The organism is Bacillus sp. FSL L8-0528 (assembly GCF_038593085.1).
Taxonomy (GTDB): domain Bacteria; phylum Bacillota; class Bacilli; order Bacillales; family Bacillaceae; genus Bacillus; species Bacillus paralicheniformis.
Genome location: NZ_CP151961.1, coordinates 3,036,568 through 3,094,238, shown reverse-complemented (window position 1 = coordinate 3,094,238; position 57,671 = coordinate 3,036,568). Strand labels below are relative to the sequence as shown.

Genomic DNA, 57,671 nt, shown 5'->3' with positions numbered 1-57,671 from the left:
AATTGAAAAATTTAAATCTTTCCGTGATAAAACCGCTTTGATCTGGGAAGATGAATCAGGGCGTCAAGTGTCATGGACCTATGAAAAATTGATTGAAAGGGCTTACAAAATCGGCAGCATATTGACCCGTTCTGGACTGAAAAAAGGTGACAAGCTTATCGTGATGATGCCGCGGATCCCCGAGACATATGCCGTCTACATGGCCATTTTAAAAGCTGGAATGGTGGTCATCCCATGTTCCGAAATGCTCCGGGCGAAAGACTTGGATTACAGGATCAAGCATGCCGGCGTCAAAGGAGCCGTCGTATATTCAGCATTTCTTGATGCTTTTCTAGATGTTCAAGCAAAAGATGAGCTGTCGTTATTTGCCGTCGGAGAAAGCAGAGAAGGGTGGATCAACCTGCTTGAAGAAATGAATCAGGCCGTTGCAGCGGATTTTCAAGTGGCTGATACCTCTCGCGATGACATCGCATTTTTATCTTACACATCCGGCACGACCGGTCAGCCAAAAGGAGTTGTACATACACACGGCTGGGCTTATGCTCACTTAAGAACGACAGCTTCCGCATGGCTTGACATTTCAGAAGGGGATCTCGTCTGGGCGACAGCGGGGCCAGGCTGGCAAAAATGGGTATGGAGCCCGTTTTTAGCAGTGCTCGGCAGCGGTGCAACAGGCTTTATCTATCACGGGAAATTTACGCCGGAAACGTATTTGCGGCTGATTGAGCGCCATCAAATCAATGTGCTGTGCTGTACGCCGACAGAGTATAGGTTCATGGCGAAAGTCAATGATTTGTCCCGCTTTGACCTGTCTTCTCTGCACAGCGCTGTTTCGGCCGGGGAGCCGTTGAACAGGGAAGTCATTGATACATTTAAAAAGCATTTTCACATTGCTGTGCGGGACGGATACGGACAAACGGAGAGCACGCTGTTGGTGGGGATTTTAAAAGGAATGAAAATCAAGCCTGGAAGCATGGGAAAACCGACGCCTGGAAACCTGGTTGATATTATAGACGAGAATGGAAAGAGCTGTCCGCCGGGCGAAACGGGCGATATCGCCGTCCACTTAAGCACGCCGGCTCTCTTTAAAGAATACTACAAAGATCAAGAACGAACGCTCCGCCAAAGAAGAGGGGATTACTTTATAACAGGGGATAAGGCGCGAAAGGATGAAGACGGCTATTTCTGGTTTGAAAGCCGCAATGACGATGTGATCATCAGCTCAGGATATACAATCGGCCCGTTTGAAGTGGAAGATGCGCTGATCAAGCATCCTGAGGTCAAAGAATGTGCTGTTGTGGCAAGCCCTGACGAAATCAGGGGATCGATCGTGAAAGCATATGTTGTCTTAAAGGATCGATCCCGCGGAAATGAACAACTGACAAAGGAATTGCAAAACCATGTAAAAGCCATGACGGCCCCTTATAAATACCCCCGGGAGATAGAATTCATCGAAGAACTGCCGAAAACGCCTTCGGCGAAAATTAAGCGCTTTGAACTAAGACAACGGGAAATCGTTCTTAAAACAAAAGCTGAATAACAACACAAGAGGGGGGAATATCCTTTGGGGCATGACTCACTCCGAAACATCGAGAAGGAAATCGCGCTTTTAGTCCGTCTGACCACGGCCTACAGTCCGCGGTTCGGAAGTCTGGACCGCTCGGAATATCTGCTGTTAAGCGAGCTTGATAAGCAAAGTCCTCTTGCCATCAACTCGCTGGCTGAAACCTTAATGCTGAATCTTTCGACAGCGAGCAGACAGGTTGCAGCATTGGAACGGAAAAAGCTCATCAGGCGTTTTCCTGATCCCAACAACGGCCGGATCAGCCTTGTGGAAATGACTTCGGAGGGCATTGATACTCTGAAAAAAGTGCAAAAGGCCCGCTATCATGTATACACGGAGGTTCTTCAAGACTGGACAAAAGAAGAACTGACCACGTTGGAAACTCATTTGATCAGACTGAATCAGGATTTTAAAAAGTGGAGCAAATAAGCGGATAAAGGCTGGTGGTCAGACGATCATCAGCCTTTTTCTTTTGAATCGGTTGATTTATTGAAAGAAGGATGTATAATATAACTTGCATAATACAACTTGTAATATGAAATATATAAACCGAAAGGAGGAGCACTTTTGAGTCAATCCGATGTGACGATTCAAAGCTCTAAAAAAATGGGCATTCCGAAATATTTGATCATTTCGGTTTTAACGATACTGGCCATTGGGCCGCAATATTTTCTCAATCTTTCCTATACGCTGAGCCAAGCCGTCATCCAAAACGGACTTCATTTGTCACCGGACGATATGCGAATTCCGTCTATTTTGACAAATCTTGCTTTTGCTCTCGGTGTTCCGCTTGGACGTATATTTTCAAGGAGATTCGGGGTTCGGAACAGCTACATGATCTTCATCACTTTATTTTTATGCGGTTCACTGATTGACGCACTTTCAACAGGTTTGTTTTCGCTTCTTATCGGAAGAGTGATACAAGGATTAAGCGCCGGGATGTTATTTTTGACGATTCTTCCTGTCAAATTGATTTCGTTTCCCAACAAGGTCCGCAATTTGTTTTTGTTTTTCGTCATTAGCGGATTGTTCGGCGCCTCTGCCATCGGCGCGGTGTTTGGTTCCCTGTCATTGAGCGCGGATGCATGGCGCTGGGTGTTTATATTAAATATTTGTTCGCCTGTCCTTTGCCTCGTGATCGGCTTCTTTTCTTTGCCTAAACAAGCAGCGGAAGAGCGGGAGCATCATCCGATTGATAAGACAGGAGTATTTATGCTCTCATTGCTCATGATTGTTTTGGCGGTGCCGCTTATCAATTTGCAGAAGACGGGTGTTCACTCTTTTTATGTGTGGCCGTTCTTTTTGGCTGGGTTCATCATCTTGGCGTTATTTATCATCACAGACTTGCGAGCCCGTGATCCGCTTGTGCCGTTTCGTTCGCTGTGGTCTGCAAAAGCTGCTTCCGGGACAGTCATGGCCGTTGCCTCACACGTTGCACTTATTGTTTCGCTTGCCGGGATAAACGGGTTTTTGGAAAACATTGCAGATGCTTCTTTTGAAAGCCTGACGCATTTTTATATGTGCTTTTTCACAGGGATTTTAGCTACTGCCGTGCTCAGCACGCTTTTATATGATCATTTTGGCGCCGGATTGCTCGGCTGTATCGGCGCTTTGGAGATGATCATCGTCGGTATGGAATGGAGATCGGTTCAACCCGGTGTTTCGATGGAATCGTTATATCTTCATGCTGTTCTGCTGGGCAGCGGCGTCAGCATGGTGTTGGTGTCGGGAGCGCTGGGCACGGCGCTTGCCGGAGATATTCACCAAGCTTCAAAACGCTCGGTTTCGCTTCATTTTATCCGCAATTTCGCCGGGGCCTGGGCTGCACCAGTGATCGGCTGGTTTGCTTCTATGAAGAATGCAGTGCACTACGAGACGATAAGAGGACATATCAGTGAAGCTGATCCAGAAATTCAGCTGGAACTGTCAAAAATGATTCATGATTTTGTCAGCAGCGGGCTTTCTCTTGGTGATGCGAAAAACATGGCGGCCTATACGATTGTTGCGAATGTCAGAAAAGCTTCAGCGCTCGGCGCATATCACGATTTGTTTACGATACTGCTCTGGCTAAGCGTCATTATGCTTGCGGCTTCAATTGGAAAGGCAGTGACCGGAAAGGGAAGATCGCTCGTCCAGAAGCGCCTTCACCTGCCCGACCCTTCAGCAAGTCAAGAAAAGGAGATAGGATAAACATGAGTAAAGGACGTTTGGTGATCATCAATATGGTGGGGATTATCGCACTTTTAGCGCTTATCGCTGTATGCGGATATTACTATTATCAAAATGAACATTATGTCACGACAGATGAAGCGAAGGTTTCTGCAAATATGACAAAAATAACGGCGCCTGCTTCCGGAAAATTAAGCGGCTGGGATTTAAAAGAAGGTGACCATATTTCAGATGGCGACAGGCTCGGAAAAATATCCGACGGTCAGCAGTCGGTAGCTGTCAAAGCCATTTCTGAAGGAACACTCATCAAAAATACAGCCGTCAATCATAAAATCGTAAATGCAGGGGACGTCATCGGCCAAACTGCCGATATGGACAGCCTTTATATAACGGCTCATATTAAAGAAACGGAATTACGTGACATTGAAAAAGGCGACAAAGTGGACATCTCAGTCGACGGGGACCCTGATGCAACGTTTGAAGGGAAGGTCGAAGAGATCGGATATGTAACAAATTCGGTATTTTCAATGTTTCCGGAAATGAAGACAAGCGGAGACTATACGAAAGTCACAGAGAAAGTTCAAGTCAAGATTTCGATTCAAAATCCGTCCGCCAAAGTGCTGCCCGGCATGAATGCGGAAGTGAAAATTGCGTTATAAGCACCCGCAAAAAAGAGCAGGAAGAACATCCCGCTCTTTTTTAATGAAAAGGTTTTCAAAATTATAGAAATGTCCGCCTTACTTTTTCCCAAAACGAATTGTCTTTTAATTTAATGGTTTTGATCATCTTGCCCGAGAGGCTGACTTCGACTTCTTTTACATGCATCGTACTGAAGGCTTCGTTATCAAGGCCGATGATCGGATAGTCGTTCCCGTCTTGGACGATTTTTAATGTCAGCTGTCGGTCCGCACTTAAAATAAACGGCGATCCGAGCGTTCTGTATGTGTTGTTGTTCAATGAAGCGAGCTCTGTCACCTGTATGCATGGAAGCAGCGGATCGACGACGGCCCCTTCAACCGATTTGTTATACGCGGTGCTTCCGGTCGGAGTGGACACGATCATTCCGTCCCCGCGGAATGTTTCAAAGTGAAGATCGTCAATATAGACGTCCATCACAAATGTTTTAATGATGCTTGAACGGATGGATACCTCATTCAGACATTGAAAGCTTGTCCCGTCAACGGTTACATCGATCAGCGGATATTTTCTGACCTCGATTTGTGCAGAGTTTGTCGCTTCAATCATTTTATCGGTATCATGTATATTAAAATCCGCATACAAATGAGCTTTCCCCTTTTTTGCCACGCCTACGTACAGGCAGTCATCCCTGAAATTCGTCTTTCGAACCGCCTGCAAAAATGTCCCGTCGCCGCCGATGCTTGCGATAATATTGGCTTCATTGTGATGGTGAACGACGCGAAATCCGTGTTGTTCGGCAAGCTGTTTCAGTTTTTTGCACTGCTCGTCGGTTTCTTCGCTTTTTTTGTAAAAGAAATAAATGTTCCGGCGGTCTGTCACAATCATTCTCCCCTTTGTCTGTTAAGTTTAGATTTTTCTGCCATCTAACATGTGTGTTAAAATGACCTGTGACCCTTAGTTTACCATGTCCAAAAACTTCTTGTATATGAAGCGGCATCATACTGAACTTTTTCTCTTCATATACGTATTAAAACATGCAGCTTTTTTTATTCAAAGGAGGAGAACAGACAAAATGAATGCGAAAAGATGGATCGCACTTGTCATCGCGCTGGGCGTATTTGCGTTATCTGCGGTGGTGAGCCTTTTGCTAGCAGTATTTGACACGATGGGGAATGACGGAAAGATGCAGTTTGGCCTTAATGACACCCAGGAAGAAACGGTGCTTGAACAAGGAAACAGCTCAAGAAAAATCGCCGTGCTTGAAGTGAACGGAACGATTTCCGACAATGGCGGCGCTTCTGGCTTGTTCAGTTCTGAAGGCTATAACCACAGATCGTTTTTGCAAATGCTTGAAAAAGCAAAAGACGACTCTGCTGTAAAGGGCATTATTCTGCGCGTCAATTCTCCGGGCGGCGGAGTATACGAAAGCGCCGAAATACATAAGAAGCTTGAAGAGATCAAAAAAGATACGAAAAAACCGATTTACGTATCAATGGGCTCGATGGCTGCGTCTGGAGGCTATTACATTTCAACGCCTGCCGACAAAATCTTTGCAGCGCCGGACACGCTGACGGGTTCACTTGGGGTCATCATGGAAAGCCTTAACTACAGCAAGCTTGCAGAGAAGCTTGGATTGAAAACGGAAACGATTAAAAGCGGTGAGTTTAAAGACATCATGTCACCGACGCGCGATATGACGAAAAAAGAAAGAGAAATCATGCAGTCAATGGTCGATGACGCGTACGAAGGATTTGTCGATGTTATAGCTGAAGGACGCGGCATGTCCGAAAATGATGTGAAAAAAATTGCCGACGGACGCGTTTATGACGGCCGCCAGGCGAAACAGAACCATCTTATTGATGAGCTAGGCTACTATGAGGATGCGGTCAAAGCGATGAAAAAAGACCACAAAAACCTTGCCGGAGCATCTGTTGTCAGCTATGAAGAATCAGCCGGCCTTGCGTCGCTGTTTTCGATGACTGCAAATAAGATGTTTAAAAGCGAAGCCGATTTCTTAAACATTAAAGAAGCAATTTCTCAATCCGGCGCACCGAGACTCATGTATTTATACGCTAAATAGGAGGGGACCGAAAAAATGGATGTGACTTATGATGGAAAGGATCATAATGAATTATCACCGGACGCCGGTGTTTCCAGGGAAGAATCGGCCCCGCATGTAGAGCATGCCTATGCCGGTTTTTGGATCAGGCTGTTTGCCTTTCTGCTCGACGGGATTGTTGTCGGCAGCATCAACAAATTAGCGGTTTCACCTGTTTTCAGCCTGCTGAATCTCCCTAAAGAATCAGGGTTTTTCACTTTTTCGATTTATTCTTTTGTGACGGCGGCAGTATTTTTCGTTTATTTCGTCCTGATGACGAAGTATTTCGGACAGACGTTGGGCAAGATGGTATTCGGGCTGAAGGTCGTGTCGCTTGTCCCGGAAAAAGGGCTGACATGGGATGTGATCTTGTTTAGGGAGTTTATCGGCCGCTATATCAACAGTTTATATATTACGTATCTCGTTGCTGCGTTTTCGCCAAAGAAACAGGGGATTCACGATTTCTTTGCGGACACGGCGGTTATTCATGAAAAGCTGTATCGAAAAAAAGACTGAGCGTATCAAACCCGGCTGCTAAAACAGCCGGGTTTTTTGCTGCCTGGAATCGGCGGTATTCCGGCTATGTTTATTTTTTAAAATTTCTTCCTATAATGCATAGTATAAGAGGAAGTGAAATCATGATTTACATATGGATTGCGGTAGTATTCATTCTTTTGGCAGCGTTAATGATGATGAAAATCCGCATAGCGATCGAATATCTTCATACAGACGATGACGACCGGCTGACCGTCAAAGTTCGAACAGGTTTTGGCCTTCTGCGCATCAAAAAGGAAATTCCGGTGATTAGAATCAATCAGGAGGATATGACCGTTGATGTGAAAGAACAGACGAATTCGGCTCTAAAAAAAGATAAAAAGAGGAGAAAAATCGGCTATCGGGAAGTGTTCGATAATACGAAGCAAATCAAAAAATTGGTGGAACAGGTCATCAATATGCAGCCGATCATCCGCCGGTTTATGAAGCGGATTCACGTCACGAAGCTCGAATGGACCTCTGACCTCGGCTTTCCTGACGCGGCTTTAACCGGGATTGTTACAGGCGGCGCCTGGTCCCTGAAAGCCGGCACGGTGGCTCTCTTACATCAGCTTTTCTGCTTTGACAGCCAACCGGAATACGAGGTGATTCCAGCCTTTAACAGCCGTTCCTCCAAAACGCATCTGATATGTATATTCCATTTTCGGGTTGGACATGCTATAACCGCAGCTTTCAGAATCGTGATGAACTGGAAAGGGAAAATGCGCGGCTTATTTAAGCTGCCAAAAAATCTGTCAGGTTCAACAAAGAATGATTCATCAGTATAGGAGGAATGGAATATGGCTGAACATCCAATTCAAGGTTTGATGAAAACCGCAATGGAAAATTTAAAGGAAATGATCGATGTCAATACCATTATCGGAGATCCTGTAGAAACACCTGACGGCAGCGTCATCCTAACCGTCTCCAGAGTGGGATTCGGTTTTGCGGCTGGCGGAAGCGAGTTCGGCGGAAATAAACCGGCCGAATCCAAATCGAGCGATGGAGATCGCGAACGAAAAGAACCGAAGCTCCCGTTTGGCGGGGGAAGCGGGGGAGGCGTATCGATTACGCCGATTGCTTTTTTGATTGTCGGATCATCAGGCGTTAAAATACTGCATTTGGATGAAAACACGCACGTCATCGATAAGATTTTAGAATCAGCTCCGCAAACGATCGAACGGATTCAGCATATGTTTAAGAAAAACGATAAGCAGAAGCAAAATATGAACCGCCAAAACCAGACGCCTCCATTTTAAAAGCTTCGGCTTTCCGGCAACAGAGCCACTGAAGTTAACTGTTCCTGCAGCAGTTAACTTTTTTTGTCTCGCCCGAACTTAAGCTTTGCAGTTTGTCCTAAACTCTTTTATAGTAGAGTCATACATAAATGAAGGAGGAATGATGATGGCTTCAATTACATTTAAAGGAAACCCGGTGACACTGGTGGGTTCAGAAGTGAAAATCGGAGACCAGGCGCCTGATTTCACGGTTTTGTCCAATTCGCTTGAGGAAGTCACGCTTCAAGACATTAAAGGCAAACCAGCCGTTATTTCGGTGATTCCGTCTATCGATACAGGTGTTTGTGACGCACAGACCCGCCGCTTTAACGAAGAAGCCGCAGGCCTCGGTTCAGTGAAAGTGTATACGATCAGCGCGGATCTGCCGTTTGCACAGGCGCGCTGGTGCGGAGCAAACGGAATTGAAAATGTGGAAACATTGTCAGATCACAGGGAAATGTCTTTTGGGGAAGCATTCGGGGTTTACATTAAAGAATTGAGATTGCTTGCCCGCGCCGTATTTGTGTTAGATGAAAACGGAAAAGTCGTCTACACTGAATACGTCAGCGAAGCGACAAACCACCCGGACTACGACAAAGCCATCGAAGCTGCCAAATCACTCGTTAAGTAAATTCAACTCATAAAAGGGCTCCAGGTGATCATCTTGCCGGAGCTCTTTTCATGGCTTTGATTTTTTGATAAGGAGAGACATCATCATGCAAAACTATCCAGTCGAAACGATTTATGAATGGCTCGACAAAGGAGCAGAAGTCATCGCACGCGACCGGCAGATCCCTTACATAGAAGGATTGGCGGAAGCAGGAGAGGCATTCTTTACAAGTTCTGCGGACCGCGGGCTTTCCGAAAAAGCCGAACAAAACGTGAAGGATCTGCTCGCCCGTGCGCGCTTTTCAGAATGCAGCCATGAAGCGATCCGGAAAGCCTTCCAGCTTGCCATCCTGAAAGGCCAGAAAGATATTCCCCATCCGAACCGGCAGATGACGCCCGATACGATCGGTTTATTTATCGGATATCTTGTGAACAAATTTATGGGACCCAAAAAAGGATTGACGCTGTTTGATCCGGCGGTCGGCACTGGAAACCTGCTGCTTGCCGTCTTGAACCAGCTGGCCGGGGAAGCGGGAAAAGCGTTCGGATCAGAGATTGATGACGTCCTGATCAAGCTCGCCTATGTCCAGGCAAACCTGCAGGAAAAAGAAATCGAGCTTTTTAACCAGGACAGCCTGCAGCCGATTTTTATGGAGCCTGCCGATGCGGTCATTTGCGATCTTCCCGTCGGATATTATCCTGATGACGAAAGCGCGCGAGCTTTCGAATTAAAGGCAGATGAAGGCCATTCTTTTTCACACCATTTGTTTATTGAACAAAGCTTGACCTATACGAAACCGGGCGGCTATTTATTTTTTATGATTCCGAACCAATTGTTCGAAAGCAGCCAAAGCGAAAAGCTGCGCACCTTTTTAAAGGACAACGCGCATATTAATGCAGTGCTTCAGCTTCCGCTGTCCATTTTCAAAGATGAAGCACACGCGAAGAGCATTTTGGTTTTACAAAAGCATGGCGAACAGGCGAAAGCGCCTAAACAAGTCCTGCTCGCGCAAGTTCCGTCATTCGCCAATCAGGATGCGATGCTGAAAATGACAGCCAAACTCGACAACTGGTTTCAGGCTGAAAAAAGATAAGCAGATCAGAGAAGATATATTCTCTGATCTGTTTTTATATTCAGAAAATAATAATTTCTTTGTGAAAGCGTTAACATGCCGGATCGTGACTTGAAATGCACTCTTTTGAGTGTTTAAATGAGTAAGGCAGATATTTTTTGAATTTACTAAGAACGATTTTATACATAATTTTTATGATCCGGGTTGAACATAATGTCACCGGACTATAGGTAAAAAGGAGCGTCATTTTATGTCCAAAATTATTGCAATCAATGCTGGAAGCTCATCATTGAAATTTCAACTGTTTGAAATGCCCAGCGAAAAAGTACTAACAAAAGGCCTTGTTGAGCGAATCGGGCTGGATAACGGCATCTTCACGATTTCCGTCAACGACGAAAAAAAGACCGAAACTACAGATATCCCGGATCACTCCGTAGCCGTAAAAATGCTGCTGGATAAACTGACAAAATTCGGCATTATCAAAGATTTAAATGAAATTGACGGAATCGGACACCGCGTCGTACACGGCGGCGAAAAGTTCAGCGACTCCGTTTTATTGACGGATGAAATGATCCATGAGATCGAGGAGATTTCAGAACTCGCACCGCTTCATAACCCGGCCAATATTGTCGGAATTAAAGCGTTTAAAGAAGTGCTTCCAAATGTTCCTGCCGTGGCCGTTTTTGATACGGCATTCCACCAAACAATGCCGGAACAATCTTATCTGTACAGTCTGCCATACGAATACTATGAGAAATTCGGCATCCGTAAATACGGTTTCCATGGTACATCTCATAAATATGTGACTGAACGCGCGGCAGAGCTGCTCGGCCGTCCGATTGAAGAACTTCGCCTGATTTCCTGCCACCTTGGAAACGGAGCGAGCATCGCAGCTGTTGAAGGCGGCAAATCAATCGATACATCAATGGGCTTCACACCGCTTGCAGGTGTGGCGATGGGTACGCGTTCAGGAAACATCGATCCTGCGCTTATCCCGTTCATTATGGAAAAAACGGGTCAAACAGCCGACGAAGTCCTAAACACGCTCAATAAAAAGAGCGGTCTTTTAGGAATTTCCGGATTCTCAAGCGATTTGCGCGATATTGTCGAAGCAACTAAAGAAGGCAATGAGCGTGCGGAAACGGCCCTCGAAGTATTCGCAAGCAGAATTCATAAATACATCGGTTCTTATGCAGCGAGAATGAGCGGAGTAGACGCAATCATTTTCACTGCCGGCATCGGGGAAAACAGCGTTGAAGTCAGAGAGCGCGTTCTTCATGGTTTGGAATTCATGGGTGTCTATTGGGACCCTGCGTTGAATAACGTCCGCGGAAAAGAAGCGTTTATCAGCTATCCGCATTCACCTGTAAAAGTCATCGTCATCCCGACGAATGAAGAAGTGATGATTGCAAGAGACGTCGTCAGACTGGCTCACTAAAAAGTAAAAAAACAGCCTTCTCTTTACAAGGAGGGCTGTTTTTTTATGCATCTTCCCCTTTATAATGAAAAAAGACTGTATAAAGGAGGCTGTCTAGTCATGAGTGTTGAGGAGCATAAAAAAGAAGCGCCTGACCGCGTCAACTGCAAAGTCATTACCGTCAGCGATACAAGAACGGAAGCCACAGATAAAAGCGGCCGACTTATGAAAGAGTTTTTAGCGGAAGCCGGTCATGAGATCGTTTCCTATGAGATTGTAAAGGATGAAAAGGAAATGATTCAAAAAGCTGTGCTGGAAGGCTGTCTTGATGACCGGATCGATGCCATCCTATTAAACGGAGGGACGGGCATTGCCTCTAGAGATGTAACAATCGAGTCAATCGTTCCTCTTTTTTCGAAAGAAATTCCGGGGTTTGGAGAGATATTCCGCATGCTGAGTTATACTGAGGATATCGGAGCGGCTGCGATCCTTTCGAGAGCTGCAGCGGGTGTTATTCAAAACAAAGCCGTGTTTGCAACGCCGGGTTCAAGCGGGGCGGTTAAGCTTGCAATGTCAAAGCTGATTGTGCCTGAGCTTGCCCATGTCATCAGAGAACTGAGAAAAGATATGAAAAAATAAAGCCGGAAAGCCCTCCGGCTGAACGCTGAATATGCACTGAACTTCATTCATAAAAAATGAATGAAGTTTTTTTTATAAAAAGGTTGAAAAAACGAGACTTCCTTGTTAAAGTGTATACATATTAAATGTATTTTTATTAAATAAAACTTATTTTTATACAAAAAGAGCACCGAGATGAGAGGAGTTTTTCAAAATGACGCAAAAGAAAAAAGTGGTTTTAGCATATTCAGGAGGACTTGATACTTCTGTCGCGATAAAATGGCTGCAGGAACAGGGATATGATGTAGTGGCCTGCTGCCTTGACGTCGGGGAGGGAAAAGATCTCGCATTTGTTCAGCAAAAAGCGCTTCAAGTCGGGGCTTCTAATTCATATGTTATCGATGCAAAAGAAGAATTTGCGAAAGAGTTTGCGCTGACCGCCCTCCAGGCTCATACGCTTTATGAAGGAAAGTACCCGCTCGTATCAGCTCTGTCCAGACCGCTGATCGCCAAAAAGCTGGTCGAAGTGGCTGAGAAAGAAAACGCGCAAGCCGTGGCTCACGGCTGCACAGGCAAAGGAAATGACCAAGTGCGCTTCGAGGTGTCCATTAAATCGCTCAATCCGGATTTAGAGGTGCTGGCACCTGTGCGCGAATGGAAATGGTCGCGTGACGAAGAGATCGCGTATGCAGAAAAGCACGGCATTCCGATTCCGATCAATCTTGACAGCCCGTATTCAATCGACCAGAACCTGTGGGGCAGAAGCAATGAATGCGGAGTCCTGGAAGATCCATGGGCGGCGCCTCCTGAAGGGGCTTATGATTTGACGAAGCCGCTTGAAAAAACACCGGATACCCCCGATGTGATCGAAATCGCTTTTGAAGAAGGCGTTCCGGTATCCATTGACGGAGCACACTACCCGCTGTCAGACTTGATTTTAAAGCTGAATGAACTGGCGGGCGCTCATGGAGTGGGGCGCATCGACCATGTTGAAAACCGCCTTGTCGGCATCAAATCACGCGAAGTGTACGAATGCCCGGGTGCGATGACTTTGATTAAGGCGCACAAAGAGCTTGAAGATTTGACATTGGTAAAAGAAGTAGCGCATTTCAAACCTCTGATCGAACAAAAAATGGCTGAAGTGATCTATAACGGCCTGTGGTTTTCGCCGCTTAAAGACGCGCTTTCCGGTTTCCTGAAAGAAACGCAGAAGCATGTCACAGGCGTCGTCCGCGTCAAGCTGTTCAAAGGCCATGCGATCGTTGAAGGGCGTAAATCCGAATACTCCCTGTATGATGAAAAACTGGCGACGTATACAAAAGACGATGCATTCGATCATCACGCTGCCGTCGGCTTTATCGAGCTTTGGGGACTGCCGACGAAAGTAAACAGCATCGTCCAAAAAAAGGAGCAGATTAAAGCATGAAAAAGCTGTGGGGAGGCCGGTTCCAAAAAACACCGGAAAAATGGGTCGATGAGTTCGGCGCATCGATCCACTTTGACAAAACGCTCGTGAAAGAAGATATCGCAGGGTCTCTCGCTCATGCTTCCATGCTTGAAAAATGCGGCATTTTAACCGAAGCAGAAGCGGTCAAAATAAAAGAAGGCCTGACATCCCTTTTGCACAAAGCGGAAAAAAACGAACTCGATTTTTCAGTCGATTACGAAGACATTCACCTTAACCTTGAAAAAATGCTCATTGACGAAATCGGGCCGCTCGGCGGAAAGCTTCATACGGCCAGAAGCCGAAACGACCAGGTGGCGACGGATATGCACCTGTATTTAAAAGGGCACACAGAGCATATTATCGAGCTGATTACGGCTTTTCAACACGTGCTTATCGAAAAAGCGGAAGAACATGTGGAGACGATACTGCCGGGATACACCCATATGCAGCGGGCGCAGCCGATCTCGTTCGCGCATCATTTGCTCGCTTACTTCTGGATGCTTGAGCGCGATAAAGAACGCTATCATGATTCATTCAAGCGGATTAACAAGTCCCCTCTTGGATGCGGGGCGCTCGCCGGAACGACATTTCCGATCGACCGTGAATATTCGGCTGGTCTGCTCGGGTTTGACTCGATATATGAAAACAGCTTGGACGGTGTCAGCGACAGGGATTTCATCCTTGAATTTTTAAGCGCGAGCAGCATTTTGATGATGCATCTGTCAAGATTCTCCGAAGAAATCATTCTTTGGTGTTCACAGGAATTTAAATTCATTGAGCTTGATGACACTTATGCTACGGGGAGCAGCATGATGCCGCAAAAGAAAAACCCGGATATGGCAGAGCTCATCCGCGGGAAAACCGGACGCGTATACGGTGATCTGATCGGCCTCCTGACGATTATGAAAGGGCTCCCGTTAGCGTACAATAAAGATTTGCAGGAAGACAAAGAAGGTATGTTTGATACTGTGAAAACGGTCGAAGGAAGCCTTGAGATTTTTGCCGGCATGATTAAAACGATGACAGTGAACAAAAATATGATGAAAAAAGCAACGGAGCAGGATTTTTCAAATGCCACCGAACTTGCCGACTATCTGGCGAAAAAGGGCATGCCGTTCAGAGAGGCGCACGAAGTCGTCGGAAAGCTTGTCTACACTTGTATCGAAAAAGGCATTTATCTCAGCGGCCTGCCGTTTGAAGAGTTCGAAAAGGCAAGCGAACTGTTTCAAGAAGACGTCTACATCGTGCTCGACCCGCACCATGCCGTCGAAAAAAGGATGAGTGAAGGCGGGACGGGATTCAAAAAGGTGGAAGAAGCCATTCAAAAGGCGAAGCATTGTTTGAACAATTTTTAACACTTCCCGATTCGATTCATAACTGTGCGGCTTCATACGCAAAATAGATTTGTGAATCGAAAAGGGGTGTGGCAATGAAACAAGATCAGTCAAAACACGCATACATGTATGATGCCGACGGCGATAAAGAAACCGTTCAGCAAATCTCTGATGCTTATTTCAGCGGATTTGTCGCGCACGATGACGCACAGCCGTTAGCTGATGCAGATAAACAATAGAAAGCTGGAGCCCGCAACAGCGGGCTTCAGCTTTCTTCTGTCCAGCGGCGATTGCAAATTTCCCGATGCTCCACATGTGATATACTCTGGTTTTTGTAGTAAAGTATAGGTAGATACATGCAATCATTTGCGAATACCGAGAACCAATGCCTGGGAGGGAAAGATGTGCGCCATGCGTTAATTACTGCCGGTTCAAAAGGTTTGGGGCGTAAAGTGACGGAAGCCCTGCTTGAAAAAGGCTACTCAGTGACGGTGAATTACAGGCAGGACGAAGAAGCAGTCAGCCGCCTTAAAGAAAAATGGCGGTCATCCCTTGACCGTTTACAGTTTGTAAAGGGAGATGTCACCAGGAAAGAAGACCTGCTCCGAATGGTGAATGCCGCTCTTGAGCGATTTGGAAAAATTGATCTTCTGATCAATAATGCCGGCCCATACATATTTGAACGAAAAAAGCTTGCAGATTATACTGATGATGAATGGTATGACATGCTTGAAGGCAACTTAAGTTCTGTCTTCCATCTGTTTAAAGCGGTTGTTCCGGTGATGAGGCGCCAGCGGTTCGGCCGCATTATCACATACGGATTTCAGGGGGCCGACCATGCGCCGGGCTGGCTGCATCGTTCCGCTTTTGGAGCGGCGAAAGTGGGGCTGGCTTCTTTAACAAAAACGATCGCCATTGAAGAAGCGGGCTCCGGCATCACAGCCAACATGGTTTGTCCAGGCAACATCGTCGGGGATATGAAAGAGGCCTCGATTTCAGAAGCGAGGGCGTCACTTGATGAGGAAACGCCGATCGGCAGGTCGGGAACCGGTGAAGATATCGCAAGGATCATCACTTTTCTATGCGATGAACATTCCGACTACATTACGGGAACAGTCATTGAAGCGACAGGCGGCTTGAATGTGATTAACCGTCATTCTCTCTAGACGTTCGAAATTAAAAAACAGGGGTGGATATGATGAAAGTGACATATCATGGTCATTCAGTGGTAACAGTTGAAACGGGCAATCATCAGTTGATCTTCGATCCGTTTATTACAGGAAATTCTTTAACCGATTTAAAGCCGGAAGAGGTTAAAGCTGATGTCATTTTGCTGACCCACGGTCATAACGATCATGTCGGCGATACCGTCGAAATCGCCAAGCGAAATCATTCGCTCGTTGTAGCTCCGAATGAACTCGCGGTCTATCTGGGATGGAAAGGCCTGAATGTCCATCCGATGCATATCGGCGGCTCCCATCAGTTCGATTTTGGCAAAGTCAAGCTGACGCAGGCTTTCCACGGATCGGCTTATACGGAAGAAGACAGCCAAAAGATCGTCTATACCGGCATGCCGGCGGGGATCCTTTTGACTGTGGAAGGAAGGACGATTTTTCATGCAGGAGACACCGGGCTTTTCTCAGATATGAAGCTGATCGGTGAATTAAATCATATCGACCTCGCTTTCCTGCCGATCGGCGATAATTTTACGATGGGCCCGGAGGACGCCAAACTGGCCGCAGAATGGCTCAGGGCAAAACAGGTTGTCCCGGTTCACTACTCGACGTTCCCCGTCATCGAACAGGATCCGCATGCATTTGCGGACAGCCTTCCCGGCGGCGTCGGAAAAGTGCTTGAGGTCGGCGAGTCAATCGAATTTAAATAAACTTGTTTTTAGAGGACCCGAATCCGGGTCCTTTTTTCGGTTGAACCGGTTATGTGTCTATCAAAACATGTTAATGATGATATAATATAGGAATCGGATTGATCTTGGAGGGTGATTATGAGGGTATTGAAATACGCGATTTTGGGGCTCCTTGATCACGGGAGTTTGAGCGGCTACGATATGACAAGCCGCTTTAAAGCCGAATTGGGCCAATTTTGGAGCGCCAAGCACAGCCAGATTTATCCCGAGCTGAAAAAGCTGACTGATGAAGGATTTATCGAATATGAAACGGTGATCCAAGGCTCAAAGTTAGAAAAGAAAATGTATTCCATCACAGAGGCCGGAAAGCGCGAACTTCACGGGTGGCTTACGGAATTCAAGCCGGTCCCAGATACGGTAAAAGATGAATTTATGCTGAAAGCTTATTTTATCTCTTCGATGGAACGTGATGAAGCGAAAAGGCTTTTTGCCGATCAGCTTCAAAAGCGGGAGGAGAAAGCCGTTTTTTTAAAAAACAAGCTCGAAGAATTGAAGCGCGAAGCGGGTGAATCAATAACTTTCCGCTCGCCACATTTCGGACATTACCTTGTATTGACCCGGGCGCTGGAGCGGGAAAACGGCTATTGCTCATGGCTTGAAAAAGCGCTTCTTCTGATGGAGAATGATCGCTCTTAGGCGGGCATGATGTTGCGAAGGCGGATTGCGGTACAATTGCACAACGATTTATAATAAATATATCTAGCAGTCAGAGGATGAAGGTGAAACGATTGGCGACAAAACACGAACAGATTTTAAAATATATTGATTCTTTGTCCGTCGGCGAAAAAATCTCCGTCAGGCGGATTGCCAAGGAAATGAAAGTCAGTGAAGGAACTGCTTACAGAGCGATAAAAGAAGCCGAGAATAAAGGGTTTGTCAGCACGATCGAAAGGGTCGGAACGATCAGGATCGAGCAAAAGAAAAAAGAGAATATTGAAAAACTGACATATGCTGAAGTGGTCAATGTCATTGACGGCCATGTGCTTGGCGGAAAAGCAGGGCTTCATAAAACGCTCAACAAATTCGTCATCGGAGCGATGAAGCTTGATGCGATGATGAGGTATACCGGAGCGGGCAACCTGCTGATTGTCGGCAACCGTATCGATGCACACCGCCAGGCTTTGGAAGCGGGTGCTGCCGTGCTGGTGACCGGCGGTTTTGACACGGAGCCGGAGATTATTGAGCTTGCCGACAGGCTCGAGCTCCCGGTCATTTCTACAAGCTATGACACGTTTACCGTAGCCGCGATGATCAACAGGGCGATTTATGACCAGCTCATCAAAAAAGAAGTCGTGCTTGTTGAGGATATTTTGACCCCTTTGGAAAAAACCGTCTGCTTATCCCCTCATGAAAAGCTCGAAAGATGGTATGAGAAAAACTTTGAAACGGGGCACGGACGTTTTCCCGTCGTTGACGAGCAGATGAAAATCCACGGCATTTTAACTTCAAAAGATGTAGCCGGATATGACCGCTCTGTATTGATTGAAAAAGTCATGACGAAAAACCCGATTACAGTGATCGGCAAAACGTCAGTCGCTTCAGCGGCGCAGATGATGGTCTGGGAAGGAATCGAAGTGCTTCCCGTCGTTGACGAGCGGCAAAAGCTGATCGGCATGATCAGCAGGCAGGACGTATTAAAGGCGCTTCAAATGATTCAGAAGCAGCCCCAGGTCGGCGAAAAACTCGATGACATTGTGACCGGCGGTTTCAAAGAATCGGACAATGACAAAAACAAGCCGGCTCCGATCTATCAATACGAAGTTACGCCGCAAATGACAAATCACTTGGGGACGATTTCCTACGGCGTGTTTACGACGATTTTGACCGAAGCTGCAAACCGTTTTTTGCGGTCGCGCAAAAAAGGCGAACTCGTAATAGAGAGCATGACGATTTATTTTTTAAAGCCTGTGCAAATGGAGTCTGTCATTGAAATAAAACCGAACATTCTCGAAGCCGGGAGAAAGTTCGGAAAAATGGATATAGAAGTTTTTCACCAGGGTGCTCTCGTCGGCAAAGCGATGATGATGGTTCAGCTGATGGAAAGAAGCTAAGGGACGCGGCCAGTGTCCCTCTTTTCGCTTATGCGTTTTCCCGTTCGTTTTCTTTCGCAAGCAAAGGGACATAGTGTTTATAGGCTCTGTAGCCGGCCCACATGCTTCCGAGCCCGGTCAGCATAAAAATAACGCCGATGACGACAGCCAGCGTGCCGCGGTTTAAAAGCAGCTGATTGGCGCCGAAGAACATGATAAACAGGCCCAGACTCATGCTTGACTTGGCCGAATAGTATTCCCGTTCAATCGCTTTTTTGGTGCGCACATACCTTACTTTGAAGTACACATAAGCTATCGCTGAAACCACAATGAAAAAAACAAAAAACGGCATAATCGACATCCTCCATTGTAAGTTTTACAAACCCATTGTATACATAATCGGGTTCGCTTTCTACAATAAAAAGTCATAACTTTCACTTTCCACCAACAACAGATTATGATTTAATGGTTAAAAACAAAGTAAAGAAGGGGCGCGTCATGAAAAAAGAAATCATCAGAACCATATCATTATATGACACGATCATTATACATAGACATGTGAGACCGGATCCCGATGCCTACGGATCCCAATGCGGCCTTGCCGAAATCCTGAGGGCAACCTATCCTGAAAAAAATATTTTCGCGGTCGGAACGCCCGAACCTTCCCTCGCTTTTTTGTACACCCCAGATGTGATTGAAGACCCGGTGTATGAAAATGCACTTGTCATCGTCTGTGACACAGCCAACCAAGCGAGAATCTCCGATTCGCGCTACAACCTGGGCGACAAGCTGATCAAAATCGACCATCATCCGAATGAAGACCAATACGGCGACCTTTTATGGGTGGATACGAATGCGAGCTCGACGAGCGAGATGATTTACGAACTGTATTTAGCGGGTAAAGAGCAAGCGGGATGGACGCTTCCGACAAAGGGTGCCGAACTGATCTATGCCGGCATTGTGGGGGATACAGGGCGCTTCTTATTTCCGAACACGACAAAAAAGACATTGAAATACGCCGGAGAGCTGATTGAGTATCCTTTTAATTCTCAGGCGCTTTTTAATCAATTGTATGAGACGAAATTAAATGTTGTGAGGCTGAACGGTTACATTTACCAGAATGTTTCTCTGTCCGAAAACGGAGTGGCGTCGGTATTCATCACCCGTGACATTTTGCATCAATACAATATTACGCCGTCTGAAGCTTCACAGCTTGTCAGCACGCTCGGCAATATTTCAGGAATCAAAGCATGGGTGTTTTTTGTGGAGGAAGCCGACCAGATCAGGGTAAGGCTTCGTTCAAAGGGGCCGATTGTCAATGAAGTCGCTAAAAAATACAACGGCGGAGGCCATCCGCTCGCAGCCGGCGCTTCCATCTATGACTGGAAAGACGCCGATCTTGTCATCGCAGACTTGGAGGGAATATGCAAAGAAAACAAATAAGAGGGGAAGTCCCTCTTTTTTGTGCAGTTCAACTGCAAACGTTTGCATTATATTTTGCGAAAAAGTAAGCAGCAAAGTGCAAGCGGATCATTTTACGCATCACAGCTGCTGCTTATTCAGGTATAAACCATGATCCGATATCTGTTACATCCTCATAAACATGGATGTTTTGGGCTTTTAACTCTCGTTTGATAAGGGACGCGAGACTTTCGGTTTCCGCATAAGCCGAGTAGCCCAGCTTGATCCGGTTGACTTTATCTCTTGCCAGCTGATGGTAACTGTAAATGTACATTCTGCTTTCCTCCCTTTTTAAAAAAACTTACATATCGCTTACTGTCAGTTTAAATTAAAATATGGAAAAAAGCGACGAATGCATGTAAATCGTAAAAAAAAATCCATAATTTTTATTCGGAAAAAGAGATTTTGATTTCAACGGAAAGCCGTGTATAAATCGTCAGTTCGGTGACTTTCGCTTTGTACGTTTTATCGTTTATTGTATACTCTTTATTTTCAATCGTCCGCTTTAAAAGCTCCTTCGTCCGGTAGACGCTTTCGATATCTTTTGTGATGACATCCGAAATATTATCCCGGATATGCTCTTCAAAGTTCATCATGTCGGGCTGTGACAGCTTGTATTGCTTGCCGTTGATCAGCTTGACGTCGACGCTTTGAATCAGCAGTTTTCTTTTATTGTCTTCATTCAGCTTATGAAGGTCCTCCCGGTAAATGGTGATCTGGTCATTTAAATCATTGATGCGCTCTTTCTGTTCTCTTATCAAGACGACCTGCTTCTCCTGAAAGGTGCCGTATGTAAACAGGAACACGACCCAGCTGATGATGGCTCCGCACATCATTCCCGCAAAAAAACGCTGCCAACCCGGTTTTTTATAATAAGGAGGGATTCTCATGAGGAAATATGCTCCTGTGTGAGCCAATTGATGATCAGATAACCGGTCTGCGCTCCTCCCATCGCCGAAAGAATCAGGAGAAGCTGCTTTACGATGTCTCTCGTATTGCCTTCGATAATGCCCCTTTCAAAGCTGTAGACCGCATCAAACGTGCCGCCGATTGCCGCAACCAGCGCCCAGATTTTCAGACGGTTTGCGAGGCTTGTAATAATCGTTAAAGGCGGCTGCCCCGACAGATAGGCGCCGATCCCTCCGATTAAGCAACCGCCGAGAAGCACGCCAAGCGCAATAAAATAACAGCTGATAAAGTTTGGAAAAAAGGGCTGTTCAGGATCCATTCCGATCACCTCACCTTATCACACTATATGGATAAAGAAAGACAAGTATGATTGTTGATCAAAGAAAGAACATTTGTTTCTCATTCGATCCCATCATATAATGAAAAGAGACGGCTCGAAAAAGGAAGGGGTGACAGAAATGCCTTTTGTTCACCTGCAAGTACACAGCGGTTACAGCTTATTAAACAGCGCCGCTTCCGTAGAGGACCTCACGGCCAAAGCCAAAGAGCTGGGCTACAGCGCAATGGCGCTGACGGATGACGAGGTCATGTACGGGGCGGTGGAATTTTATAAATCATGCAAAAAACGCGGCATCAAGCCGATTATCGGGCTTACAGCCTCAGTTTTAACAGATGAAAAAGAACAGCTTTCATATCCGCTCGTTCTTTTGGCGAAAACAAACAAAGGCTACCAAAACCTGCTGAAAATCAGCAGCGTGTTGCAGTCGAAATCAAAAAACGGCATCAAAGAAAAATGGCTCAAAAGTTATCATGAAGGGCTCATTGCGCTGACAACGGGCGGGACAAGCCATGTAGAAGCGCTGTTGAAAGAAGGGCTGATCGAAGAAGCGAAGAACGCCGCCCTCCGCTGCCTTTCGATCTTCGGAGAGGGCAGCTTCTATTTGTCGTATCAGCCGTACAAGGGCGACCCGCTTCTTTCTGAACGCATTCTGGAGCTCAGCGAACATACGGGAATTCCGATTGCCGCAACCGGCGATGTACGCTACATCGAAAAAGAGGATGCGGCAGCTTATACGTGTTTAAAAGCGATTAAAGCGGGCGAGAAGCTGAACGAAGACATGAAGGCCGAAGGAGATTTGCATCTTGAGCTCAAGCCGCCCGCTGAAATGCTTGATATTTACAGGGATCGTCCGGACGCGTTGGAGAATACAGTCAAAATCGCGGATCTGTGCCAGGTGGACCTGAGCCTTGGACAGACGCGCCTGCCGAAATATCCGGCGCCTTCCGGCAAGAATGCTGACGATTATTTGGCCGAGCTGTGCTTTCTCGGGTTGGAAAAACGGTTCGATGCCGCTCCGAGGGAGTATGTCGAACGGCTTGAGTATGAGCTGAAAGTGATTCGCGACATGGCGTTCAGCGACTATTTTTTGATCGTCTGGGATTTCATGAAGTTCGCCCACGATAACGGCATTATCACAGGGCCGGGGCGCGGGTCGGCGGCCGGCTCTCTCGTCGCTTATACGCTGTTTATCACAGATGTCGATCCGATCAAGCATAAATTGCTGTTTGAACGGTTTTTAAATCCGGAGCGCATCAGCATGCCCGATATCGATATCGATTTTCCCGATACGAGAAGGGATGAAGTCATCCAATACGTAAAAAATAAATACGGGGCACTGCACGTAGCGCAAATTATCACGTTTGGCACATTGGCCGCGAAAGCGGCGCTGCGGGACGTCGGCAGGGTGATGGGCATCAGTCCGAAAGAAGCCGACCAGCTGGCGAAATTAATTCCGTCCAAACCTGGAGTGACGCTGAAAGAGGCGAGAGCTCTTTCTGCTGAACTCGACAAGCGCCTGAACGGATCCAAGAAGCTTCAGGACATATTTAAAACGGCTCAGAAAATCGAAGGGCTGCCGCGGCATACATCGATTCATGCGGCGGGCGTCGTGTTGAGCGAGGAGCCGCTGACGAATATCATACCGATACAGGAAGGACATGACGGCGTATATTTAACGCAATATTCGATGGGCTATCTCGAAGACTTGGGACTATTGAAAATGGATTTTCTCGGCTTGCGCAATTTAACGCTCATTGAATCGATCAAAACGCTGATCGAAAAAAGCGAGCGGGTCACCATCGATTTTTCGGCGATTTCCTATGAAGATGAACAGACGTTTAAGCTGCTGTCTGAAGGAGATACGACAGGTATTTTTCAGCTCGAATCAGCCGGCATGAGAAACGTTTTAAAAAGGCTCAAGCCATCGAGCCTTGAAGACATTGTCGCCGTCAATGCCTTGTACCGCCCGGGCCCGATGGAAAATATCCCGCTGTATATCGAACGAAAGCACGGACGGGTTGCTGTGTCTTATCCGCACGAGGATTTGGCCGAGATTCTGAAAGATACGTACGGCGTGATCGTTTATCAGGAACAGATCATGATGATCGCATCGCGGATGGCGGGTTTCAGGCTTGGAGAAGCCGATCTTTTGCGAAGGGCGGTCGGCAAAAAAAACAAGGAAATTCTCGATACAGAGAGAAATCATTTTATTAGTGGATGCTTGAAAAAAGGGTATTCCGTACAAGCGGCTAATGAAGTATACGATCTCATCGTAAAGTTCGCCAATTACGGTTTTAACCGGAGTCATGCAGTTGCATACAGCATGATCGGCTACCAGCTCGCTTATTTAAAAGCGCATTACCCCCTCTACTTTATATGCGGCCTCTTGACGAGTGCGATCGGAAATGAGGAAAAGCTTGCTCAGTACATCTATGAAGCGAAAGGGAAAGGGCTGAATGTTTTAGGTCCTTCCATCAATAAGAGCGGCTATCCGTTCGTCGTGGAAAACGGGGCGCTGCGCTACAGTTTAAGGGCTGTTAAAGGCGTCGGGATTTCGGCTGTGAAAGAGATCTACAGGGCGAGAAAAGAAAAGCCGTTCGCAGATTTGTTTGACTTTTGTGTCAGGACTTCTGTGAAAAGCGTAAACCGGAAAACGATTGAAGCTTTAATTTTTGCCGGAGCAATGGATGAATTCGGTGAAAACCGGGCTACTTTGCTCGCTTCTGTAGATGTCGCGCTGGAGCATGCCGAATTGTTTGCAGGAGACAATGATCAGCTCGGCTTCTTTCTCGATGAAGGCTTGACGATTAAGCCGAAGTACGCCGAGACGGAAGAAATGCCGCTCGTCGACCTGCTGGCACACGAGAAGGACACGCTCGGCATTTACTTTTCTGACCATCCGCTGAGCGTCCACCGCAAGAAGCTGGACCGGGCAGGTGCGCTGCCGATTATTCAGCTGCTCGCCTCCAGCCGTAAAAAGGCGGCTTTGGGCGGACTTTTGACGAAGATGAAGACGATCCGTACAAAAACGGGCCAGACGATGGCTTTTCTGGAGCTGAGCGATGAAAGCGGGGAAATGGAGGCGGTTGTTTTTCCTGAACAGTTCAGGCAGCTTTCCCCGATCCTGGAAGAAGGCGTATCGCTTTTTGCAGAAGGACGTCTTGAGACAAGGAATGAAAAGCGCCAGCTGATCATCGCCGGGGCATCGCTCGTCGAATCGCTTCATGCTAAAAAGCAGCCGTCCGTCTATATTAAAGTGGAGGAAAGCCAGCACACCCACGATATCTTCAAGAAGATCAGCAGCATCCTGCTTGAACACAAAGGGGAAACGCCGGTCTGCGTCTATTATGAAAAACGGAAGCAAACGATGCAGCTGCCGGAAAGCTACAATATCAAGGCTGACCACACTGCCCTCTACAGGCTCAAAAGCGTTGTAGGTGAGAAAAATGTCGTGCTCAGATAGCAGGTATTTTGAGCATTTTTGATCAAAAAAGCGGTCAATTGTGTTATCATTTTTAAGATTCTAGGGTTCGTCTTACAAGAATCTTAAGCAGAAAACGAAGCAAAGTTTTTGGCAAAATTCCCTTGAAGGAGTGTTTGTTAACATGTCATTGAAAGAAAAAGCGCTGCATATGCACAAAGTAAACCAGGGCAAATTGGAATCAAAATCAAAAGTGCAGGTTCGCAATGCGGACGATTTAAGCCTTGCATATTCTCCGGGTGTGGCTGAACCCTGCAAAGCGATTTACGATGATAACAGCAAAGTATACGATTATACAATGAAGGGAAACATGGTAGCAGTCGTCTCGGACGGAACGGCTGTGCTCGGCCTCGGCAATATCGGCCCTGAAGCCGCCCTTCCGGTTATGGAAGGAAAAGCGGTGCTTTTCAAAAGCTTTGCCGGTGTGGACGCTTTCCCAATCTGTTTAAATACATCTGATGTCGACAAAATTGTTGAGACGGTCAAGCTACTTGAGCCGACATTCGGCGGCGTCAACCTTGAAGACATTGCAGCGCCGAACTGTTTTGTCATTGAAGAACGCCTCAAAAAGGAAACAAAAATCCCGGTGTTTCACGATGACCAGCACGGTACTGCAATCGTTACGGTAGCCGGTCTCGTCAATGCGCTTAAGCTGTCCGGCAAATCGATGTCTTCCGTCAAAGTCGTGGCAAACGGCGCCGGGGCAGCGGGAATTGCCATCATCAAGCTTCTTTATCATTTCGGCGTGCGCGATATCATCATGTGCGACACGAAAGGCGCGATTTACGAAGGCCGTCCGAACGGCATGAACGCTGTTAAAGAAGAAGTCGCAAAATATACGAACAAAAACCGCATAGACGGATCGCTCAAAGATGTGATCAAAGACGCCGATGTCTTTATCGGAGTTTCCGTCGAAGGCGCTTTGACAAAAGAAATGGTTGAAAGCATGGCTGACAAACCGATCATCTTCGCCATGGCGAATCCAAATCCTGAAATCATGCCTGCTGAAGCGCATGAAGCCGGAGCAAGCGTCGTTGGAACGGGACGCTCTGACTTCCCTAACCAAGTGAATAACGTTCTCGCATTCCCTGGCATCTTCCGCGGGGCGCTCGATGTCCGCGCGACACATATTAACGAAGAGATGAAAATCGCCGCGGTTGAGGCGATCGCATCACTCGTTTCCGACGAAGAGCTGAGTCCCGAATATGTCATTCCGGCTCCGTTCGATCCAAGGGTCGCACCGGCCGTTGCCAAAGCGGTAGCGAAAGCCGCGATGGAAACAGGCGTTGCACGAATCGATGTCGATCCTGAAGAAGTCGCGGAAAAGACAAGAAAGCTTGCAATAATTGAAGGAAAATAAAACTCTATTTTTGTGATCAGCGCGTGATTGCTCTGGCCTAAAGAGCCGTCACGCGCTGTTTCTCGAATATGATGTACAGTTTTTCCTCTTATTGGGGACACTTGTAAGGGAATATGCGGGTTGTAAAAAAATTTTTCAAATCGCTTTTCCGGACTTTTGTATCCGCTCTCAAGGCTGATATATCAATTTGTCAGTCTCTAACCGCATAAAGTGCGATTCGGCTGTTTGCCGGTCAAAAATGTCGAATTGAGGATGACACCGTTTGACAAAAAAAGTACAATAGTTTCGGTATAGTGATGTTCTAGTCTATAAACAGGACAGGCATACATGAAGAAAACCCTTCAGAAAAGGGAGGTAATCTTTTGTTAAAAGATATATTCAGCAAAAAGAAAAAAAAATACGCTTCCGTTCCCGCGGAATCAGCAAAGCAAGATGTACCGGAAGGGATCATGACAAAATGCCCGGATTGCAAAAAAATCATGCTCACAAAAGAGCTGGATAAAAACTTAAGGGTCTGCATGAACTGCGGTTACCATCTTCAAATGAACGCGAAGCAGCGTATAAAAAGCCTGCTGGACGATGGCTCCTTTGAAGAATTCAATCAGGATATGATGTCTGAAAACCCGCTGGAATTCCCAGGATACCTTGAGAAACTGCAAAAAGACCGGGAAAAAACGTCGCTGAATGAAGCGGTTGTCACCGGAAAAGGAACGATTGACGGATCTCCGGCAGTCGTTGCCGTGATGGATTCATCTTTCAGAATGGGAAGCATGGGGTCTGTCGTAGGCGAAAAAATTACGCTGGCGATCGAAAAGGCAAGAGAAGACAAAGTGCCTTTCATTATTTTTACCGCATCAGGCGGTGCGAGAATGCAGGAAGGCCTTCTCAGCTTGATGCAAATGGCTAAAACAAGCTCCGCTTTAAAGCTGTTCAGTGAAGAGCAGGGCTTGATCATTTCGGTGATGACACATCCGACAACAGGCGGTGTATCCGCAAGCTTCGCATCCCTCGGCGATTACAACCTTGCCGAGCCGGGCGCGCTGATCGGCTTTGCCGGAAGAAGAATTATCGAACAAACCATCCGTGAAGAACTGCCTGAGGATTTTCAGACTGCGGAATTTCTGTTAAAGCACGGACAGCTTGATTCCGTCGTTCACAGAGCAGACATGAAAAAAACGCTCGGCAGCATTTTGAAAATGCACCAAACTGGAGGTGATCTCGAGTGGCTGGAGAATTAGAATTTGAAAAACCGGTGGTCGAACTGCGTGAAAAGATCGCCGAATTGAAAAGGTTCACACAGGATTCCGATATGGATTTAAGCTCTGAAATTACGAAGCTTGAAGCTCGTCTTGAAAGGCTTGAAGAAGACATTTATACAAATCTGAAAGCCTGGGACAGAGTCCAGATTGCAAGGCATCCGAACCGTCCGACAACGCTCGATTATATCGAACATCTCTTTACCGATTTTTTTGAATGCCACGGAGATCGTTATTTCGGTGAAGATGAAGCGATTGTCGGCGGAATTGCCAAGTTCCGGGGCCTTCCTGTGACAGTGATCGGCCAACAGCGCGGCAAGGATACAAAAGAAAACATCCGCCGCAACTTCGGAATGCCGCATCCGGAAGGCTACCGCAAAGCGCTCAGGCTGATGAAGCAGGCCGATAAATTTAACAGGCCGATCATCTGCTTTATTGATACAAAAGGAGCATACCCTGGAAAAGCAGCTGAAGAGCGGGGGCAAAGCGAAGCAATTGCCAAGAACCTTTTTGAAATGGCGGGACTCTCTGTGCCGGTCATCTCGATCGTCATCGGGGAAGGCGGCAGCGGGGGAGCGCTTGCGCTCGGCGTCGCAAACCGCTTATTGATGCTGGAAAACTCAACTTATTCGGTGATCTCTCCCGAGGGAGCGGCTGCTATCCTCTGGAAGGATTCAGGACTCGCGAAAAAAGCGGCAGAAACAATGAAAATCACCGCTCCGGACCTTAAAGAATTGGATATTATAGATCATGTTATAAAAGAAGTAAGAGGCGGAGCACACCGCGATGTAGAGCAGCAGGCCGCCTACATCGATGAAGCGCTGAAAAGCGAGCTTAAATCCTTGCTGAAACTGGATAAGAACGAACTGATTCAACAAAGATATAACAAGTATAAATCAATTGGAAAAATTTCGACTGAAAACCAATATGTTGGGATAAAATAAATAAACGTGAGGCCTTTGGCTCACGTTTATTTTTTATGGATAAAGGTGAAAAGTGAAAGGATTGTGTCTTTCACCCCCGATTTTTCAAAGAGTTTGCTTAAAATTTATTTAAAAACTTTTTGTTTAATTGTATAATGAGTAAGGTTTTATAGGGATTTTCGGAAAATTTTCATCCCTTTTTCATTGTTTTAGCGGCAATGAACGTGTTAAGGTAAATTATATATGTTTTCGAGGTGAAAAAGATGAAACGTATCGGAGTATTGACGAGCGGCGGAGATTCCCCGGGAATGAACGCGGCGGTCCGCGCGGTTGTCAGGAAAGCGATCTACCATGACGTAGAAGTATACGGAATTTACAACGGGTATTCAGGTTTAATCAGCGGAAAAATAGAAAAGCTTGAAATCGGTTCTGTCGGAGATATCATTCACCGCGGAGGAACGAAGCTATATACAGCAAGGTGTCCTGAGTTTAAAACGGTAGAAGGACGGGAAAAAGGAATAGCGAATTTAAAAAAATATGGTATAGAAGGATTAGTCGTCATTGGCGGAGACGGTTCTTATATGGGAGCGAAAAAGCTGACAGAACACGGTTTTCCTTGTGTCGGAGTGCCGGGAACAATCGACAATGACATCCCTGGAACAGATTTGACGATCGGATTTGATACGGCGTTAAATACCGTTATCGATGCCATCGATAAAATCAGGGATACAGCTACATCCCACGAACGTACATACGTGATTGAAGTAATGGGCCGCCATGCCGGGGACATTGCTTTATGGTCAGGTTTGGCAGGAGGCGCGGAATCCATTTTGATTCCTGAAGCTGACTACGATATGGAAGAAATTATTGCAAGGCTGAAAAGAGGGCATGACCGCGGCAAAAAACACAGCATCATCATTGTGGCGGAAGGCGTCGGAAGCGGCGTTGAATTCGGCAAAAGAATTGAAGAAGCCACAAATCTCGAAACTAGAGTATCGGTGCTTGGACATATCCAGCGCGGCGGTTCTCCGACTGCAGCAGACCGTGTATTGGCAAGCCGTCTAGGGGCATTTGCGGTTGAACTGCTTCTTGAAGGAAAAGGCGGACGCTGTGTCGGTATTCAAAATAACCAGCTTGTGCATCATGATATCATTGAAATACTCGATCATAAACATACAATTGATCAAAGCATGTACCGCTTGTCTCAAGAACTGTCAATCTAGTGTAAAACCCGAGGAGGAAGCAATATGAGAAAGACTAAAATAGTTTGTACAATTGGACCGGCCAGCGAAACTGTTGAAAAGCTCACCCAGCTGATGGAAGCCGGAATGAACGTGGCGCGCCTGAACTTTTCCCATGGAGATTTCGAAGAGCACGGCGCAAGAATTAAAAACATTCGCGAAGCAGCCGGCAAGCTGGGAAAAGATATCGGTATCCTTCTTGATACGAAAGGTCCGGAAATCCGCACGCATACAATGGAAGGCGGTTCAATCGAACTGGAAGCGGGTTCTCAGCTGATCGTTTCAATGGAAGAAGTCATCGGTACACCTGAAAAAATCTCAGTTACATATGATGGGTTGATTCATGATGTATCAATTGGTTCAACGATTTTGCTTGACGATGGACTGATCGGACTTGAAGTCACAGATGTCAACAAGGACAAGCGTGAAATCGTCACGAAAGTAATGAACAGCGGAACGCTGAAAAATAAAAAAGGCGTGAATGTGCCGGGCGTCAGCGTCAATCTTCCGGGAATTACGGAAAAAGACGCTAACGACATTGTGTTCGGTATCGAGCAGGGTGTTGATTTTATCGCGGCATCTTTTGTGCGCCGTCCGTCGGATGTCCTTGAAATCCGCGAACTTCTTGAAGAGCACAATGCGGCAGATATTCAAATCATTCCAAAAATCGAAAACCAGGAAGGCGTTGACAACATCGATGCCATTCTTGAAGTATCAGACGGTCTGATGGTTGCACGCGGAGACCTTGGTGTTGAAATCCCTGCTGAAGAAGTGCCGCTCGTTCAAAAAGAACTGATCAAAAAATGCAATGCGCTTGGCAAGCCTGTCATCACGGCTACCCAAATGCTCGACAGCATGCAGCGCAATCCGCGTCCGACACGCGCGGAAGCGAGCGACGTTGCCAATGCGATCTTTGACGGAACTGACGCGATTATGCTTTCAGGTGAAACGGCTGCGGGAAATTACCCTGTTGAAGCCGTTCAGACGATGCACAATATCGCTTCCCGTTCAGAAGAAGCGCTCAACCATAAAAAGATCCTTTCTGCACGAAGCAAGCAAGTCAGCATGTCAATTACAGATGCGATCGGCCAGTCTGTGGCGCATACGGCAATCAACCTTGACGTGAATGCCATCGTCACACCGACAGAAAGCGGTCATACGGCGAGAATGATTTCCAAATATCGCCCGCAGGCGCCGATTGTCGCAGTTACGGTAAACGATGCGGTTTCAAGAAAGCTGTCTCTTGTCTTCGGTGTTTTCGCAACAAGCGGACAAAACCACAGCTCCACTGACGAAATGCTTGAAAAAGCAGTGCAAAAATCTCTCGACACAGGCATCGTACGCCACGGCGACTTGATCGTTATCACGGCCGGAGCTGTCGGTGAAGCCGGCACAACAAACTTGATGAAAGTGTATGTTGTCGGAGACGTGGTCGCAAAAGGCCAGGGAATCGGACGCAAATCCGCGTTTGGTGAAGTGGTCATCGCTCAGAATGCACAAGAAGCGGACAAAAAAATGAAAGATGGCGCCGTTTTGGTTACAAAAAGCACGGATCGTGACATGATGGCGTCCCTTGAAAAAGCGGCTGCGCTGATTACGGAAGAAGGCGGTTTAACCAGCCACGCTGCAGTCGTAGGCTTGAGCCTCGGCATCCCTGTCATCGTCGGAATGGAAAATGCGACATCCATTCTGAAAGAAGGAGAAGACATTACGGTCGACTCTGCCCGCGGAGCTGTTTACAAAGGACGTGCAAGCGTACTTTAATCGCTTATTGAAGAAGAAGGGAAGCTTTTCCCTTCTTTTTTTGCAGGCGGCACAAGCAAAACAGGGCGGCCGTTCGCTTCCATATTAGAATTATGAGGTGAAGACAATGAAGTTTTTCTTATTATTTCTCGTCATTTTTCCAGCGAGTGAAATCGGTCTGTTCCTCTTGTCCGCTAATTGGATCGGTGTCTTGCCGACCGTTTTGCTGATCATCTTGACGGGATTTCTCGGGGCCGCTCTCGCCAAAAAACAAGGAATCGAAGTTTACTACAAAGTTCAGCGCGATCTTCAGTACGGAAAAATGCCTGGGGATGCGATTTTGGACGGACTTTGTATTTTCATAGGCGGCATGCTGCTTTTGCTGCCCGGCTTTTTATCGGATATCATCGGTTTACTGCTGCTGCTGCCGGCAACGCGCAGCCGTTTCAAACCGTTCATATCCCGCAAGCTGAAGAGGATGTCTGAAGGCAGGCGGATCAACATCATCAAATAACCCGATAAGCGGCGGCCCGCATGGAAAAAGCAGGCTGCCGCTTATTTTTCATTTCCTTTAATAAACTGCCATATGTCTTTAAAAATACCTGTTGTAAAGAGAGCTTGAATGAGAACGAGAAGGGCGGGGCCCATGATCAATCCGAGAAAGCCAAACAATTTGAAACCGGCAAACAGCGCGATCAATGTTCCCAAAGGGTGAAGTCCGATTGACCGGCTCAAAATCTTCGGTTCGGCCAGCTGCCTGAAGACGAGCACGACGATGTACAGGATTCCGAGGCCGATCGCGAGCGGCAGCTGCTTGGACGCTGCTAAATAGACGATCCACGGCACAAATACAGACCCCGTTCCCAAATACGGCAACAGGTCGACCAGGCCGATGAGAAAAGCGATGGCCACAGCATGATTAACCTTCAACACGGAAAGCCCGATCAACACGAGCACCATCGTCATCGCCACAAGGGTAAGCTGGGCCTTCACAAAGCCTGCCAGCGCTCTTTTCAATTCCGCATAGACAGCCGCTGCACCCGAGATCAGCCGATCAGGAAGAACAGACCGCGCCTTGTTTTGTATTTTATGCAAATCTTTGCTGATAAAAAAAGTAGCCAGGAGCGAAAAGATCAGCACGGCCGCCATATTCGGCAGAAAGGCGAAAAAGAGGGGCACCATCTCAAGAATTTTTGAAAGAAACAAAGCGGTTCCTGAAGCGAGTTCATTGCCCAAATTTTGGACCTGTGTAATGATCGATTCCTGCTGGGCGGCTTCGAGCCCGTCAAAAAAAGCGGCAAGCTGATTATACAGCGGCATGATCTGATTCGTAAAAAACGATTCGATATAAAGAGCGGCTTTATTAAACTGGACGGGGAGAATTTTAGCCAAATGAGCCGTTCCAGAGACAATCTCGGCAACGACCAGTGTCAAAAAGCCGGCTCCGGCGATCAAAAAGCCGCACAGCACGATGCCGACATTGACGCCTCTCGGGAGCCCGGTCCGCTTATCGAGCCATTCCACAAAAGGGTTGATCGTGATGGCGAGAATAAGCGCAATCACAAAAGGATAGGTTAACGGAAAAGAGTAGTAGCCGACCGCTCCGCAAGCAGCGGTCAAAAACAGCACATACACTGCCCGAAGCGCAGCTGTGAGATAGGATTGATTCAATTCTGCATCCTCCTGATATTAGAAAGCATGTCCTTATTTCATTTTATTCTTGAGTCCTGTTATTATGAGAAAGGTCATAAAAAAATGGAGTTGAATACAGCATGTTTACTCAAGCTAATTTATTTTTGATCCTGCTTTTGGCCATCGCATTAATCGCGAAAAATCAGTCGTTGATCATCGCGGTATCCGTCCTGCTTTTGATCAAGCTGACCGGCCTTGATCAAAAGCTGTTTCCGGCGATCCAATCCAAAGGGATTAACTGGGGAGTTACCGTTATTACAATAGCTGTCCTTGTGCCGATTGCGACTGGAGAGATCGGCTTTAAACAGCTTGGCGAAGCGATGAAATCATATTACGCATGGATCGCACTCGGGGCGGGCATTCTCGTAGCATTGATCGCCAAAAACGGGATCACATTGCTAGCGGAAGACCCGCATATCACCACCGCTCTTGTATTTGGAACGATTTTAGCGGTCGCTTTATTCAAAGGCGTTGCCGTCGGCCCGCTCATCGGTGCCGGGATCGCCTATCTTGTCATGCAGGCCGTTCAGCATTTTACATCTTAGAGATGCGGGCAAGCTCCCCCTGTTTCAGGGGGTTTTTTAGTTTGAAAAAAACGTTCGCAACTAAAAATAAACATAAATAACGCAGTTAAAACTACTAAAAATCTGTAAATAGAAGTCATCTGGTGCAAAAAAATAAAGCCCTCTATAAAAAGAGGGCACAGTTTGTCAAAAATCTGCGTGAGAAAATGTGACAGTTTATTTCAAATTTGTGGGTTTTTATTTGTGGAGTCTTCAGCAGGTAAGTTTGGATAAAAAGAAAAAATGATCTATCGTCTCTTTCAGGCTGAAACGCTTGCATCAGTTACATCCTTTATTATAATGGGTCGAACTGCGAGTGCTGTTCAGTGCCGGAAAATCTATTTTTTCTGCTAAACAAGAGACGCCGGATATGATTGCGGCGTGGACGGCAGCAAGTGATTTTAGTGAACGAAAGAGAAAAATTGATAGAAAACAGAAAAAAATTGAAGAAACCATCAAAAAATTGATTTTAAAATTGAAGGATATGAAGATGTCATTTTCACAAAAGAAAGAGAACTAAAGAATTAAATAAAAGCAAACCCAGAAAGAGGGCTGACATCATCTCGATAAGATTCGTATAAAAGACTATTCATGCCAACAACTTCTCATTACAATCAAAAGAGCCTGGTTATGTTGAGGCAGCAGGCTCTTATCATTTTTGACATTATTTTTTTGTATAACGCACCCAGTCGTAATGAGCGTATAGAGGTGTTACACCATTGTAGGGATCGAGCCAGTCATCGACACCAATACCATTCCACAAGTTCATCATGATCTTTCCTGGCGTAGTCGGAATTTGGCTCGTCGCGGTATGTTTTAATTGCCCATCGACATACCATTTAATCGAGTTTGGCTGCCAATCGAACGCATACGTGTGATAGGCATTGGCTGCATCAAATCCGAGATTCACAAGCTTCTCATGGTTTCCTACACCATTTTTATAATAGTTAAATTCAACCTTTGTTGTGTCTTTTCCTAAAAATTCGATGTCAATCTCATCCCAAGGAGTTCCATCCGTTGGACCTGTGTAAGTGAAGAACGATGAAACGATCCCTACGTTTTTAGCTGGTTTCATTCTGACTTCATAAAGTCCATAACCATATGTTTGAACAGAGCGATTTTCCCCGCAGTCAAACTTGTTATCAGATGGACTTGTTAGCGCCAAACGCATTTCACCTAATGACGTCATTGATACGTTATTTGCACGCCAAGTGCAGTTGAACACATTTCCATTTGAATAACCATCTGCTTTTTGCCAAAAGCCGGAGTTATAGCCGTTAAAAGGGTCAAAAAACGATCCGCCTGTTTGAGCCGAGGCAGTAGAAGTGACTGTAAACAAACTCATAAACAATCCAGTGACAAGAAGCAACAGCACTCGTTTCATGCGATAAGGCATGCGGCATTCCCCTTTCTTTAAAAGCGTTTTCTTTACTGATCATACCTGATTCTTTTAAGAGGGAACATCAGTCAAAATATTGATAATAACTTTTCATTCATAAAAACTCCCCTCTGTCATTTTAAAACGGATGAAGGGGATTTTTTGTGAAGTAACGAGTAAAAGATTTTATCTCTTTTTCTTTTGTTTATAAATTTATTATAGGTGAAAATCATAAACCGATTAGTATGAAAGAACTGGAGGAATGCGTTTGTCCACTTTTAATAAAAATCCCTCCCCAAAACCTTCCGCAAATAGATACAGAAGAATACATGATTCTACAAAGCTGTCGATTGATAATAAATAACTACGAACCCTTGATTTATAAGGCTTTGAAAGCATTTTTGATCAAAAACCTACAAATTTATCAGATTATTGTTTATAATATAAATATGCTTAATCTTTATTAAGCATATCGGAGTATCGAACGGTATATAGAAACGCACGATTGTTTTATTTGAAAAACGATTTAATGTAAGCATTTTCTTTTTGGGCTGAAGAAGATGTATACATCATGCGTTGTTTTTGCTCCTTGGTTTTGGTTTAATTTTAAAAGGGGAAATTTTTAAAAAAAGGGAGAGATGAGTATGACAGCAACACGCGGCCTTGAAGGGGTAGTCGCCACTACATCATCAGTAAGTTCAATTATTGATGATACTCTTACATATGTAGGGTATAACATCGATGATTTGACAGAAAAAGCCAGCTTTGAAGAAGTTGTTTATCTGCTTTGGCATTTAAAGCTGCCGAACAAAGAGGAGCTCGCCGAGCTTAAAAAACAGCTTTCTGAAAATGCCGGTATCCCCAAAGAAGTGATTGACCATTTCAAATCCTACTCGAATGGAAAAGTCCACCCGATGGCAGCTCTTCGGACAGCCGTTTCTTTACTCGGACTGTTTGACGAAGAAGCAGATCAAATGGATGCGGAAGCAAACTACAGAAAAGCGGTTCGTCTCCAAGCGAAGATGCCTGCGCTTGTCGCTGCTTTTTCAAGAATCCGCAAAGGGCTCGAGCCGATTGAGCCGAATCCGGAACTCGGTTTTGCCGCCAACTTTCTCTACATGCTGAATGGAAAAGAACCTTCTCCTGTTGAAGTGGAAGCGTTTGACAAAGCTTTGATTCTGCATGCGGATCATGAGCTGAACGCATCTACGTTCACAGCCAGAGTATGCGTCGCGACGCTTTCAGACGTCTACTCAGGGATCACGGCCGCAATCGGGGCCTTGAAAGGTCCGCTTCACGGCGGAGCAAACGAAGCAGTTATGAAAATGCTTTCAGAGATTGGCGAGGTTGAAAACGTAGATTCATATATTCACGCCAAGCTTGAAAAGAAAGAAAAGATCATGGGGTTCGGCCACCGCGTATACCGCCAGGGCGATCCCCGCGCAAAACATTTGAAGGAAATGAGCAGACGTTTGACGAATTTAACGGGTGAAAGCAAATGGTATGAGATTTCAGAGCGGACTGAGGAAATCGTCACGTCTCAGAAAAAGCTGCCGCCAAACGTAGACTTTTATTCTGCGTCGGTTTATCATAGCTTAGGAATCGACCATGATCTGTTCACGCCGATTTTTGCGATCAGCAGGGTATCAGGCTGGCTCGCTCACATTCTTGAACAGTATGAAAATAACCGACTGATTCGTCCGCGGGCTGATTACACCGGTCCTGACATGCAGACGTTCATTCCGATTGAAGACAGAAGCTGACCGTTTGAAAGGGGGCTGTTCGAGCTTCGTTCGGCCGGCCTCTTAACGGCTTTTCTAGGAAACAACGATTTAATGAATCTATGAAAAAACATGTTTGTCCCCCGTAAAACGGGGGAAACAAATGTTTTTCTATATTGAAGAATTACATATTATGGGAGGTTTTATTGTGGCACAAGGCGAAAAAATTACAGTCTCCGGCGGAGTATTAAACGTTCCAAACAACCCGGTCATCCCGTTTATTGAAGGGGACGGAACAGGTCCTGATATTTGGAGAGCGGCTTCCAGGGTTCTTGAAGCGGCTGTGGAGAAAGCGTATAACGGCGAAAAGGAAATCACTTGGAAAGAAGTCTACGCCGGGGAAAAAGCGTACAACAAAACTGGCGAATGGCTTCCTGAAGAAACGCTTGATACGATCCGCGAATACCTGATCGCGATTAAAGGTCCTTTAACAACTCCTGTAGGCGGCGGAATTCGCTCATTAAACGTAGCGCTCAGACAAGAGCTTGACTTGTTTACATGCCTGCGTCCTGTCCGCTATTTCACAGGCGTTCCTTCACCGGTTAAGCGCCCTGAAGATACGGATATGGTCATCTTCCGCGAAAATACTGAAGATATCTACGCCGGCATCGAGTACGCGAAAGGCTCTGAAGAAGTTGAGAAGCTGATTTCATTCCTGAAAAACGAGCTTGGCGTCAACAAAATCCGTTTCCCTGAAACATCAGGCATCGGTATCAAGCCGGTTTCTGAAGAGGGAACATCAAGGCTTGTCAGAGCTGCGATCGAGTATGCGATCGAGCACGGCCGAAAGTCTGTAACGCTCGTACACAAAGGAAACATCATGAAGTTCACGGAAGGCGCCTTCAAAAACTGGGGCTATGAAGTGGCTGAAAAAGAATTCGGCGATAAAGTATTCACATGGGCCGAATACGACCGCATCGCTGAAAAAGACGGCAAAGATGCTGCAAACAAAGCGCAAAGCGAAGCTGAAGCGGCCGGCAAAATCATCATCAAAGACAGCATCGCTGACATCTTCCTTCAGCAGATTCTGACCCGCCCTGCCGAGTTTGACGTTGTGGCGACAATGAACCTGAACGGGGACTACATTTCAGATGCGCTTGCTGCCCAAGTCGGCGGAATCGGCATCGCACCTGGAGCAAACATCAACTATGAGACAGGACACGCCATCTTTGAAGCGACACATGGTACAGCTCCAAAATATGCCGGACTTGACAAAGTAAACCCGTCTTCAGTCATCCTATCCGGCGTGCTGCTTCTTGAGCATTTGGGCTGGAATGAAGCTGCCGACCTTGTGATTAAATCAATGGAGAAAACAATCGCATCCAAAGTCGTCACATACGATTTCGCTCGTTTGATGGACGGCGCGACTGAAGTCAAATGCTCTGAATTCGGTGATGAGCTTATCAAAAATATGTCTTAAACGGCTGTTTTGGGGTAAAACAAACAACAATTAAAAGGGGTAGAAAACATGGGAAAGAAGCGAAATAAAGTATCTGTCATTGGAGCGGGCTTTACAGGTGCAACAACTGCGTTTTTAACGGCTCAAAAAGAATTGGCTGACGTCGTGCTAGTCGACATTCCGCAGCTTGAAAACCCTACAAAAGGGAAAGCGCTCGATATGCTGGAAGCGAGTCCTGTCCAAGGATTTGACGCGAATATTACAGGAACGGCAAACTATGAAGATACGGCCGGCTCAGATATCGTCGTCATCACGGCGGGAATCGCAAGAAAGCCGGGAATGAGCCGGGACGACCTCGTGGCTACAAATGAAAAGATCATGAGGAGCGTAACGAAGGAAGTTGTTAAATACTCACCTGATTGTATCATCGTCGTTCTGACAAACCCTGTGGATGCGATGACATACGCCGTCTATAAAGAATCGGGCTTCCCGAAAGAGCGGGTCATCGGCCAGTCGGGAGTTTTGGATACGGCAAGATTCAGAACGTTTGTCGCTCAGGAGCTCAACCTTTCCGTCAAAGACATTACAGGTTTTGTACTGGGCGGACACGGAGACGATATGGTTCCGCTCGTTCGCTACTCTTATGCAGGCGGCATTCCGCTTGAAACGCTTCTTCCGAAAGACCGGATCGATGCGATTGTTGAAAGAACGAGAAAAGGCGGGGGAGAAATTGTCAACCTGCTAGGAAACGGAAGCGCGTACTATGCGCCGGCCGCTTCCCTGACAGAAATGGTTGAAGCGATCTTAAAAGACCAGCGCCGCGTGCTGCCAACTATTGCCTACCTTGAAGGCGAATACGGTTATGAAGGCATTTACCTCGGCGTTCCGACGATTATCGGCGGAAACGGTCTTGAACAGATCATTGAACTTGAACTGACTGAAACAGAAAGAAGTCAGCTTGATCGATCCGTTGAATCAGTCAAAAACGTCATGAAAGTATTATCATAATGAAAACAGCAGGAAGGCTTTATACAAGCCTTCCTGTTTTTGAATGCGAACCTTTTTACATAACACCGTATGAAAATCAAGACATAAACACGGGCTGTCAGCATATACCTAATCATAATCATCTGCCCGGACATTTTCATTCTTTTTTCTGGAAGCATTCCACCGCTTAAAACAGCGGCTTATGGCCGAAAAAGAGAGATTTTATGCAAAACACTGAAAAATCAAATTGTCGAACGGATAGGCTTTCGTTAAAATAGGAGTGAAAACGTTTATTTAACAAAAGATAGAGAAAGAGATGTCGGGGAAATCTGAAGCCTGGAGGCATGTCATGAGCAAAAAGATATTAGTTGTAGATGATGAGGAATCGATTGTTACCCTTCTAAAATATAACCTTGAACGGTCGGGCTATCATGTGGTGACGGCCATGGACGGAGAGGCCGGCTTATTAAAGGCGATTGAAGAGAAGCCGGATCTGATCGTGCTCGATCTGATGCTTCCTAAAATGGACGGCATTGAAGTATGCAAGGAACTCAGACAGAAGAAGCTGATGTATCCGATTTTGATGCTGACCGCGAAGGATGATGAATTTGATAAAGTGCTCGGTCTCGAGCTGGGTGCCGATGACTATATGACGAAGCCGTTCAGCCCGAGAGAGGTGACGGCAAGGGTCAAAGCGATTTTAAGAAGAACACAGACGCTGTCCGTTCATCCGGAGGAGACGGAAGAACCGGATGCAGGCGAGCTGATCATAGGCGAACTGAAAATACTGCCCGAACATTATGAGGTTTACTTTCAAAACGAACGCCTCGAGCTAACGCCGAAGGAATTCGAACTCCTTTTATATTTGGGAAGGCATAAAGGGAGGGTGCTGACGAGAGACCTTCTCCTCAACGCTGTCTGGAACTACGACTTCGCGGGCGATACGCGCATCGTCGATGTCCATATCAGCCACCTTCGCGATAAGATCGAAAAAAATACGAAAAAACCGGAATACATTAAAACAATCAGAGGTCTTGGCTACAAAATGGAGGAGCCGAAGCTGAATGATTAAATTCCGGACCCGGCTTTTAGCTGCCCTGCTGACGCTTTTGATTCTCGTATTTGCTTCACTCGGTTTTCTGCTCGTTCACTTGTTTCACTCCTCATACGATGCCAAACTGAGCAGCCATATTGAAAAAGAGGCCGCTTTGGTCGCTTCATTGGCAAATCGTGAAAACATGAAATCTTCGGAGCAAGGAGCCATTTTAGAGAAGGCAAGCCGTGAACTGGACAGTCATGTATCACTGGTTGATACAAAAGGTCAGGTTCTTTTTCGTTTTGGGGGCCGCGCAGAAGATCAATCCGTTATCAAAGAAGCGCTTGAGTCGGATTTAAACGGTGAAGGAGGAGGCTTCAGAATCAATCCGGATGACGAGTCCGTTTACCGTTACGTGCAGCCGCTGAAAGAAGACGGGAATGTGAATGGATATATTCTGATCAGCACTCCTGTCGATTCATTGCAAGATATCAATCAAAAGATCTGGATTCTCCTCGGCGTGAGCCTTGGAACGGCCTTTTTAATCATCGCCGGGCTTGGGGCGAGAATAACCTCTCAATATACGAATCCGATTGAGTCTGCGACACAAGTGGCGATTGAGCTTGCCAAAGGAAATTATAAAGCAAGAACTTTCAATGAAGATGAAACGATGCTGAGCCAGTCCATCAATATGCTGGCGCAGAACCTGCAGGACATGACAAGAGCCCAGGAAATGCAGCGTGACCGTCTGCAAACCGTCATCGAAAATATCGATTCAGGTCTGATTTTAATCGATGGAAAGGGTTATATTCACCTTGTGAACCGCGCTTATCAAAAGCAATTTCACGTAGAAGCCGATCAGCTTCTTTACCATTTCTATCACGAAGTACTCGAACACGAAGAAATCATTAATCTCATTGAAGAAATTTTCATGACGGAAACAAAGGTCCGCAAAATGTTTAAACTGCCGATCAAAATTGAAAGAAGGTATTTTGAAGTCGACGGGGTTCCGATTATCGGCATCAATGATGAGTGGAAAGGCATCGTTCTCGTGTTCCATGATATGACGGAAAGAAAGCAGCTTGAAGAAATGAGGAAGGACTTTGTCGCCAATGTCTCCCACGAGCTGAAAACGCCGATTACGTCAATCAAAGGGTTCACCGAGACTCTTTTGGACGGAGCGATGAATGAACGGGAGACGCTGTTGCAGTTTCTATCGATCATCTTAAAAGAGAGCAGCCGTCTGCAAACCTTGATCCAGGACCTGTTGGATCTGTCGAAAATCGAACAGCAAAACTTCACCTTGAATATTCAAAATTGCAATATCGGTGAAATTCTCGCTGAAATTGAGATGCTTTTGAAGAATAAAGCGAAGGAAAAAGGAATCACCTTGACCCTGGAAAAGCCGGATAAGCCGGCCGTTGCTTCCGGGGATCCGCACAGACTAAAGCAGATCTTTTTGAATTTGGTGAACAATGCGCTCACATATACGCCTGAAGATGGAAACGTGACGATTTCGGCTGATGTTCTGGAAGATGCGGTGCAAGTTAAAGTGAAGGATACGGGCATCGGGATCAAGCGGTCCGAAATCCCGAGGATATTCGAACGGTTCTACCGGATCGATAAAGACAGGAGCAGAAATTCAGGAGGAACCGGTCTCGGCCTTGCGATCGTCAAGCATTTAGTCGAAGCCCACCACGGTGAAATCGACGTCGAAAGCGAGCGGGGAAAAGGCACCGAATTCACAGTCCGCTTAAAACGCGCATCCGAGTAGCTTCATTTAGCAAACTTTACAAAGGCTTAACAACTTTTATATATATGGTTAAAACTTGGCTGATAGGATCATTAGTGAACCCCTTCATCCAAGGAGCCATATGGACGGACGCGATCAACAGCGCGTCCCTTTTTTTATTTTTCTGCGAAATCACTCTCATTTTCCTTTCAAAATGAACTTTGCTAAAATAAAATAAGCAAATATGATCACGAAGTTGAATGGAAGCTGACGAATCGGCTCCTTAGGAGGATAAAGATGACTGAAAGAAAAAAATTAGTATTGGTTGACGGAAACAGCCTGGCTTACCGCGCGTTTTTCGCTCTGCCTCTTCTCAGCAATGAAAAAGGGATACATACAAACGCTGTGTACGGTTTTACCACGATCTTAATGAAGATGCTTGAAGAAGAAAAACCGACCCACATGCTCGTTGCTTTTGATGCGGGGAAAACGACATTCAGACATAAAACGTTTAAAGAATATAAAGGCGGCAGACAAAAAACGCCGCCCGAGCTGTCCGAGCAGCTGCCGTTTATCCGCGAGCTCCTCGACGCCTATCAAATCTCAAGGTATGAGCTTGAAAACTACGAGGCCGATGATATTATCGGCACCCTTGCCAAGTCAGCGGAAAAAGACGGGTTTGAAGTGAAGATTTTTTCCGGCGACAAAGATCTGACACAGCTGGCTACAGAAGGAACGACGGTCGCCATCACGAAAAAGGGCATTACAGATGTTGAATACTATACGCCGGAACATGTCCGGGAAAAGTACGGACTTACACCGGAACAGATCATTGACATGAAAGGGCTGATGGGAGACTCATCAGACAATATTCCAGGCGTGCCGGGCGTCGGCGAAAAGACGGCGATCAAGCTTTTGAAACAGTTCCATACAGTAGAGGAGCTGCTGTCGTCAATAGACGAAGTCAGCGGAAAAAAACTGAAAGAAAAGCTTGAAGAATTTAAAGAACAGGCATTGATGAGCAAAGAGCTTGCGACAATTACGACAGAAGCGCCGCTTGAAGTCACCCTCGATTCCCTCGGTTACGAAGGTTTTGACAGGGAAGCGGTCGTCAAGGTTTTTAAAGATCTCGGCTTTAACTCTTTGCTCGAAAGGATTGGCGAAGAGCCGGGAGAAAAAGAAGAAGAACAGTTTGAAGAGATCAACATCACGATCAAAACAGACATCACGGATGACTTGTTTGCGTCACCGGCTTCACTCGTTGTCGAACAGTTCGGCGACAATTATCATGAGGCGCCAATCCTCGGTTTTTCGATCGTCAACGAACATGGCGCTTTCTTCATCCCGGAAGAGACGGCCGTTCAGTCGGACCGTTTTAAAGAGTGGGCCGAAGACGAGTCAAAAAAGAAATGGGTGTTTGATGCAAAACGCGCGGCGGTCGCTTTGCGCTGGCGGGGCATCGAGCTGAAAGGCGCAGAATTTGACGTTCTCCTTGCGGCCTATATCATCAATCCGGGACACTCTTACGACGATGTTGCAAGCGTTGCGAAAGAACACCAATTACACATTGTCGCGGCAGATGAAGCGGTCTACGGAAAAGGCGCGAAACAGGCGGTGCCGAATGAGAAGGAGCTTGCCGACCATTTAGCCAGAAAAGCGAAGGCGATATCGCTGCTCCGCGAAAAGCTCCTTGATGAATTGGAGAAAAACGAGCAGCTCGATCTGTTTGAAGCGCTCGAAATGCCCCTCGCCCACATTCTCGGTGAGATGGAATCGATCGGTGTCCAAGTCGATGTCGACAGACTGAAAAAAATGGGGGAAGAACTGTCCGCCAAATTAGCGGAATACGAGAAGAAAATCCACGAGTCAGCAGGTGAAACGTTCAATATCAATTCACCAAAACAGCTCGGTGTGATTTTGTTTGAAAAACTCGGGCTGCCTGCCGTCAAAAAAACAAAAACGGGCTATTCGACTTCAGCCGATGTGCTGGAAAAACTGCGCGACAAACACGTCATTATCGAGGATATTCTGCACTACAGACAGATTGGCAAGCTCCAGTCCACATACGTCGAAGGGCTTTTAAAAGTGATCAAAAAAGACAGCCATAAAGTGCATACCCGCTTTAATCAAGCTTTAACACAGACGGGAAGGCTCAGCTCAACAGATCCGAATCTGCAAAATATACCGATCCGTCTTGAGGAAGGCCGCAAAATCCGCCAGGCGTTTGTCCCTTCGCAAAAAGGCTGGCTCATATTCGCTGCGGATTACTCCCAAATCGAATTGAGGGTTCTCGCCCACATTTCAAAGGATAAAAATTTGATTGAAGCGTTCACGAACGATATGGACGTTCACACGAAAACGGCGATGGATGTTTTTCATGTATCAGAAGAAGAAGTCACCCCTGCGATGAGAAGGCAGGCGAAAGCCGTCAATTTCGGAATCGTCTACGGAATCAGTGACTACGGCTTGTCGCAAAACCTGGGCATTACAAGAAAGGAAGCGGCAGCGTTTATTGAGCGCTATTTCCACAGCTTCCAGGGAGTCAAAGAATATATGGAAGAGACCGTTCAAGAAGCGAAACAGAGGGGCTATGTGACGACTCTTTTAAGCCGGAGGCGGTATATCCCGGAATTGACGAGCCGGAATTTCAACTTGCGCAGCTTTGCCGAACGGACAGCGATGAACACGCCGATCCAGGGAAGCGCCGCAGATATTATAAAAAAAGCGATGATCGACATGGCGGACAAGCTGAAAGAAAAAAATCTCAAGGCCAAACTGCTGCTGCAGGTTCATGACGAATTGATTTTTGAAGCGCCTGAAGATGAAATCAAAGTGCTTGAAAAACTGGTTCCGGAAGTAATGGAACATGCATTGGAGCTCGATGTTCCACTGAAAGTGGACTGCGCTTCAGGGCCTTCATGGTACGATGCAAAATAGAGAAAAGGAAGTGATCATGTGCCGGAATTACCAGAGGTCGAAACGGTCCGGCGCACTCTTGCCGGGCTTGTAAGAGGGAAAACGATCGATGCGGTTGAGGTCAGATGGACAAAAATCATAAAACGGCCGGAGGAGCCTGAGGAATTCGCAAGGCTCCTGGCCGGTCAGACGATTCAGTCGATCGGAAGAAGGGGAAAATTCCTGTTGTTTCATCTTGATGACTGTGTCATGGTTTCCCATTTGAGAATGGAAGGAAAGTACGGGCTTCATCAAAACGATGAACCCCTTGATAAACATGTGCACGTCATTTTCAGGTTCACGGACGGAAGCGAACTGCGCTACCGGGATGTCAGAAAGTTCGGCACGATGCATTTGTTTAAGCCGGGGGAGGAACTGACGGAGCTGCCTCTCAGGCAGCTCGGTCCCGAGCCTTTCAGCGGAGAATTTACAGCCGGTTATTTAAGAGAGCGCCTGAAGAAAACAAACCGCTCAGTGAAAACCGCACTGCTCGATCAGCGGACAGTGGTCGGACTGGGCAATATTTATGTCGACGAGGCTTTGTTCAGAGCCGGTATCCATCCCGAGACAACAGCGAACAAGCTCACAAAAAAACAGACGGTTCTTCTTCATGAAGAAATTGTTCAAACTTTAAAGGAAGCTGTTGAAGCAGGGGGAAGCACAGTCAGATCTTACATCAATTCACAAGGAGAAATCGGCATGTTCCAGCTCAAACTTTTCGTATACGGCCGGAAAGATGAACCTTGTAAAAAGTGCGGATCTCCAATTGAAAAAACAGTCGTTGGCGGAAGAGGCACGCATTTTTGCATAAAGTGCCAGAAAAAATGACAATCGCATAAAAGGGACAACAGCAAGCCGTATCATGGTTCAAGCTGTCGATGCATACGCTCCATATAGCTGTTAAAAGCAAGCTTTAAGGTGTGATGTTTCTTTTTCGGGTGAACAACACACGGATGGTTTTCTTCTTTCATATATATAAGAAGCCTAGAAAGCTGCCTTTAGGCTGCATGACTTACACCGCTCGCATCAACAGAAAGGAAGAGCCTGATATGATGTTTGCATCTTTCTTGCTGCTGGCATTTGCCGTCAGCTTGGACAGTTTTTCAGTCGGATTTACTTACGGATTGCGAAAGTTGAAAATCCCATTTAAAGCGATTTTGATTATTGCTTTTTGCTCTGGTGCCGTGATGTATATGGCCATGATGATCGGAACCCTTTTGGCGAAATTCCTGCCCGTTGTCGTAACAGAAAGGCTCGGAGCCGTCATATTAATGGGGATCGGTGCATGGGTGCTGTATCAGTTTTTCAGGCCGGAGAAAGAACAGGATCTCGTCTTCTCTGAAAAAACGCTCATCAACCTTGAATTGAAATCGCTCGGAATCGTGATACACATTTTAAGAAAACCGACAAGCGCCGACATTGATAAATCAGGAATCATTACCGGTATAGAAGCTTTCCTTCTCGGTTTCGCCCTCTCTATTGACGCGTTCGGAGCAGGGATCGGCGCGGCTGCGCTCGGCTTTTCCCCTGTACCGATGAGCATTACGGTAGGCATCATGAGCTCATTGTTCGTATTTTGCGGAATACAGGCGGGACGATTTTTATCGAAATGGAACTGGATGGATAAACTGACCTTTCTTCCCGGTATATTGCTGATTATGATCGGCATCTGGAAACTGTAAGAAGGAGGTGCAGGCCTTTGACATTGGTCATCGGGTTGACCGGAGGGATTGCCAGCGGCAAAAGCACTGTCGCGCAAATGTTCCAGCAGTGCGGCATCACGGTCGTCGATGCGGACGTGATCGCGAAAGAGGCTGTTGAACAAGGAATGCCCGCTTATCAGAAAATCGCTGAGACATTTGGTCAAGGCGTGCTGCTTGAAACAGGCGATATCGACCGGAGAAAACTTGGAGAAATTGTTTTTGCTAACGAAGAAAAGAGGATGCAGTTAAATGCGATCGTCCATCCGGAAGTGAGAAAAATGATGATCAAACAGCGCGACGAAGCCATCCGGGCCGGTGAACGGTTTGTTGTTCTCGATATTCCGCTTTTATATGAAAGCGGGCTTGAACATTTGACAGATAAAGTGATCGTCGTCTGGGTGCCGATGGAGCTTCAGCTTGAGCGGCTGATGAAAAGAAACCGGCTCACTGAAGACGAGGCGCTGAACAGAATTCACGCCCAGCATTCTCTTGACGAAAAAAAGAAAAAGGCAGACGCGGTGATCGATAACAGCGGCAGTCTGAAAGATACAGAAGCGCAGCTTCATCAGCTGCTTGATACATGGTCAAATACTGAAAAGTGAGCGCGAAATTGCGCTCACTTTTTTATTAGTCGTTTTTAAACTGGCTGTAATTCGCATAATACAGCGCGGTGCGTTGTGCGCCTGCATATCGTTCGGCAAAAGCTTTGGCATTGCCTGCTTTCATCGTCCGATAGCTGTAGTTGGATGAAGGTTTCCAGCTTGTTTCAGGTGATTTCTGTCCCTTTATCGCCGGATATGACCCGACATCTTTAAACGAGCCGTCTCCGTAATCATCAAGTATGCCTTTTTCGCTGCCCGTGCCGAAGTAATTGGCTTCAGAATAAATTTTGGCCAATGTCGTTATCGTGAAGCCAAGATGGTAATTGTTGATATAATTGTTTTTCACGTGAAAATGGCCGTAACGCATCAAGCCGGGCGCCCTGACATAGAGATTCTCAAAGCGGTTGTAGCTGATCGTCATCCGCGGATATCCATTATATATACTGTGGTATTGCTTGTCATCTTGAGGCCAGCCGAGAATCAAGCCGTACCTGTGGTCTGTGAATGTGCTGTGAGACAGTGTGACGTAATCGGCTTTAGCGCCGATGTATAAGAGCTTGTCGAGATCGTGACCGTTTGCTGAATAGCTGTGGCCCTGGAATGTGACATGGTCAATCCAGTAATTTTTCGAATCGGTAATGTAAACAGGGATGTCGTTGTTTTCATTTATGAATGCATCATGTGCAATGATCAGATTTTTGAAAATAACGTTGCCTGAGTCCGCTTTTGTTTTAAAGTAAATGTTGTTCAGCTTATGTTTTTCATACGAGCCGATGATTGTTTTATTGGCGCCCACCGTCAATACCGTTTTGGCTGAAGCGCCGATATTGCTGGAGACGACAATGGTGCGGGGCGTTGAACCTTCAATATTGGCTTTCAGTTCGCCCAGATTGTTGACATAGACGACTTTCCCAAGCAGGCCGCCGGTTGTGCCTGTTTTCTGCTTGCCATTCGGTTCCTTTGCATAGCCTGCGAAACCTTCGAGCCCGTCGCTAGGAAGCTTCCACTTTTGGACGGAGCTGCCTGTATATTTGGCAAGCTTCGCTCCGCTGCCGTCCAGTGTCAGTGCAAGGCTGTTGTTTTGTGCACTGACGATTTTATACGTGATAAAGTCTCCGTTTCCGTCTTTGTCAGCCCCGATAATATTCCACAACTCTTCTTTTCGTGAATTGTCATAGTAGACTACAGCGGGATTATTGTCTGAAAATGCGTAATGGGCAGGGATGATAATTTTTCCGTTATCCATATTTCTGATTTTGAACTGTTTGCCGTCAGACGTATCCAGCCTCCATCTTTCTGCTTTTTTCCCGCTCGTCTGTTTTGTTGTTAGCGGTGCATTATCTTGATTCCCCGCGGGCGTGATGTTTATGCCTGATAAGCTTTCCAGCCTGATCATCTGTTTCGGATAATCTTCGTTTGCCGCGGAAACGGCCGCTGTTCCTATAAAAAAATAAATGCCGGCCGCAGCCAAAAAAGAAATGATAAAATATACGTTTTTGGTCAGTTTCATGGTTGTCCTTCCTTGAAGACACTGCCTTCTGTCGTGTGAAAATTTAGCGCTGTTGGAAATTGTAGCACTAAAGATGTATTTGAAATATATGCTTTAATGCTGATTTTTTCTAGTTCTTTGTTCATTGTTTCACAAATAACGCGTAAATTTGCTGTAAAAGAAACAAATGGTATGGCTAATTAAAAATAATGTGTTATACTTATTTTGAATAAATCATGATGTGGAATGACATAAAATAAGGGGTGCATATTTGATGAAAGTGAAAGTTGCGATAAACGGATTCGGCCGGATCGGCAGAATGGTGTTTAGAAAAGCGATGCTTGATGAACAGATTGACATTGTGGTGATCAATGCGAGCTACCCTCCGGAAACGCTCGCTCATTTAATAAAGTATGACACAAATCACGGCCGATATGAGCTTGATGTAAACGCTGGAGACGATTGCCTGTTCGTTAACGGTAAAAAGGTCATGCTGACCAATCAGAGGGACCCTAAGCTTCTTCCGTGGGCGCAATACGGGATCGACATCGTCGTAGAAGCGACGGGAAAATTTAACGCGAAGGAAAAAGCGGAAGCTCATATTGAAGCCGGCGCGAAAAAAGTTATTTTGACAGCGCCGGGGAAAAATGAAGACATCACAATCGTGATGGGCGTCAACGAACGCGAATTTGATGCGGAGCGTCATACGATTATTTCAAACGCTTCCTGTACGACGAATTGTCTCGCTCCTGTCGCAAAAGTGCTTGATGATGCATTTGGCATTGAAAACGGCCTGGTGACAACCGTTCACGCATTTACAAATGATCAAAAAAATATTGATAATCCGCACAAAGACTTGAGAAGGGCGCGCGCCTGCGGGTCTTCGATCATTCCGACAACGACAGGCGCCGCGAAAGCGCTGTCACTTGTCATGCCCCATTTAAAAGGAAGAATGCACGGTCTGGCCCTGCGCGTTCCCGTCTCAAATGTGTCACTCGTTGACCTTGTGGCTGATTTAAAAAGCGATGCGACGGCAGAAGATATTAATGAAGCGTTCCGAATGGCGGCGGCAGGCTCCATGTCCGGGATCCTTGATGTATGCGATGAACCGCTTGTCTCATCCGATTTTAATACGAATCCATACTCGGCGGTGATCGACAGCCTTTCAACAATGGTGCTTGAGAACAGAAAGGTGAAAGTGCTTGCATGGTATGACAACGAATGGGGATATTCGTGCAGGGTTGTCGATTTAATCAGATACGTGGCTTCAAGAATGAAACACCCTTCGGCTGTATAAAATAAGAGCATGGACGGATAAAAAATCAATACCCCTTAACCATCAAATGATAAAACCGCCTTGCAAAAAATATTCAAACAAAGTATACTATTTTTCGTGAACTTCTAGTTCGTGAGCGCTTCGGCATTACTTAAAGGGTTAGGACCTCTCCGGACTAACTTTCCCCCGTGGTAATTGACCGGTTCAGTTGCTTGGAAATTCACTTTTTTAATTCTTGTTAAGGGGGGTCCATGCTATGGAAACAATGGGGCGTCACGTTATCTCCGAACTGTGGGGATGCGATTTTGATAAGCTGAATGACATGGATTTTATTGAAAAAACGTTTGTAAATGCGGCACTGAAGTCAGGTGCTGAGGTACGTGAGGTAGCCTTTCATAAGTTTGCACCTCAAGGTGTAAGCGGGGTCGTGATTATTTCAGAATCTCACTTGACCATTCACAGTTTTCCTGAACACGGATATGCCAGCATTGATGTTTATACTTGCGGAGATTTAGATCCGAACGTAGCTGCCGATTATATCGCAGAAGAATTAAGAGCGGAAACAAGAGAGAACATTGAAATACCGAGAGGCATGGGACCTGTTCAGGTGAAACAGGCCAAAGCCAAAGCACAGGCACTTTAATGCCGATAGAGGAGCTGGATGAAAAAGCGGACACCGCTTTTAAAATCCGCTCCTTTTTCTTTCCTCTCCCGAAAATCCCCAAAACATATTCCCCGGCATTCTCTTGCCCTAATTTGTTTTCCCTTGGAAATCAACCATTTTTTTAATAAAATATAGAGAAGAAAGACAAAGGGGACAGGGGATATGAGTCTTTTTCAAAACATTCACCGGTTTTTTTCTACACACGCCGAAACGTCTGACCGCCATCCTTCTGACGAGCTGAAGAGCCGCTATTATAAAGCGGCGTCAAAAGAAGCGCTCAATGCTGTAAAGGAAGTGCTGGAAGGGCTTGACGGCTGCAAGGTGACATCGGTGTCGGAAGAAAGAGGAGAAATCAGCGCCGAGGTGAAAAAAACGAGAAAAGCTTTTGTGGTGGCGACAGTCGTTTCGATTCGCCCTTTTGATACAGCGGTGGATTTTAATGTGTCAACGGAAACGTTTTTGCCGACCGATTTTGGCTACAGCCGCGGGCTTGTCTCGACGCTATACAGCGAACTGGACGGAAAGCTGCAGAAATCTGTACATTCAAACAATTGAATAGGGAGCTGAAAAAATGAAATGTCCAGCATGTCAGCATAACGGGACGAGGGTTTTGGACTCCCGTCCCGTTGACGAAGGCAGATCGATTCGCAGAAGACGCGAATGCGAATCATGCAACTATCGATTTACTACATTTGAAAAAGTGGAAGAAATTCCGCTCATCGTCGTAAAAAAAGAAGGAATCCGGGAAGAATTCAGCCGCGAGAAGATGCTCCGCGGTTTGATCAAAGCGTGCGAAAAACGCCCTGTCGCCTTAAAGCAGCTTGAGGATATTTGCTTTGAAATTGAAAAAGAGCTTAGAAATCAAGGCGTTGCTGAAGTGAAAAGCGACATGATCGGAGAAATGGTGATGGACCGGCTTGCGAAAATCGACGAAGTCGCATATGTCCGGTTTGCTTCAGTATACCGCCAATTTAAAGATATTAACGTATTTATCGACGAGCTGAAAGACTTAATAAAGAAAGAACGGTAAAGAGCTGTAAATTAATCCAGCTCTTTTCTCATGATAAAACCACGGTCGTGTGACATGAAGGCCTGAAAAAGGTGTAAAATGAGGACAAGAAACAAAGTGGAAGGTTGACAAAAGATATGAGTAATTATTGGAAAGATTTGCTTCCTGTCGATCCGTACGTTGTCAAAAGCTGCGGATTGCTGCAGGACTTGGACCGGCAAATTGTCACGCTATTGTATCAGCCTCTAATCGGCTCTTTTTCATTCAGCTTGTTTCTCACGCTGTGGGGAGAGCTGGAGCAAAACAGAGTCTGGGGGAAAAGCTCGACTCACAGACAGCTGATGGCGGCGATGCAGACCAACCTGAAGACGATTCACTCAGAGAAGGAAAAGCTTGAGGGAATCGGACTGTTGAAAACTTATATGAAAGAAACGGAAGACGAACGTTTGTTTATATATGAATTGATTCCGCCGCTCAGACCGGATGAGTTCTTTCAGGACGGCATGCTGAATGTCTTCTTGTACAACCGCGTCGGAAAAGCGAGGTTTCAACAGCTGAAAGAATACTTTTCCCACCCGTCTGTTCCCGAAGAAGCACGGGATATCACCCGTTCTTTCAACGAAGTTTTTGCATCTGTCCAGCCGAGCGAATGGAAGATGTCTGACGATATGATCGAAGCGATGGAGCTTCGCGAAGATCGTGAATGGATGAAAGAAGGGAATGGCAAACCGGCGGCGGTCACAGACGACGCCTTTGACTTTCAACTGTTTCTCGCCGGTTTATCCGACACGCTTATCCCGAGAAAAGCGCTGACAGACCAAGTGAAGGAAACGATTAAAAAGCTCGCCTTTCTCTACGGGATCGAACCGCTTCAGATGCAAAACGTCGTCATGTCAGCCGTTGACGAGCACGATACGATCACGACAGAAGCGCTCAGAAAAGCGGCGAGCGACTGGTATCAGATCGAGCGCAGCGGCCCGCTTCCGGAACTCGTCGACAAAGTGCAGCCGATGAATCTCCGCGAACAGCCGAATCAACAGTCGTCAACGAACGCCAAGGAAGACAATTTGATCGCTTTGCTTGAGCAGGTATCGCCAAAAAAGCTGCTGCAGGATATCGGCGGCGGAGCGGAACCATCCAAAGCCGATCTGAAAATTATAGAAGAAATTATGCTTGACCAAAAATTAGAGCCCGGCGTCATCAATGTTCTGATTTATTATGTCATGCTGAAAACCGATATGAAGCTTTCGAAAAATTACACCCAAAAAATCGCTTCTCACTGGGCCAGAAAAAACGTTCGCACGGTTAGAGAGGCCATGAAGCTTGCGAAAGAAGAAAACCGCCAATATCTTGAATGGGCGGAAGGGAAGAAAAACCCTTCTCGGAACAAGAAAGTCATCAGGGAAGAAAAGCTGCCTGACTGGCTTCGGGAAAGTGACGAAGCCGACAGCAAACCGCTGGAAACAGAGCCGGCCGGTTCTGTAACGAGAGAAGGCTTTGACCAGCAGAAACAGAAGCTGCTCGAAGAAATAAAAAAACTGAAAAACCATTCCGCTCTTTAATGTGAGGTGAAGATGATGGAGCCGATTAAACGCGCTTTGCAAGGCGTGACGACGAGACCCGATTTTCAAAAACGCCTTGAAGATATGAAAGAAAAAGTGCTCTCTGACAAGGATGTTCAGGAGTTTTTAAACAGCCGTCAGGCAGAAGTGGATCAAGGAATGATCGACAGGAGCCTAAACAAGCTTTATGAATTTACACAGCAAAGCAAAGCATGCCAAGACTGCCCGAGTCTGAAAGAATGCAAAAACCTGATTCAAGGTTATCATCCAAAGCTTGTGATGAACGGAAAAACGATCGATGTTCAATATGACAGGTGTCCGGAAAAAAAGGCAGCGGACGAGAGGGAAAGACAGCGGTCGCTGATTAAAAGCATCTATATTCAACAGGATCTCTTGAATGCTACGTTTGCCGATATTGACGGAGATGACCCGAGCAGATTAAAGGTCCTTCAACTTGTGACGGGCTTCTTGCATGACTATAGCGAAACGGGAAAGGGAAAAGGCATCTACGTCTACGGGAAGTTCGGGGTCGGAAAAACCTTTATGCTGGCCGCCATTGCCAACGAGCTTGCGGCAAAGGACCATCCATCCATTCTTGTCTATGTACCTGAATTTGTCAGGGAACTGAAAAATGCGATACACGATCAGTCGCTTGAGGAAAAGCTTGAGATGGTCAAGTCTACGCCGATTCTGATGCTCGATGATATCGGTGCGGAGTCCATGTCAAGCTGGGTGAGGGATGAGGTGCTCGGCGCCATCCTTCAGCACAGAATGTCTCATAAGCTGCCGACGTTTTTCTCTTCAAACTTTGACCCCGATGAACTGAAACACCATTTCACCTATTCGCAAAGGGGCGAAAAAGAAGAGGTGAAAGCGGCAAGGCTGATGGAGAGGGTGCTGTATTTAGCGACGCCTGTCCGGCTGGACGGGAAAAACCGGCGTCAGTAATCACATGATCCCGAGCTTCAATTACGGAGATGAAGAAGATGCAAAAAAGAACCTTGGCCAAATGGACGGTTATCGCCATAATCGGGGCGGCCGGACTATGGTTGAATGCGAAATACCTGAATCTGAGCCCTGCTCATATAAGAGAAGGCGTCTTATCCTTCGGGATTTTCGCCCCGCTCATCTATATCGGATTATTGATGATCCGGCCGTTTTTGCTGCTTCCTGCTTCCGTTTTCGCCATCAGCGGCGGCCTCGCATTCGGTCCGCTGTTTGGCTCTTTGTATTCTTTTATCGGTGCGGCGGGCGGTGCATTTTTGTCATTCGCTGTTGCATACAGGCTCGGCCGAAACCTTCAGCACATGCCGCTGAAGCTTGACAGCCTGCGGACGCTTTTGCGGAAAAACGGCTTTTTCTGCATTCTGCTCTTGAGGCTGGCGCCGATTCATTTTGACGCGGTCAGCTATGCGGCAGGCGTGTCCAAAGTGAAGCCCCTGTCGTTTGTCCTGGCGACGGCTGCGGGCATCATTCCGGGCACCGTTATTTTAAATGTGCTCGGGTCAAGCCTCTTGACCGGCGACATCATAGCGATTGCGGCTGCAGCGGCAATTTACTTGATATTCATTACCGTGCCTCTTTTGTTCAGAAAAAAAGTGCAGGCGCTCCTCGATTAAGGGCTCATCCTTTTTTTACGTCTATTTTATTTGTCACCCCCATATACATGTATCAGATGTTGTTAGGGGGGACAAACATGCTTGAAATTACATTTGAAGATGATTATGATACAGCCGCGTTTTTGCATCTCCTTCGCAATGCGGATGCGAACCGGCATATCAAGATTCACGAAGCGCCAGGGAAGATCGGAATTGAAAAGACCCATTCCTCTGTCAGTATTCAGGCCTATATTGAGCCGGTTCTGACGAGATTTTTTACAGAATGCAAAGAAGACGAATACATGCTTTCGGTTATTGAAGGCGATTATTACTTTTTGGACCGGGATGAACAGCAGCAGATTCTTCAACTGGCCCACAGCATTATGGAGGGCGAACTTGAAGGGCTTCCTCTCAACAAGGACGACACCCCTCGCGAACATTACATCATTCAGGAGCTCCAAACGATCTGTCTTGAAGAAAACGTCTTTTCTATTCGGTCCTTTATGACATTTCGCCTCGGGAAGTATTATGAACGCCTCAGGTCTTATGTGGAGGCGGCGATCGACGAGTATAAAATGGAGCAGGAATATCAGACATTCATTCAATCGCTGAGAGACTACGTCATGTCGAAGGAGCCGATGCTTGATCATGTCCACATTGTGCACGACGGTTATTTTGTATTGTGGGAATTAAAGTATATTTCTGAACGGGAACAAAAAAAATACATAGACAGGCGGTTCGTAAGAGAACACCCGATGTATATTGATTCCCATCTCCTGGCTCCGCTCGTATCGATTGCGCCGGAAAAAATAGACCTCTATACAGAAGACCGGGAACATGCCATGGTTCAGACCATACAAAATATTTTTCAGGAGCGCGTACGGATTCTTTCGCTTGACGCCTTTCATCCGCGGGAAAACATTTTGGAAGAGCATTCTTGATTTTGTGTGAAAAACGATTTATAATACGATGTAAACTTAAAGATATCATGTATCGATAAGGACATGAAAAGATGAACACCGGTTTGACAGAGAGGGAGACCACGGCTGAAAGTCTCTTAAGCCAAGGAGCATTTTTTTACCGCCTTTGAACATCAGTTGTGAACGGCAATGTGTCTAGTAATGACTGACGGGACTTCCCGTTACAGAACCGAAAGCCGAGAGCGCGACGGGTTTTTTGCGTTTTCGGGAAAAAGGGTGGAACCACGAATTCCGTTTATTAATCCTCGTCCCTTTCATAGGGGGACGGGGATTTTTTATTTTGTAAAAAAAAGGAGTGACTAGGATGTCAGATATGGTAAAAATCAAATTTCCTGACGGAGCGGTTAAGGAGTTTGCAAAAACGACGACAACAGAAGATATCGCGGCATCAATCAGTCCCGGCTTAAAGAAAAAATCAATAGCGGGGAAATTAAACGGCAAAGAAATCGATCTGCGCGCACCGATCCTTGAGGACGGCGCCATCGAAATCATTACAGAAGGCAGCGAAGAAGCGCTTGAAATCATGCGCCACAGTACTGCACACTTAATGGCCCAGGCGATCAAGCGCCTGTATAAAAACGTGAAGCTCGGCGTGGGTCCGGTCATTGAAAACGGCTTCTACTATGATGTGGATATGGAAGAAGCGCTGACTCCGGAAGACCTTCCGAAGATTGAGAAGGAAATGAAAAAAATCGTCGGCGAAAATCTGCCGATCGTAAGAAAAGAAGTCAGCCGTGAGGAAGCCAGAGCCCGGTTTGCCGAAATCGGCGATGATCTGAAATTGGAACTGCTTGATGCGATTCCGGAAGGCGAAACGGTATCGATCTATGAGCAGGGCGAATTCTTCGATCTGTGCCGCGGTGTTCACGTTCCTTCGACAGGAAAAATCAAGGAGTTCAAACTGCTGAGCCTTGCGGGGGCATACTGGCGCGGAGACAGCAACAACAAGATGCTCCAGCGAATTTACGGTACGGCTTTCTTCAAAAAAGCGGAGCTTGATGAGCATCTTCGCCTCCTTGAGGAAGCAAAAGAACGCGACCACAGAAAGCTCGGAAAAGAACTGAAGCTGTTTGCGATTTCGCAAAAGGTAGGGCAAGGGCTGCCGCTTTGGCTGCCAAAGGGTGCAACCATCAGACGCGTCATCGAGCGCTATATCGTTGACAAAGAGCTTGCACTCGGCTATGAACACGTGTATACACCTGTCCTCGGCAGCAAAGAACTTTACGAAACGTCAGGGCATTGGGATCATTATCAAGACACAATGTTCCCTCCGATTGAAATGGACAATGAAACATTGACGCTTCGTCCGATGAACTGTCCGCACCATATGATGATTTATAAAAACGACATTCACAGCTACCGTGAACTGCCGATCCGGATCGCGGAGCTCGGAACGATGCACCGCTACGAAATGTCAGGCGCTCTCTCAGGTCTGCAGCGCGTTCGCGGGATGACTTTGAATGACGCACACATTTTCGTCCGTCCGGATCAAATTAAAGAAGAATTTATCCGCACTGTCCGCCTGATTCAGGAAGTGTATGAAGACTTTGGCCTTGAACAGTACTCATTCCGCTTGTCTTACCGCGACCCTGAAGATACAGAGAAATATTACGATGACGATGAAATGTGGAACAGAGCGCAATCGATGCTGAAGGAAGCGATGGACGAGATCGGACACGATTATTACGAAGCCGAAGGGGAAGCGGCGTTCTACGGACCGAAGCTTGACGTTCAGGTCAAAACAGCAATCGGCAAAGAGGAAACACTGTCAACTGTACAGCTGGACTTCCTTCTTCCTGAAAAATTTGATCTGACATA

General features: G+C 46.4%; 54 protein-coding genes and 1 pseudogene (2 of these 55 only partly in view). 47 read left to right on the top strand and 8 right to left on the bottom strand.

Annotation, left to right across the window (positions count from 1 at the left end; genetic code table 11):
• From MHI30_RS15740 to MHI30_RS15725, 4 genes are all read left to right on the top strand, one after another.
• Window positions 1–1,540: the 3' portion of an acyl--CoA ligase gene (locus MHI30_RS15740; RefSeq protein ID WP_075752487.1), read on the top strand. It extends 59 nt beyond the left edge of the window; the window shows 1,540 of its 1,599 coding nt (coding positions 60–1,599); its start codon lies beyond the left edge, outside the window; the stop codon is at window positions 1,538–1,540.
• 24 nt (window positions 1,541–1,564) lie between these two features.
• A complete protein-coding gene (locus tag MHI30_RS15735) occupies window positions 1,565–1,993 on the top strand; it encodes a MarR family transcriptional regulator (RefSeq protein ID WP_075751941.1) in 429 nt (142 codons plus the stop codon).
• A gap of 138 nt (window positions 1,994–2,131) precedes the next feature.
• Entirely contained in the window at window positions 2,132–3,754 is a 1,623-nt protein-coding gene (locus MHI30_RS15730) for an MFS transporter (RefSeq protein WP_075751942.1), read from the top strand.
• Window positions 3,755–3,756: 2 nt separating this feature from the next.
• Window positions 3,757–4,392, top strand: a complete 636-nt coding sequence (locus tag MHI30_RS15725) for an HlyD family efflux transporter periplasmic adaptor subunit (RefSeq protein WP_075751943.1) — start codon at window positions 3,757–3,759, stop codon at window positions 4,390–4,392.
• A gap of 61 nt (window positions 4,393–4,453) precedes the next feature.
• Here the strand turns inward: MHI30_RS15725 and MHI30_RS15720 are convergent, their stop codons facing one another.
• Complete coding sequence (locus MHI30_RS15720) at window positions 4,454–5,251, bottom strand: NAD kinase (protein ID WP_075751944.1); 798 nt, start codon at window positions 5,249–5,251, stop codon at window positions 4,454–4,456.
• A 193-nt stretch (window positions 5,252–5,444) separates the two neighbouring features.
• On the opposite strand from MHI30_RS15720, the gene sppA reads away from it, so the two are divergent.
• The 15 genes from sppA to MHI30_RS15645 all read left to right on the top strand — a co-directional run bounded on the left by sppA (window position 5,445) and on the right by MHI30_RS15645 (window position 18,754).
• Window positions 5,445–6,452: a signal peptide peptidase SppA gene (sppA, locus tag MHI30_RS15715; RefSeq protein WP_075751945.1), complete on the top strand. Its 1,008-nt coding sequence runs from the start codon at window positions 5,445–5,447 to the stop codon at window positions 6,450–6,452.
• A 15-nt stretch (window positions 6,453–6,467) separates the two neighbouring features.
• Complete coding sequence (locus MHI30_RS15710) at window positions 6,468–6,986, top strand: RDD family protein (RefSeq protein WP_075751946.1); 519 nt, start codon at window positions 6,468–6,470, stop codon at window positions 6,984–6,986.
• 122 nt (window positions 6,987–7,108) lie between these two features.
• Window positions 7,109–7,792, top strand: coding sequence for a DUF2953 domain-containing protein (locus MHI30_RS15705; RefSeq protein ID WP_075751947.1), 684 nt, complete (start codon window positions 7,109–7,111; stop codon window positions 7,790–7,792).
• Window positions 7,793–7,804: 12 nt separating this feature from the next.
• Window positions 7,805–8,263 carry a GerW family sporulation protein gene (gene ytfJ, locus MHI30_RS15700; RefSeq protein ID WP_075751948.1) on the top strand — a complete coding sequence of 153 codons (459 nt, stop codon included), beginning with the start codon at window positions 7,805–7,807 and terminating at the stop codon, window positions 8,261–8,263.
• 145 nt (window positions 8,264–8,408) lie between these two features.
• Entirely contained in the window at window positions 8,409–8,912 is a 504-nt protein-coding gene (gene tpx, locus MHI30_RS15695) for a thiol peroxidase (RefSeq protein WP_075751949.1), read from the top strand.
• 85 nt (window positions 8,913–8,997) lie between these two features.
• Window positions 8,998–9,984: a class I SAM-dependent methyltransferase gene (locus MHI30_RS15690; RefSeq protein ID WP_075751950.1), complete on the top strand. Its 987-nt coding sequence runs from the start codon at window positions 8,998–9,000 to the stop codon at window positions 9,982–9,984.
• 229 nt (window positions 9,985–10,213) lie between these two features.
• Window positions 10,214–11,401, top strand: a complete 1,188-nt coding sequence (locus MHI30_RS15685) for an acetate kinase (protein WP_003184371.1) — start codon at window positions 10,214–10,216, stop codon at window positions 11,399–11,401.
• 99 nt (window positions 11,402–11,500) lie between these two features.
• Window positions 11,501–12,019: a molybdenum cofactor biosynthesis protein B gene (locus MHI30_RS15680; RefSeq protein ID WP_075752489.1), complete on the top strand. Its 519-nt coding sequence runs from the start codon at window positions 11,501–11,503 to the stop codon at window positions 12,017–12,019.
• A 193-nt stretch (window positions 12,020–12,212) separates the two neighbouring features.
• Window positions 12,213–13,424, top strand: coding sequence for an argininosuccinate synthase (locus MHI30_RS15675; protein WP_075751951.1), 1,212 nt, complete (start codon window positions 12,213–12,215; stop codon window positions 13,422–13,424).
• Window positions 13,421–14,800, top strand: coding sequence for an argininosuccinate lyase (gene argH, locus MHI30_RS15670; protein ID WP_075751952.1), 1,380 nt, complete (start codon window positions 13,421–13,423; stop codon window positions 14,798–14,800). The genes MHI30_RS15675 and argH overlap by 4 nt, the downstream gene beginning before the upstream one ends.
• A gap of 74 nt (window positions 14,801–14,874) precedes the next feature.
• Window positions 14,875–15,018 (top strand): hypothetical protein, encoded by a 144-nt coding sequence (locus MHI30_RS15665; RefSeq protein ID WP_020452574.1) that lies wholly within the window; start codon window positions 14,875–14,877, stop codon window positions 15,016–15,018.
• Window positions 15,019–15,183: 165 nt separating this feature from the next.
• A complete protein-coding gene (locus MHI30_RS15660) occupies window positions 15,184–15,945 on the top strand; it encodes an SDR family oxidoreductase (protein WP_075751953.1) in 762 nt (253 codons plus the stop codon).
• 32 nt (window positions 15,946–15,977) lie between these two features.
• Entirely contained in the window at window positions 15,978–16,664 is a 687-nt protein-coding gene (locus tag MHI30_RS15655) for a metal-dependent hydrolase (RefSeq protein WP_075751954.1), read from the top strand.
• 117 nt (window positions 16,665–16,781) lie between these two features.
• The gene (locus MHI30_RS15650; protein WP_020452571.1) at window positions 16,782–17,339 is read left to right on the top strand and encodes a PadR family transcriptional regulator; all 558 of its coding nucleotides are present in this window, start codon (window positions 16,782–16,784) and stop codon (window positions 17,337–17,339) included.
• 92 nt (window positions 17,340–17,431) lie between these two features.
• Entirely contained in the window at window positions 17,432–18,754 is a 1,323-nt protein-coding gene (locus MHI30_RS15645) for a CBS domain-containing protein (protein WP_075751955.1), read from the top strand.
• A 28-nt stretch (window positions 18,755–18,782) separates the two neighbouring features.
• Here the strand turns inward: MHI30_RS15645 and MHI30_RS15640 are convergent, their stop codons facing one another.
• A complete protein-coding gene (locus MHI30_RS15640; RefSeq protein ID WP_075751956.1) occupies window positions 18,783–19,085 on the bottom strand; it encodes a YtpI family protein in 303 nt (100 codons plus the stop codon).
• Window positions 19,086–19,231: 146 nt separating this feature from the next.
• Here MHI30_RS15640 and MHI30_RS15635 point away from each other — a divergent pair, with 146 nt between their 5' ends.
• Window positions 19,232–20,176 carry a bifunctional oligoribonuclease/PAP phosphatase NrnA gene (locus MHI30_RS15635; protein WP_075751957.1) on the top strand — a complete coding sequence of 315 codons (945 nt, stop codon included), beginning with the start codon at window positions 19,232–19,234 and terminating at the stop codon, window positions 20,174–20,176.
• Between the two features lie 112 nt (window positions 20,177–20,288).
• Here MHI30_RS15635 and MHI30_RS15630 read toward each other — a convergent pair whose 3' ends face one another.
• From MHI30_RS15630 to MHI30_RS15620, 3 genes are all read right to left on the bottom strand, one after another.
• Window positions 20,289–20,468, bottom strand: a complete 180-nt coding sequence (locus tag MHI30_RS15630) for a hypothetical protein (RefSeq protein ID WP_043928670.1) — start codon at window positions 20,466–20,468, stop codon at window positions 20,289–20,291.
• A gap of 112 nt (window positions 20,469–20,580) precedes the next feature.
• Window positions 20,581–21,084, bottom strand: coding sequence for a sporulation membrane protein YtrI (ytrI, locus tag MHI30_RS15625; protein WP_026579084.1), 504 nt, complete (start codon window positions 21,082–21,084; stop codon window positions 20,581–20,583).
• The gene (locus MHI30_RS15620; RefSeq protein ID WP_003184343.1) at window positions 21,081–21,422 is read right to left on the bottom strand and encodes a YtrH family sporulation protein; all 342 of its coding nucleotides are present in this window, start codon (window positions 21,420–21,422) and stop codon (window positions 21,081–21,083) included. The genes ytrI and MHI30_RS15620 overlap by 4 nt, the downstream gene beginning before the upstream one ends.
• 139 nt (window positions 21,423–21,561) lie before the next feature.
• Here MHI30_RS15620 and dnaE point away from each other — a divergent pair, with 139 nt between their 5' ends.
• The 7 genes from dnaE (at window position 21,562) to MHI30_RS15585 (ending at window position 31,961) form a co-directional block, all read left to right on the top strand.
• Window positions 21,562–24,906, top strand: coding sequence for a DNA polymerase III subunit alpha (gene dnaE, locus MHI30_RS15615; protein ID WP_075752491.1), 3,345 nt, complete (start codon window positions 21,562–21,564; stop codon window positions 24,904–24,906).
• A gap of 142 nt (window positions 24,907–25,048) precedes the next feature.
• On the top strand, window positions 25,049–26,284 hold the full coding sequence (locus MHI30_RS15610) for a malic enzyme-like NAD(P)-binding protein (protein WP_075751958.1): 1,236 nt from the start codon (window positions 25,049–25,051) through the stop codon (window positions 26,282–26,284).
• Between the two features lie 362 nt (window positions 26,285–26,646).
• The gene (gene accD, locus MHI30_RS15605) at window positions 26,647–27,522 is read left to right on the top strand and encodes an acetyl-CoA carboxylase, carboxyltransferase subunit beta (RefSeq protein WP_065643637.1); all 876 of its coding nucleotides are present in this window, start codon (window positions 26,647–26,649) and stop codon (window positions 27,520–27,522) included.
• Entirely contained in the window at window positions 27,507–28,484 is a 978-nt protein-coding gene (accA, locus tag MHI30_RS15600) for an acetyl-CoA carboxylase carboxyl transferase subunit alpha (protein ID WP_075751959.1), read from the top strand. Before accD ends, accA begins: the two co-directional genes overlap by 16 nt.
• A gap of 242 nt (window positions 28,485–28,726) precedes the next feature.
• Window positions 28,727–29,686, top strand: a complete 960-nt coding sequence (gene pfkA / locus MHI30_RS15595) for a 6-phosphofructokinase (protein ID WP_075751960.1) — start codon at window positions 28,727–28,729, stop codon at window positions 29,684–29,686.
• A 24-nt stretch (window positions 29,687–29,710) separates the two neighbouring features.
• A complete protein-coding gene (gene pyk, locus MHI30_RS15590) occupies window positions 29,711–31,468 on the top strand; it encodes a pyruvate kinase (protein ID WP_020452560.1) in 1,758 nt (585 codons plus the stop codon).
• A gap of 106 nt (window positions 31,469–31,574) precedes the next feature.
• Window positions 31,575–31,961, top strand: a complete 387-nt coding sequence (locus MHI30_RS15585) for an FxsA family protein (RefSeq protein ID WP_020452559.1) — start codon at window positions 31,575–31,577, stop codon at window positions 31,959–31,961.
• Between the two features lie 41 nt (window positions 31,962–32,002).
• Here the strand turns inward: MHI30_RS15585 and ytvI are convergent, their stop codons facing one another.
• Complete coding sequence (gene ytvI, locus MHI30_RS15580; RefSeq protein ID WP_075751961.1) at window positions 32,003–33,118, bottom strand: sporulation integral membrane protein YtvI; 1,116 nt, start codon at window positions 33,116–33,118, stop codon at window positions 32,003–32,005.
• A 101-nt stretch (window positions 33,119–33,219) separates the two neighbouring features.
• On the opposite strand from ytvI, the gene MHI30_RS15575 reads away from it, so the two are divergent.
• Window positions 33,220–33,684: a DUF441 domain-containing protein gene (locus MHI30_RS15575; protein WP_020452557.1), complete on the top strand. Its 465-nt coding sequence runs from the start codon at window positions 33,220–33,222 to the stop codon at window positions 33,682–33,684.
• Between the two features lie 276 nt (window positions 33,685–33,960).
• Window positions 33,961–34,096, top strand: a pseudogene (locus tag MHI30_RS15570) (transporter); the annotation flags it as partial.
• Window positions 34,097–34,366: 270 nt separating this feature from the next.
• Here the strand turns inward: MHI30_RS15570 and MHI30_RS15565 are convergent.
• Window positions 34,367–35,098 carry a glycoside hydrolase family 16 protein gene (locus MHI30_RS15565; protein WP_075751962.1) on the bottom strand — a complete coding sequence of 244 codons (732 nt, stop codon included), beginning with the start codon at window positions 35,096–35,098 and terminating at the stop codon, window positions 34,367–34,369.
• Window positions 35,099–35,724: 626 nt separating this feature from the next.
• Between MHI30_RS15565 and citZ the strand changes: the two genes are divergently transcribed.
• From citZ to coaE, 9 genes are all read left to right on the top strand, one after another.
• Window positions 35,725–36,843, top strand: coding sequence for a citrate synthase (citZ, locus tag MHI30_RS15560; protein WP_020452555.1), 1,119 nt, complete (start codon window positions 35,725–35,727; stop codon window positions 36,841–36,843).
• 166 nt (window positions 36,844–37,009) lie between these two features.
• On the top strand, window positions 37,010–38,281 hold the full coding sequence (gene icd / locus MHI30_RS15555) for an NADP-dependent isocitrate dehydrogenase (RefSeq protein ID WP_075752493.1): 1,272 nt from the start codon (window positions 37,010–37,012) through the stop codon (window positions 38,279–38,281).
• 48 nt (window positions 38,282–38,329) lie between these two features.
• Complete coding sequence (gene mdh, locus MHI30_RS15550) at window positions 38,330–39,268, top strand: malate dehydrogenase (RefSeq protein ID WP_020452553.1); 939 nt, start codon at window positions 38,330–38,332, stop codon at window positions 39,266–39,268.
• Between the two features lie 328 nt (window positions 39,269–39,596).
• The gene (locus MHI30_RS15545; RefSeq protein WP_020452552.1) at window positions 39,597–40,319 is read left to right on the top strand and encodes a response regulator transcription factor; all 723 of its coding nucleotides are present in this window, start codon (window positions 39,597–39,599) and stop codon (window positions 40,317–40,319) included.
• Window positions 40,312–42,057, top strand: coding sequence for an ATP-binding protein (locus tag MHI30_RS15540; protein ID WP_075751964.1), 1,746 nt, complete (start codon window positions 40,312–40,314; stop codon window positions 42,055–42,057). The genes MHI30_RS15545 and MHI30_RS15540 overlap by 8 nt, the downstream gene beginning before the upstream one ends.
• A gap of 255 nt (window positions 42,058–42,312) precedes the next feature.
• Window positions 42,313–44,952, top strand: a complete 2,640-nt coding sequence (polA, locus tag MHI30_RS15535) for a DNA polymerase I (protein ID WP_075751965.1) — start codon at window positions 42,313–42,315, stop codon at window positions 44,950–44,952.
• Window positions 44,953–44,970: 18 nt separating this feature from the next.
• A complete protein-coding gene (gene mutM / locus MHI30_RS15530; protein ID WP_075751966.1) occupies window positions 44,971–45,798 on the top strand; it encodes a DNA-formamidopyrimidine glycosylase in 828 nt (275 codons plus the stop codon).
• A gap of 179 nt (window positions 45,799–45,977) precedes the next feature.
• The gene (gene ytaF, locus MHI30_RS15525) at window positions 45,978–46,652 is read left to right on the top strand and encodes a sporulation membrane protein YtaF (protein WP_256700615.1); all 675 of its coding nucleotides are present in this window, start codon (window positions 45,978–45,980) and stop codon (window positions 46,650–46,652) included.
• A gap of 17 nt (window positions 46,653–46,669) precedes the next feature.
• Window positions 46,670–47,275 (top strand): dephospho-CoA kinase, encoded by a 606-nt coding sequence (gene coaE / locus MHI30_RS15520; protein ID WP_075751968.1) that lies wholly within the window; start codon window positions 46,670–46,672, stop codon window positions 47,273–47,275.
• Window positions 47,276–47,300: 25 nt separating this feature from the next.
• Here the strand turns inward: coaE and MHI30_RS15515 are convergent, their stop codons facing one another.
• The gene (locus MHI30_RS15515) at window positions 47,301–48,521 is read right to left on the bottom strand and encodes a pectate lyase (RefSeq protein WP_237562608.1); all 1,221 of its coding nucleotides are present in this window, start codon (window positions 48,519–48,521) and stop codon (window positions 47,301–47,303) included.
• A 517-nt stretch (window positions 48,522–49,038) separates the two neighbouring features.
• On the opposite strand from MHI30_RS15515, the gene MHI30_RS15510 reads away from it, so the two are divergent.
• The 9 genes from MHI30_RS15510 to thrS form a co-directional block, all read left to right on the top strand.
• Window positions 49,039–50,061: a glyceraldehyde-3-phosphate dehydrogenase gene (locus tag MHI30_RS15510; protein WP_075751970.1), complete on the top strand. Its 1,023-nt coding sequence runs from the start codon at window positions 49,039–49,041 to the stop codon at window positions 50,059–50,061.
• 235 nt (window positions 50,062–50,296) lie between these two features.
• Window positions 50,297–50,683 carry an adenosylmethionine decarboxylase gene (speD, locus tag MHI30_RS15505; RefSeq protein WP_003184296.1) on the top strand — a complete coding sequence of 129 codons (387 nt, stop codon included), beginning with the start codon at window positions 50,297–50,299 and terminating at the stop codon, window positions 50,681–50,683.
• 183 nt (window positions 50,684–50,866) lie between these two features.
• Window positions 50,867–51,259 (top strand): hypothetical protein, encoded by a 393-nt coding sequence (locus tag MHI30_RS15500; RefSeq protein WP_059231767.1) that lies wholly within the window; start codon window positions 50,867–50,869, stop codon window positions 51,257–51,259.
• A gap of 16 nt (window positions 51,260–51,275) precedes the next feature.
• The gene (gene nrdR / locus MHI30_RS15495; protein ID WP_020452543.1) at window positions 51,276–51,734 is read left to right on the top strand and encodes a transcriptional regulator NrdR; all 459 of its coding nucleotides are present in this window, start codon (window positions 51,276–51,278) and stop codon (window positions 51,732–51,734) included.
• Window positions 51,735–51,850: 116 nt separating this feature from the next.
• Complete coding sequence (locus tag MHI30_RS15490) at window positions 51,851–53,275, top strand: replication initiation and membrane attachment family protein (RefSeq protein WP_075752495.1); 1,425 nt, start codon at window positions 51,851–51,853, stop codon at window positions 53,273–53,275.
• A gap of 15 nt (window positions 53,276–53,290) precedes the next feature.
• Window positions 53,291–54,223, top strand: coding sequence for a primosomal protein DnaI (gene dnaI / locus MHI30_RS15485; RefSeq protein ID WP_075751971.1), 933 nt, complete (start codon window positions 53,291–53,293; stop codon window positions 54,221–54,223).
• A gap of 38 nt (window positions 54,224–54,261) precedes the next feature.
• Window positions 54,262–54,894 (top strand): TVP38/TMEM64 family protein, encoded by a 633-nt coding sequence (locus tag MHI30_RS15480; protein WP_075751972.1) that lies wholly within the window; start codon window positions 54,262–54,264, stop codon window positions 54,892–54,894.
• Window positions 54,895–54,971: 77 nt separating this feature from the next.
• On the top strand, window positions 54,972–55,814 hold the full coding sequence (gene ytxC, locus MHI30_RS15475; RefSeq protein ID WP_043926594.1) for a putative sporulation protein YtxC: 843 nt from the start codon (window positions 54,972–54,974) through the stop codon (window positions 55,812–55,814).
• Between the two features lie 343 nt (window positions 55,815–56,157).
• Window positions 56,158–57,671, top strand: the 5' portion of a protein-coding gene (thrS, locus tag MHI30_RS15470) for a threonine--tRNA ligase (RefSeq protein ID WP_020452538.1). It continues 418 nt past the right edge of the window; only the first 1,514 of its 1,932 coding nucleotides appear in the window; its start codon is at window positions 56,158–56,160; its stop codon lies beyond the right edge, outside the window.

Excerpts from the sequence above, each read along its gene's own strand:
- MHI30_RS15630 (WP_043928670.1), bottom strand. The coding sequence starts at position 20,468 with ATGTACATTTACAGTTACCATCAGCTGGCAAGAGATAAAGTCAACCGG.
- MHI30_RS15665 (WP_020452574.1), top strand. The coding sequence starts at position 14,875 with ATGAAACAAGATCAGTCAAAACACGCATACATGTATGATGCCGACGGC.
- MHI30_RS15620 (WP_003184343.1), bottom strand. The coding sequence starts at position 21,422 with ATGGATCCTGAACAGCCCTTTTTTCCAAACTTTATCAGCTGTTATTTT.
- MHI30_RS15610 (WP_075751958.1), top strand. The coding sequence starts at position 25,049 with ATGTCATTGAAAGAAAAAGCGCTGCATATGCACAAAGTAAACCAGGGC.
- MHI30_RS15705 (WP_075751947.1), top strand. The coding sequence starts at position 7,109 with ATGATTTACATATGGATTGCGGTAGTATTCATTCTTTTGGCAGCGTTA.
- MHI30_RS15515 (WP_237562608.1), bottom strand. The coding sequence starts at position 48,521 with ATGGATAACGGAAAAATTATCATCCCTGCCCATTACGCATTTTCAGAC.
- MHI30_RS15725 (WP_075751943.1), top strand. The coding sequence starts at position 3,757 with ATGAGTAAAGGACGTTTGGTGATCATCAATATGGTGGGGATTATCGCA.
- MHI30_RS15640 (WP_075751956.1), bottom strand. The coding sequence starts at position 19,085 with ATGCCGTTTTTTGTTTTTTTCATTGTGGTTTCAGCGATAGCTTATGTG.
- dnaE (WP_075752491.1), top strand. The coding sequence starts at position 21,562 with ATGCCTTTTGTTCACCTGCAAGTACACAGCGGTTACAGCTTATTAAAC.
- MHI30_RS15545 (WP_020452552.1), top strand. The coding sequence starts at position 39,597 with ATGAGCAAAAAGATATTAGTTGTAGATGATGAGGAATCGATTGTTACC.
- MHI30_RS15490 (WP_075752495.1), top strand. The coding sequence starts at position 51,851 with ATGAGTAATTATTGGAAAGATTTGCTTCCTGTCGATCCGTACGTTGTC.
- MHI30_RS15675 (WP_075751951.1), top strand. The coding sequence starts at position 12,213 with ATGACGCAAAAGAAAAAAGTGGTTTTAGCATATTCAGGAGGACTTGAT.
- pyk (WP_020452560.1), top strand. The coding sequence starts at position 29,711 with ATGAGAAAGACTAAAATAGTTTGTACAATTGGACCGGCCAGCGAAACT.
- MHI30_RS15565 (WP_075751962.1), bottom strand. The coding sequence starts at position 35,098 with ATGCCTTATCGCATGAAACGAGTGCTGTTGCTTCTTGTCACTGGATTG.
- MHI30_RS15635 (WP_075751957.1), top strand. The coding sequence starts at position 19,232 with ATGAAAAAAGAAATCATCAGAACCATATCATTATATGACACGATCATT.
- ytxC (WP_043926594.1), top strand. The coding sequence starts at position 54,972 with ATGCTTGAAATTACATTTGAAGATGATTATGATACAGCCGCGTTTTTG.
- MHI30_RS15585 (WP_020452559.1), top strand. The coding sequence starts at position 31,575 with ATGAAGTTTTTCTTATTATTTCTCGTCATTTTTCCAGCGAGTGAAATC.
- MHI30_RS15710 (WP_075751946.1), top strand. The coding sequence starts at position 6,468 with ATGGATGTGACTTATGATGGAAAGGATCATAATGAATTATCACCGGAC.
- tpx (WP_075751949.1), top strand. The coding sequence starts at position 8,409 with ATGGCTTCAATTACATTTAAAGGAAACCCGGTGACACTGGTGGGTTCA.
- citZ (WP_020452555.1), top strand. The coding sequence starts at position 35,725 with ATGACAGCAACACGCGGCCTTGAAGGGGTAGTCGCCACTACATCATCA.
- ytfJ (WP_075751948.1), top strand. The coding sequence starts at position 7,805 with ATGGCTGAACATCCAATTCAAGGTTTGATGAAAACCGCAATGGAAAAT.
- argH (WP_075751952.1), top strand. The coding sequence starts at position 13,421 with ATGAAAAAGCTGTGGGGAGGCCGGTTCCAAAAAACACCGGAAAAATGG.
- ytrI (WP_026579084.1), bottom strand. The coding sequence starts at position 21,084 with ATGAGAATCCCTCCTTATTATAAAAAACCGGGTTGGCAGCGTTTTTTT.
- MHI30_RS15685 (WP_003184371.1), top strand. The coding sequence starts at position 10,214 with ATGTCCAAAATTATTGCAATCAATGCTGGAAGCTCATCATTGAAATTT.
- MHI30_RS15575 (WP_020452557.1), top strand. The coding sequence starts at position 33,220 with ATGTTTACTCAAGCTAATTTATTTTTGATCCTGCTTTTGGCCATCGCA.
- MHI30_RS15480 (WP_075751972.1), top strand. The coding sequence starts at position 54,262 with ATGCAAAAAAGAACCTTGGCCAAATGGACGGTTATCGCCATAATCGGG.
- MHI30_RS15655 (WP_075751954.1), top strand. The coding sequence starts at position 15,978 with ATGAAAGTGACATATCATGGTCATTCAGTGGTAACAGTTGAAACGGGC.
- MHI30_RS15690 (WP_075751950.1), top strand. The coding sequence starts at position 8,998 with ATGCAAAACTATCCAGTCGAAACGATTTATGAATGGCTCGACAAAGGA.
- MHI30_RS15500 (WP_059231767.1), top strand. The coding sequence starts at position 50,867 with ATGAGTCTTTTTCAAAACATTCACCGGTTTTTTTCTACACACGCCGAA.
- MHI30_RS15650 (WP_020452571.1), top strand. The coding sequence starts at position 16,782 with ATGAGGGTATTGAAATACGCGATTTTGGGGCTCCTTGATCACGGGAGT.
- pfkA (WP_075751960.1), top strand. The coding sequence starts at position 28,727 with ATGAAACGTATCGGAGTATTGACGAGCGGCGGAGATTCCCCGGGAATG.
- speD (WP_003184296.1), top strand. The coding sequence starts at position 50,297 with ATGGAAACAATGGGGCGTCACGTTATCTCCGAACTGTGGGGATGCGAT.
- MHI30_RS15540 (WP_075751964.1), top strand. The coding sequence starts at position 40,312 with ATGATTAAATTCCGGACCCGGCTTTTAGCTGCCCTGCTGACGCTTTTG.
- polA (WP_075751965.1), top strand. The coding sequence starts at position 42,313 with ATGACTGAAAGAAAAAAATTAGTATTGGTTGACGGAAACAGCCTGGCT.
- ytaF (WP_256700615.1), top strand. The coding sequence starts at position 45,978 with ATGACTTACACCGCTCGCATCAACAGAAAGGAAGAGCCTGATATGATG.
- nrdR (WP_020452543.1), top strand. The coding sequence starts at position 51,276 with ATGAAATGTCCAGCATGTCAGCATAACGGGACGAGGGTTTTGGACTCC.
- mdh (WP_020452553.1), top strand. The coding sequence starts at position 38,330 with ATGGGAAAGAAGCGAAATAAAGTATCTGTCATTGGAGCGGGCTTTACA.
- MHI30_RS15680 (WP_075752489.1), top strand. The coding sequence starts at position 11,501 with ATGAGTGTTGAGGAGCATAAAAAAGAAGCGCCTGACCGCGTCAACTGC.
- dnaI (WP_075751971.1), top strand. The coding sequence starts at position 53,291 with ATGGAGCCGATTAAACGCGCTTTGCAAGGCGTGACGACGAGACCCGAT.
- MHI30_RS15510 (WP_075751970.1), top strand. The coding sequence starts at position 49,039 with ATGAAAGTGAAAGTTGCGATAAACGGATTCGGCCGGATCGGCAGAATG.
- sppA (WP_075751945.1), top strand. The coding sequence starts at position 5,445 with ATGAATGCGAAAAGATGGATCGCACTTGTCATCGCGCTGGGCGTATTT.